Source organism: Halorussus halobius, assembly GCF_004765805.1.
GTDB lineage: Archaea > Halobacteriota > Halobacteria > Halobacteriales > Haladaptataceae > Halorussus > Halorussus halobius.
In genome coordinates, this window is record NZ_ML219773.1 from 441,871 (window position 1) to 499,541 (window position 57,671).

Below are 57,671 nucleotides of genomic sequence, written 5' to 3' on the forward strand. Positions count from 1 at the left end.
TTCGGCGCGACCAGTTCGGCCTCGGGGTAGGCGTCGAGCAGCGCCGTCGCGTTCCCGGCGTGGGGAACGTCGGGGTGCGAGACCACGAGGTAATCGAGGTCGCGGCCGTCGAGTGCGGCCTCGACGTCCGACAGTATCTCCTCGCGGCTGGCGGGCGAGAGCGTGTCGAACAGCAGCGTCTCGTCGTCGCCCTCGAACAGGTAGGCACACTGCGGGATGTACACCTCGCCGTCGGGGTCGTACCAGTCGGGGCCGTCGCCGTCCCCTGTCACCATCTCGGTTCGGTCCGGTCCCGGTTCGTAGAACCAGTGGAGGCCGGGTAGTATCTCTCTGGGCATGGGTCCGTAACACCTCCCATGCTATCGGCGACCGTTCGACAAAACAATCGTGGTTGCGGCAAGAGAGTATCACCGGCTCGCGGCCGTCGGGCCGAATCGGGCTACAGCGATTCGAGGTAGCGTTCCACGTCGTCGACGGTCCGGACGTCGCCGTACTTCGAGTGGATGTCGACCAGGTTCGCCTCGTGGGGGCCCTCGACGCGGTCCCCGACGCCGTCCTCGGGGACGACGACGTGGTAGCCGCCCGAGCAGGCGTCGACCGCCGTGGCGCGGATGCACCCGCTGGTCGAACAGCCCAGCAGTATCGTCGTGTCGACGCCGTACCGGGTCAGCACCGACTGGAGTTCGGTCTCGTGGAACGCGCTGGCCTGGCGCTTGTCGAGGACGTAATCGCCGGCCTCGGCGTGCAGGTCCTCGTCCAACTCGACCCACTCGCTGTCGGCGGTCAACTCGGTCAGCGCGGGAATCTTCTCCGCCCAGATACCGAGGTCGACCGCCTCGTCGTCCCGCGTGACGATGCGGGTGAATATTACGGGCACGTCCTTCCCTCGGGCGGCGTCGAGCAGTCGATTCGTCTCCTCGATGACGCCGGTCAGGTCGCTCCCGAGCGCGTGGTCCGGGTCGGTAAAGCCCTTCGTGAGGTCGACCACGACCAGCGCGGGCGAGTCGCCGTACCCGACCTCGTTGGCCATCGTCCCCTCGTAGCTGTCGGGAACCGAATCGGTGTCCATGCGCGTGGGTTCGCACCGCGGCACAAAAGCGTTGCTTCGGGACCGGTTTCGGCGTCGGACGCCCGCGAACGCTCTCTGAGGCGCTGTCGTCCCCGTTCGAGCGCTCGCTCCGCGTCTCGACCGGTCCTGTCGTCTACTATCTAAAAGTTATCCACCCGACGTTATCCTACGGTAACAGGTACCTTTTTATCCTGAATCTAGGTATTCCGTTGCACATGGCGTACGTGATTCGAATGCCCAAGCTGGGCGTCGAGATGGAGACCGGGGTCGTGCTGGAATGGCACGTCGACGAGGGCGAGGCGGTCGAGGAGGAGGACGTGCTCGCGGAGATAGAGTCCGAGAAGTCGGTCGCGGAGGTGGCCGCGCGCGAGGACGGCGTGCTCCGGGAAATCTACCTCGTCGCCGACGACGAGGCTCCGCCCGGGACGCCGATGGGCATCGTCGCCGGCCCCGACGAGGACGTCTCGGACCTCGAAGCCGAGGTCGACCTGCCCGAGAGCGACGGGGAGGACGCGGACGCCGACGAGGACGCCAGCGAGGGGTCCGACGAGGACCCGGAGGTCGACGACCAGTCCGACTCGGGACCGGGGACCGCGACCGCCGCCGCGTCGACCGAAACGTCGGCCGGCACCGCGCAGGCGGCCACCACCGAGGACGGCCGGATCAAGGCCTCGCCGAAGGCCAGAAAGCGCGCCGAGGAGATGGGCGTCGACCTCGCGACGGTCGCGGGCACCGGCCCCGAGAACTCCGTCGTCGCCGACGACGTGGCCGACGCGGCGGCCGCCAGCGGCGGCCGGACCGTCCGCGAGGAGCGGGAACTCACCTCGATGCGGACCACCATCGCCGAGCGACTCGGCCAGAGCTACCGCGAGGCGGTCCACGTCACGGTCGACCGCGAGGTCGAGGTCGAGGCCGTGTTCGAGGCGGTCGAACTGGTCGAGGCCGACGTCTCCATCACGGACGTCGTCCTCAAGTGCGTCTCCGAGACGCTCGACGACCACCCCGAGTTCAACGCCACGTTCGACGCCGACGAGAACGTCCACACCCTCTACGAGGAGCACAACGTCGGCCTCGCGGTCGACCTCGACGGCGGCCTCGTCACGCCGGTCGTCCACGGCGTCGACGCCAAGTCGGTCGGGGCCATCTCGTCGGCCCGGGGCCGGACCACCGAGGCGGTGCTCGACGGCGAGTACACGTCCGACGACCTCAGCGGCGGCACCTTCACCGTGTCGAACCTCGGGGTGTTCGGGAGCGACTCGTTCACGCCGGTCATCAACCCGCCGGAGGTCGCCATCCTCGGGCTGAACCGCGTGACCGAGCGCGCGGTCCGGACCGACGACGGGCTCGCCTTCCGCCGGCACATGACGTTCAGCCTCTCGTTCGACCACCGGGTCGTCGACGGCGCGGACGCCGCCCGGTTCCTCACGACGCTCGACGAGTACCTCGAGGACGCCCCCGCGGTCGTCGGCGCGGCGTAGCGACGCGTCGCCGGACGGGCGAAGTCGCTCGGAATCCGACCGCCGTCTTACATTCTTCACTTTCTATCCGGTCTGAGGTTTACTGCTAAGGGAACACTTTTACAATCGGGTTCCGACTTTTCGAGCGTTACTGATAGCAATGTCCACCATCGATCTACAGACGGCCGACGGTCGTCACGAGGCGTTGCGGACCATGCTTCTGATTCGGGAGTTCGAGAACCGGGTCCGAGACCGGTTCGCCGACAACGAGATTCCGGGATTCGTACACCTCTCGCAGGGCCAGGAGGCCGTCGCCGTCGGAACCTGTGGCGTACTCGACGTCGACGACTACGTGACCAGCACGCACCGCGCGCACGGTCACAGCATCGCGAAGGGACTGGACCCCGAAATCCTGCTGGCCGAACTGTACGGCAAGGAGACGGGCTACTGCCGGGGCCGGGGCGGGTCGATGCACGTCGCCGAACTCGACCAGGGAATGCTGGGCGCACAGCCCATCGTCGGCGCGAGCGTCCCGCTGGCGACCGGCGCGGGCATCACCGCCCAGGTCCGGGACGAGGACTGGGTCACGGTCGGGTTCTGTGGCGACGGCTCGGTCGCGGCCGGACAGGTCCACGAGGCCATCAACCTCGCGGCGACGTGGCAGCTCCCGGTCGTCTTCGTCATCGAGAACAACCAGTACTCGGAGGGGATGGTGTTCGACGAGCAGCACAACATCGAGGACCTCGTCGACATGGCCGCCGCGTACGGCCTCCCCGGCGAGATCGTGGACGGGCAGGACGTGACCGCCGTCTACGAGACCATGCAGGACGCGTACGAGCGGGCCGCCAGCGGCGAGGGGCCGACCATCGTCGAGGCCAAGACCTACCGCTACCGGGGCCACTTCGAGGGCGACGAGGAACCCTACCGCGACGAAGAGGAGGTCAAGCGCTGGCAGAACCAGCACGACCCCATCGAGAACTTCCGCGAGGACCTCGCCGACCGGGGCGAACTCACCGACGAGGAGTTCGAGTCGCTCGAAGCCGAGGTCGTCGACCGGATGGACGCCGCGGTCGAGCGCGCCCGCGACGACGACTTCCCGGACCCCGACGCGGCCTACGACGACGTGTTCGACGAGCCGGTGCCGGAGGTCGAACTCTTCCGCGAGCAGCTTCGGGCCGACGGCGGCGTTCCCGGGGGTGAGGACTGATGGCGGCCCAGGAGTTCGCGGACGCCGAGACCGAGACGATGAGTATGCGCGAGGCCATCCGGACCGGCCTCCGCGAGGAACTGCTGGCCGACGATTCGGTGTTCATCATGGGCCAGGACGAGGAGGACGGCGGCTCGTTCGAGGTCACGGCCGGCCTCCACGACGAGTTCGGCGACAACCGGGTCCGCAACACGCCCATCAGCGAGGCCGCGCAGGTCGGGTCGGGCGTCGGCGCGGCCGCGACCGGCCTCCGTCCGGTAGTGAACCTCAGCTTCTCGGACTTCATCGGCGTCTGTTTCGACCAGATAATGAACCAGGCGGGCAAGACCCGCTACATGTTCGGCGGCGCGAGCGACGTGCCGCTCACCCTCCGGGCCATCGAGGGCGCGGGGGTCAACGCGGCGGCCCAACACTCCGGGACGGTCCACACGCTGGTCGCGCACCTGCCGGGCATCAAGGCGGTCGCGCCCGGCACGCCGGCGGCCGCCAAGGGCCTGATGAAGTCGGCCATCCGGGCGGACGACCCGGTGATGTTCTTCGAGAACAAGACTATCTACGACCGGCGCGGTCCGGTGCCGACCGACGAGGAGTTCGCGGTGCCGCTGGGCGAGGCGTCGGTCGAGCAGGAGGGCGCGGACGTGACGGTCGTAGCGACCCAGCGCCTGCTCGGCGAGAGCCTCCGGGCCGCCCGCGACCTCGACGACGTGAGCGTCGAGGTCATCGACCCGCGCTCGCTGTACCCGCTCGACACCGACACGCTGGCCGACAGCATCCGGAAGACGGGCCGGCTCGTGGTCGCCGACGAGAGCCCGATGTCGTACGGCCTCCACGCCGAAATCGTCACCAGAGTCGTGGAGAACGCCTTCTGGAGCATCGACGCGCCGGTCCAGCGCGTCGGCGTCCCCGACACGCCGATTCCGTTCACCCCGTCGCTCGAAGACGAGGTGATTCCCGACGCCGAGGACGTTCGGCGGGCGATAGAGCGGACGATTTGAGGACTGGGTTCCGGCTCTTTCGCTTTTCGTCGGTCGTACTCTATGCCCCGTCCCTGGCTGTTCGTGTTCTGTTTGCTCGTGTTCTGGATCTCGATTGTGGCGCGCGCTGGCGCGGTCCTCGTGACCGCGCCAACTCGTGCGAGGGATGAGCATCGCAGGCCTCTGGCCGAGAAGCGCAATCGGCTGGGGAGGACGAGGCGCGGTCGCGGTGCGGGTGTGGTGCGGGGCGGTCGCGGTGCCGTGCGGTTACTCATTTGCCTCGGCGATAGCTAGCTCGGACCTGTCGGACGTAATTCCTAGAAGAGCTACGAAGCTAGCTTCTGCCTCGACCGATGAGAGACCGCACCCGCGACAGCACTGCAACCGCACCCGCACTGCAACCGCGACAGCACCGCAACCGCACCCGCACTGCAACCGCACCCGCACTGCAACCGCACCCGCACCGCACCCGCAACCGCACAGCAACGCACCTCGTCCTCCCCAGCCGCCTGCGTTGCTCGGTCGTCGCTTCGCTCCTCCCTGCGCTACTCAGCCACCGGAAGACAAACCGCGTCTTCCGAGCCTTGCTTCGCTTCGCTCAGCAAGACCTCGCGCGAGTTGGCGCGAGATGAACTCGCGCCGTGGGAGGCACGCTCCCACGAGCCTTGCCTCACGTCGTTCGGCAAGACGCCAGCACGCGCCGACGTATCAGTCACAGATAGTCGCTACCGTCTCGAATCCGCTCGGCTACTCCAACCACCGAAAACGAATCCCCGTCCCCGTCTTCTCCTAGTTCACCGTGTGAATCGCCGCGCCCTCGGCGTTCGCGGCCGCCTCCATCACGGCCTCGGAGAGCGTCGGGTGGGCGTGGACCGTCTCGGCGAGGTCCGAGGCATCCAGTTCCGCCGCCACCGCCACTCCGAGTTCCGCGATTAGCTCGGAGGCCTCCGGGCCGACGACCTCGCCGCCGAGGACCCGTCCCGACGATTCGTCGACCACGACACGGACGAACCCCTCGGCGTCGCCGGTGGTGAGCGCGCGGCCGTTGCCCCGGAACGCCATCTCGCCGACCGACACCTCGCGGTCCGCGTCGGCCGCTTCGCCGGGCGTCAGCCCCACGGTCGCAATCTCGGGGTCGGTGAACACCACGGCGGGCACGGCGTGGGCGTCGATTCGGCTGTCGCTCCCCGCGAGGTGGTCGGCGACCAGCGTGCCCTGATGGCTGGCCTCGTGGGCCAGCATGGGTTCGCCGGCCACGTCGCCGACCGCGTAGACGCCCTCGGCGTCGGTCTCGCCGTACTCGTCGGTCGCGAGGAAGCCGTTCTCGTCGGGTTCGAGGCCGACCGCACCGAGGTCCAGCGTGTCGGTGACCGGCTCGCGGCCGACCGCGACCAGCACCGCGTCGGCGCGGTACTCCGACTCGTCGCCGTCCCCGTCTTCGGCCGTCACCACGACGTCGCCCGCGATGTCGCGGTACCACTCGCTGGCGGCCTCGCCGAAGTTGAACTCGATGCCCAGGTCCTCGGCGCGGCCCTGCACGAGTTCGGTGGCCTCGTCGTCGTAGCCCGGCAGGGGCGCGTCGAGCATCTCCACGACGGTCACGTCGGTCCCGAGCTTGGCGAACGCGGTCGACAGCTCCATCCCGATGTAGCCCGCGCCCACGACCACGAGCCGGTCGGGCTGGTCGTCGAGCGCGAGCGCCTGCCGGGAGTCCAACACTGGGTCGTCGTCGTAGTCGAAGCCCGGCACTTGGATGGGTCGCGAGCCGGTCGCGAGAATCGCGTGCTCGTACTCGATGGTCTGGCTGTCGCCGGTGAGTTCGGGCGGCGAGACCTCCAGCACGCCGTCGTCGACGAACGCGGCGGTCCCCTCCACGACGGTCACGCCGTTGGCCTCACAGAGCTGTCCGACGCCGCTCGTGAGCCGGTCGACAACGCTCTCCTTCCAGTCGACGAGTTCGCCGAACGCCACGCTCACGTCGGCGTAGACGCCCCGGTCTTCCATGTTCGCGACGTCGTGGGCCGACTCGCCAACGTCGATGAACGCCTTCGACGGGATGCAGCCGTGGTTGAGACAGACCCCGCCGAGCGCCTCCTTCTCGACCAGTACCGTGTCGAGTCCGTGCTGGGCCGCGCGGATGGCCGCGACGTAGCCGCCGGGTCCCGCCCCGACGACGACGACCTCGGCCTCCGACGGCGTGGCTTCGTCAGTCACAGTGGGTGTACGGTCTGGCTATCGTCGCTTAAGCTTTGACACCGTGGCAGAATAGACGACGAAAATCGGTTGGCGTTCGGAGGGCGTTCACTTCGACGTCGGGACTATCTCGGGTCCCGAAATTCGCGAGCGCACTCGCTCGACTTTCCTAGTCGGCGCGCGCTGGTGTCTTGTCGAGCGGAGCGAGACAAGGCTCGTGGGAGCGTGTCTCCCACGGCGCGGCCCGCAAGTGGCCGCGCCAATGCGTGCGAGGGCCGAGTAGCGCAGGCGGCTGGGGCGGACGAGGCGCGGTCGCGGTTGCGGTGCTGTGGCGGTGCTGTCGCGGTTGCGGTGCTGTGGCGGTGCTGTCGCGGGTGTGGTGCTGTGGTGGTGCTGTCGCGGGTGTGGTGCTGTGGTGGTGCTGTCGCGGATGCGGTCACTCATTTGTCTCGGCAGACGCTAGCGTCCTCGTCGCTCATCTCACCGGATTTCGTCCGTGAGAAGCTAGCTATTGCCGAGACAAATGAGTCCCCGCAAACCCGCGCCGCAAACCCGCACCGTGAGCGCCTCACGCCTCCCCAGCCGCCTGCGCGTCTCGCTCCCTGCGGTCGCTGCGATGCTCGTCGCTCGCGCGCGTTTCTCGCGCGCGCCGCGAAGAAACGCCGCAACGAAACCGACCCCGATGTCCGACTCGTTTCGAGCACGTCGGGCGCACGCGCCATCCGAGAACACTCTTACGTGAAAACGCCGGGCCCGGATCCCGAACCGTTCACACACAGACGAGAACCTTTATCAGTAGCCGACCGTACGATTGTGGTATGAGGCTGACTACGTCGGTAGTACGTCGAACAGCGTAATCCAGCGGCGCGTCTTTCTCGCAGCGGCGACCAACCGACGGAGTCAGCGACAGCGATACCATGAGCGACGTTCCAGACAGCTACGACCCCGAGGAAGTCGAACCGAAGTGGCAAGAGCAGTGGCGCGACTCCGAGGTCTACCACCACGAGGGCGAACCCGACTATATCGTCGACACCCCGCCGCCGTACCCGACCGGTCAGCTCCACCTGGGCCACGCGCTGGGGTGGAGCTACATGGACTTCGCCGCCCGGTTCCATCGACTGGTCGGCGACGACGTCCTCTTCCCGCAGGGCTGGGACTGCCACGGCCTGCCGACCGAAGTGAAAGTCGAGGAGGAAGAGGGCATCCACCGGACCGACGTGCCCCGCGAGGAGTTCCGGGACCTCTGCGTCGAGTACACCGAGGACCGCATCGACGGGATGAAAGAGACGATGCAGTCGCTGGGCTTCTCGCAGGACTGGTCGGCCGAGTACCGCACCATGGACGCCTCCTACTGGGAGAAGACCCAGCGCTCGTTCGTCGAGATGGCCGCCGGCGACGAGGACGAGAGCTACGTCTACCGCGACGAGCACCCGGTCAACTGGTGCCCGCGCTGCGAGACCGCCATCGCGGACGCCGAGGTCGAGAACGTCGACCGCGAGGGGACGCTCCACTACGTCACCTTCCCCGGCGTCGGCAACGACGACGTCCAGATCGCCACGACCCGGCCCGAACTGCTGGCAGCCTGCGTCGGCATGGCGGTCGACCCCGACGACGAGCGCTACGCCGACCGAATCGGCGACACGTTCGAGGTGCCCCTGTTCGGTCAGGAGGTCGAACTGCTCGCCGACGACGACGTCGACGCCGACTTCGGGACCGGCGCGGTGATGATATGTACGTTCGGCGACAAGCAGGACGTCGACTGGTGGGCCGAGCACGACCTCGACCTCCGGTCGGTGTTCACCGAGGACGGGCACCTCAACGACCTCGCGGGCGAGTACGAGGGCCTGTCCGTCGACGAGGCCAAGAGCGCCATCGCCGACGACCTCGACGAGGCGGGCTATCTGGACGACACCGAGCCCACCGACCAGTCGGTCGGCGCGTGCTGGCGGTGTGACACGCCCATCGAGATTCTGAGCAAGGAACAGTGGTTCGTGGAGGTCCGCCAGGACGAGATTCTGGAGGCGGCCGAACAGGTCGAGTGGATTCCCGACCACATGTACGACCGCCTCGAAGACTGGACCGAGGGGATGGAGTGGGACTGGGTCATCTCCCGCCAGCGCGTGTTCGCCACGCCCATCCCGGCGTGGTTCTGCGCGAACGAGGATTGCGAGCACGTCCACGTCGCCGAGATATCGGAACTCCCGCTCGACCCGACCGAGACCGACCCCGCCGTCGGAAGCTGTCCCGAGTGCGGCGGGGACAACTGGGAGGGCGAGACCGACGTGATGGACACGTGGATGGATTCGTCCATCTCGCCGATGCACGTCCAGGGCTGGCCCGACGAGGAGTTCACGCCCACCACCCTGCGCGAGCAGGGCCACGACATCATCCGGACGTGGGCGTTCTACACCCTGCTCCGGGTCACCGCGCTCGAAGACGAGATTCCGTGGGAGGAGTCGCTGGTCAACGGGATGGTGTTCGGCGAGGACGGCAACAAGATGAGCAAGTCCCGTGGCAACGCCGTGGGGCCCGAGGAGGCCATCGAGGAGTACAGCGCCGACGCGGTCCGGCAGGCCCTGGCGCTGGGCGGCCAGCCCGGCAGCGACATCCAGTTCCAGTGGAAGGAGGTCACGTCCGCGTCGCGCTTTCTCACCAAGTTCTGGAACATCTTCCAGTTCTCGGCCGAGCACTTCGACGCGGACACGCCCGACGTCTCGGCCCCGGCGTACCGCGACGCCGACGAGTGGATTCTGGCGAAGCTCGCCCGCACCGCCGAGTCGGTCGAGGCCGACATGGCCGACTACCGGTTCGACAGCGCCCTGCGCGAACTCCGGGAGTTCGTCTGGAACGATCTGGCCGACGACTACCTCGAACTCGTGAAGGGCCGACTCTACGAGGGCCGGCCGGGCGAGCGCGACGCCGCCCGCCACGCGCTGTACACCGCCGTCTCGGCGTCGGTCCGGATGCTCGCGCCGTTCTCGCCCCACTTCGCCGACGAGGTGTACGACCACCTGCCCGGCACCGAGGGCAGCGTCCACGCCGCGTCGTGGCCCGAAATCGAGTTCGCCGACGACGAGGGCGAGGCCGAGGCGACGGGCGACCTCATCGCCGAGGTCGCCAGCGAGATTCGCGCGTGGAAGTCCGACGAGGGGATGGCGCTCAACGCCGACCTCGACCGCGTCGAGGTGTACTCCGAGCGGGGCCGAAGCTGGGACACCTACGACCTGAGCGAGGCGGTCAACGCGCCGGTCTACCCCGAGTCGGGCCGCCCCAGCGTCGAACTCGTCCCGGTCGGGGTCGACCCCGACCACAGCGTCATCGGGCCGGAGTTCCGCGACCGGGCGGGACAGGTCGTCGCCGCGCTCGAATCGGCGGACTTCAACACGCTCAAGAACCAGAAGGAAATCGAGGGCGAGGTCACGGTCGAGGTCGCCGGCGACGAGGAGACCATCGACGGCGAGGCCGTGACACTCGAGGAGGAGTACCGGGCCGAGAGCGGCGAGGAGGTCGAGGTCATCGAGACCGACGACGCGACGGTGCTGGTGTTCCCCTGAACGGCGTTCTGGTCTGTTTCCTCTGCCGACGCGCCACTCCCTCGTTCGCGGTCGTTTCTGCAATCGGGAGTACCGTGACCGCCTTTTCGAAAGTCCCCTTTCAGTCCCGCCCGATTTCCAGTGGAATCGGGTGCGGTCCGGTGGATAGTGTCGCCGGGTGCGTCCCCGCGGACAGCGCCACCGGGCGCGCTCCGGCGGGCTATCACGTCGGACTCAGTTGGACCGCGTCGCCGAGCGCGTCGTGGGCGGTGTCGCTCCCGCACTCGACCGACAATACATAAACCCCTCCCGGCCCGTAGTAGGGAGCATGGCAGATTCGACGCTGGACGACCCCCGCTACGAGAAGTACCGAGAGGCAGGCGACATCCTCTCGACGGTGATGAACGAGGCCAGCGAGCGCGTCGAGGTCGGCGCGACCCAGCTAGAGGTCGCGGAGTTCGCCGAGGAGCGCATCCGCGAACTCGGCGGCGAGTGCGCGTTCCCGGTCAACATCAGCGTCGACGAGGAGGCCTCCCACGCCACGCCCGGGACCGACGACGACACCGAGTTCGGCGAGGAGATGGTGTGTCTCGACGTCGGCGTCCACGTCGACGGCTGGATCGCCGACGCCGCGACCACCGTCGACCTCTCGGGCAACCCCGACCTCGTGACGGCGGCCGAGGAGGCCCTCGACGCGGCGGTCGACGCCATCGAGGCCGGCGTCCACACCGGCGAGGTCGGCCGAGCAATCGAGGACGCCATCCGTGGCTACGACTACACGCCCATCCTCAACCTCTCGGGGCACGGCGTCGACGAGTACGACGCCCACACCGACCCGAGCGTGCCGAACCGGGGACTCGACACCGGCGTCGAACTGGAAGTCGGCGACGTACTCGCGGTCGAGCCGTTCGCCACCGACGGCCAGGGGAAGGTCGGCGAGGGCACCGACGCCCAGATATACGAACTCTCGGGGGCCGGTGGCCGGTCGGTGCGCAACCGGCAGGCCCGGCAACTGCTGGAGACCGTCGAGTCGGAGTTCGGCCAGCTCCCGTTCGCGGTGCGGTGGCTCGACGACTCGCGGGCCGAGATGCTGCTCACGCGGCTCGAACGCCAGGGCGTCGTCGAAGGCCACCCCGTGCTGAAGGAAGAGGACGGCGTCCTCGTGAGCCAGGCCGAACACACCCTCATCGTCACCGAGGACGGCTGCGAGGTCACGACCGAGGGCATCTTCTGATGGACCCGCGCGTCCACGACCACGCCGAGGTGCTGGTCGACTGGAGCGCCCGCGTCGAGGCGGGCGACGACGTGGTGGTTCGGGTCGACGAGGGTGCCCACGACCTCGCTGTCGCGGTCGCCGAGAAGCTGGGCGAGCGCGGCGCGAACATGCTGGCCACCTACGTCGCCGACGAGGTCGAGTCGGCGTTCGTCCGGGCCCACGACGGCGACTTCGAGCAGGACCCCGACTTCGAGGTCGAGATGCTCGAACGCGCCGACGTCGTGCTGTCGCTCCGGGGCAAGCGCAACGTCGCGGAGAAGGGCGCGGTGCCGGGCGACAAGCGCGCGGCGTACAAGCGCTCGCGGACCGCCATCAAGGCCCGCCGGATGGACGCCGACTGGGTGTCGACCCAGCACCCGACCCGCGCCCACGCCCAGCAGGCGGGCATGGGCATCGCGGAGTACCGGGACTTCGTGTACGACGCGGTCCTGCGCGACTGGGAATCGCTCGCCGACGAGATGGCGAGCCTGAAGGACCTACTCGACGCGGGCAGCGAGGTCCGCCTCGTCACGGACGGCACCGACCTCACGATGTCCATCGAGGGGCGAACGGCGGTCAACAGCGCCGCGTCGGTGGCCTACGACTCGCACAACCTGCCCAGCGGCGAGGTATTCACGGCCCCGACCGACCCCGAGGGCGAGGTGACCTTCGACGTGCCGATGACTCACGACGGGTCGCGCATCCGCGACGTCCATCTCACCTTCGAGGACGGCGAAGTCGCGGACTGGTCGGCCGAGGTCGGCGAGTCGGCGCTCGACGACATCTTCGCCACCGACGAGGGCGCGCGTAGGCTGGGCGAACTCGGTATCGGGATGAACCGTGGCGTCGACCGCTTCACCGACTCCATCCTGTTCGACGAGAAGATGGGCGACACGGTCCACCTCGCTGTCGGCCGGGCGTACTCGTCGTGCCTGCCCGAGGACGAGCAGGGCAACCAGAGCGCGGTCCACGTCGACATGATAACCGACGTGAGCGAGGACTCCCGGCTGGAGATAGACGGCGAGGTCGTCCAGCGGAACGGCCGGTTCCGGTGGGAGGACGGGTTCGAGGGGTAATCGTGTCGCGTCTGTGGAACGAGCTGTCGCGCCGCGAACTCGCCGTCGCCGCCCTGATATCGCTCATCCTGCTCGGACTGCTCGCCCGGAACCTCGTCGACGCGACGACCCGCGAGGAGTCGGTCCGGGCCGTCGCCGTCGTCGTCGTGCTCGCGCTGGTGTTCGGCTACCGCATCGTGAGCCGCCACCTCGACGCACGGCCCGACGGTGCCCTGCTCCTGGTCGTCGGCGGGGTCGGGGTGGCCGTCCTGCTCGCGGCCGCGCCCTCGGCGTTCGACGCCGAACTGGTGGCCGCGTTCGGCGCGCTCGCGCTGCTCGGTGGGGCGCTGGTCGTCGCCCCCTCCGTCGACCTCTCGACGCGAGCGTTCGGCGGCGTGCTGGTACTGGCCGGCGTCGGGATAGTGGGGGCCGAGGTCGTCGTGTTCCGCGAGGGGCGGGGCGTCGTCCTCGGCGGCCTCGTCGCGCTGGTGGGGGCGCTGACGGTGCTACGGCCGGCGGAGTTCGAGCGGTTGGAGCGCGAGGCGGAACAGTAGATAGAATCCGCGAGCGCCGGGCGAATTATCCGGACAGTATGGGCTATCTCGGCCGGTTACGACGGCGTGGGGTCGTCGGTTCGAGCGATTACGACGGCGTTATATCTCGTTTCGGGCTAGTTACTGCGTGAGCCACTGCGTACCGCGACCGCCCGGCACCGCAACCGCACCGGCACCGCGACCGCACGGCGGGAGCCTCACGCCTCCCCAGCCTCCTCGCTTCGCTCGTCCACCGGCAGACCGGTGGTCTGCCGAGCCTGCACTCGCATCCACTCGCGCAGACCTCGCGCGTTTTGGCGCGACACGAGGTCGCGCCAGCACGCGCCGAGTCGGAAAGTATCCTCGCGGTCAGTCTGCCGCCCACCACTCGCTCCGGCGGTCGTCGTGGCTGGCGTCCCGGAACGGCGCGGGCCAGTCGGCGTCGTCGGCGAAGCCGAAGCCGTAGCCCAGCCAGTAGCCGACGTGCCAGCCCGCCGCCTCGACGTCGACTGCGCCCAGCGAGATGCGGAGTCGGTCGTAGCGTTCGAGCGCGCCGTCGCCGTCGGGGTCGGTGCCCCGAACTCGGCCACACGACCCCCGTTCGCCGGTCCGGCAGGGCGGGCCGTCGACGAACTCGACCACCACGTCGGCCTCGCGCCGGTCGTCGACGAGTCGGAACGAGACGTTCGCCGGCACCGTTCCGTTCGCGCCCTCGGCGTAGTAGTCGAGCGCGCGCCGGACCTGCTCGCGGGCCGCCCCGGGGTCGTCGGTCCGGTTCGCGTCGACGGCCACCGTGAAGTTCGAGCGGTTCCACGGCAGGTCGCGCTCGGTCGCGTTCGCGCGCGGCAGCGTCGTCAGGTTCCGGGACGGAGCCATCACCGACTGGGGCTCGGAGGAGTGGTTCAGGCCGAGGGTGTGGCCGAGTTCGTGGACTACGACGAGCCGGGTGGACTCGTTCGAGTACGTCCCCGCGACCTCGACGGTCACCGGCCGGCCGGCGTCCCACCCGGGGCCGACGTAGGGCGCACAGCCCGCCGGTTCGGTCACGTTCGCACACGAGTCGATGCGGTCGACGAACTCGACGACGATGTCGGGATGGTCGGCGTCTGGCTCCAGCGCAAACTCGACCGGGAAGCCGGCGTAGCGCGTGCTGTTGGCCGCCCAGAAGTCGAGCGCGTCGGCCACCAGCGGTCGGAACGTCCGCGAGTCGTTCGTCCGGTCCGAGACGGCGACGGTCACCTCCTCGGCCGCCCACGGATGCGAATCGTCGGGACCGTCCCCGGTCGTCAGCGCCCGCCGGTCGGTCGACCGCTCCCCGCCGTCCCCGGTCCCGGGCGACCACTCCCAACCGCCCGCGGCGTCGCTCCCGACGTCGGGCGGGTCTGTCGCACACCCCGCGAACGCGAGGAGCGCTGCGACCAGCACCGTTCGCCACATGGACTCGTCCCACGACGCGGTCGAGTATCAAGGTTTGCGGCCGATTCGCGTATAGTCCGGGGTTGGGACGGGATAGTCACGTCCGGACGCCGACTCGGCTGGGCGGGAGGGACCTCGAACGCCCGGCGTAACTCGGGCTGGCTCGCGCGTGCCGCGACGATTGCGGGTCGGTACCTCCGGTCCCGACCGCTTACCGCACATCCGGGGCGTCTCACGCGCTCCGTACCGGACTCGCGGGTAGCTCACGGCCCGGGGTCGAAGTAGTCGGCCAGTTCCGCGCCGAACTCGTCGGCCAGTTCCGCGACCGCCTCGCCGACCAGTACGTCGTACCCCGATTCGAGCGACGACTCGACGTGCGCCCCGAGCGACACGTCGAAGAGGGCGTCGCTCCGGACGAACGCCTCGGCGGTCCGGAACTCGCGGTCGCGCTCGACCACGTAGCGGTCGCCGTCGAGGAAGGGGCCGTACACGTCGGGGTCGGCGGCGTCCTGCGACTGCGTCCCAGGGTTCGACGAGCTCCGCCCGTCGGCGTACTTCTCGAAGAACCCCTCGGCGTGGTCGCGGACGTGGACCGGTGGCCCCTCGTGGCGCTCGACCGTCGGGCGCTCGGCGACTTCGAGTTCCGCGAACAGCACGGCGTCGTCGTCGGCGAACGCCGCCGTCCGCAGGGGGTCGAACCCCCGTCGGTCGAGTTCGTCCCGGACGCCGGCCAGCGACTTCCGGAGCTGGGGGTAGAGCTGGTCCTCGACCACGTCCGGGGCGTCGAACCGGACCGCGACCGGCGTGGTCGCCCGCGCCGCGACCCGCTCGCGGACGTCCTCGGGCGAGAGCGGGGCCGGCGGGTCGGGAACGAACAGCGACTCGCGGGGGTCGGCGAGCAGGTCGCGAGCGTAGTGTTGGACCCGCGCGACGTTCTCGGCCGAGCAGACGGCGGCCACGTTGCGCTCGGGGTCGGTCGGGTCGACGACGACCAGCGGGTCCTGAAACTCGACCGTTCCGTGGGCCTCGGGGTCGAACCGGACCGGCGGGTGCCAGTCGTCGGCGGCCGCCTCGATTAGCGCCCGGAAGCTCCCGTACTCGACGACGAGCAGTTCGGTCAGGTAGCCCGAGAACCCCCGCGTTCGAAGGTCGCTGCCGTACGCGCCCACGCCCTTGAGGAACTGCTTGCAGAGCCGAACTTCGTCGGCGAGGTCGGCGTCGAGCCGCGATTCGAGGTACTGGGTGTGGAACGGCGTGCGGTCGACCGCCGACTGGATGTCGGTCGCCGAGTCGAGCCGGTAACAGGGAACACAATCCACGCCGAACCCCTCGTATTCGCCGACGACGTAGGGGTGTTCGGCGTACTCTTCGCGGCCCTCGGGCAGCACGGCGTGGCCGACCGCCAGCCCGTACTCTTCCAATCGCTCCCGGGACAGGTCGGCGGGGAATCGCACGAACAGGTCGATGTCCCGGTCGCCGGCGATCCACGTCCCGCGGGCGGTGCTGCCGACCTGCACCACGTCGGCGTCGACCGCCAGGTCGGCGATGGCCGCCTGGGCGCGCGCCCGGAGCTCCGCCACGGCCGCCCGCATCCGCTCGCGCTCGTCGTCGCCGGGCCGGACGCGGTCGCGGACTGCGGCCGTCACCTCGTCGAATGGGTCGCCGGTCATCGTCGGCCACTTCTCGGTCCCGCGTCGAAAACGTGTCGTCTCGGTGTCCGGCGGGGCCCTCGGCCCCTGCTGCCGCCCCGCAGTCGCGCGAAAACGAAAGCCCTATCAACGAACTCCCGCTTAGGCACGAATGCGATAGGGAGCCGTCGTAGCTCAGTTGGTAGAGCGCCACGCTGTTAACGTGGTGGTCCCAGGTTCGAGCCCTGGCGACGGCGCTTCTCCCGGCGCGCAAACCGACGAGCGTAGCGAGTCGCCAGCGCGCCGCGCGAACGTTTACCTCGACAGGGTCGAGCAGGCCAGTCGCACGCCCGGAACGGCCCGCAGGGCCGCACGCCCGGACCGTCTGGGCGAGTTCGAGCCCTGGCGACGGCGCTTTTTGCCGCTCACGAATTGCGAGGAGTCTCGTCTCCGAGCGACTCTGGGACGCCGTGCGGATACGGAAGTCGAACTGAGGTCGTCCCGAACGCTCTCGGCGCGCTCGCCACCGTCAGACGTTCCTGCTCGCTTCGCTGCGCGGGCTACGACTGACGAGGTCTCGTTCGCTTCGCTCACGAGACGGTCGCTCAGCGGGATATCTCGCGGGCGCAGTTCTGCGCCCGCGAGATAGTGGCCCGCGGAGACGACCACGCGAACGCGAGTCCTGTCGGAAGCAAGTTCCGACAACGTCACACTCGCTTCGCTCGCGTGACCCCGCCTCGCCCTTTCAGTCCACCAGGAATGCTGGGTGGTTCGCCGAGCGCACTCGGTGAGCGAGCAGACGAGTTGCAGCCCGGAACGGCGCTACGGGACGCTTCCGTTCGGTGGCTTCAAGCACCGACGCGCCGTCTATGGGGGCGATGGGGGTAGACTTCGGCGACGCGAGGTCGATAGCCGCCGGGTTCGGCGCGGGAATCGTGGTCCTGCTCGCGCTGTACTCGGTTATCGGCGTCACCGACGTACTGGCGGCGCTCTCGGGGGCCCAACCGGCGCTCGTGGCGGCCGTCTGCGTGGCGGCCGTCTGCTGGCTGTTCGCGTGGGGGCTGGCGCTCCGCACCGTCCTGTCGGTCGTCGGGGTCGCGGTCTCCCCGATTCGGGCGTTCATGCTGCTCGCGGGCGCGACGTTCGCCAACAACGTCACCCCGTTCGGGCAGGCCGGCGGCGAGCCCTTCGCCGCGCTGCTGGTCGCCCGCACCACCGGCACCGCGTACGAGAACGGCCTCGCGGCGGTCGCCAGCGTCGACACCATCAACTTCGTGCCCTCGATCTCGTTCGCGCTGGTCGGCGCGGGCTACTACGCGACCCGGTCGACGGTCGCGGCCCGGGTCGAGGTCGCCGCGCTCTCGCTCGCTGCGCTGGCGCTCGGGGTCCCGGTCGCGGCGTACCTCGCGTGGCGAAACCGGGCCCGGGCGGCCGACGTGGCCGTCGCGGTCCTCGTTCCGGCCGGCCGCGCGGTCGGTCGGGTCGTCCCCCGAATCCGGCCGCCGGACGCGGCCGACCTCCGGCGTCGAATCGCGGGCTTTTTCGCCGCGCTGGAGCGCGTGGCGGGCGACCGCCACAACCTCGCGCTCGCGCTGACGTTCTCCGCGGCGGGGTGGCTCCTGCTGTCGACGTCGCTGTGGCTCTCGCTGCTCGCGCTCGACCACGCCGTCCCGTTCGCGGCCGCGCTGTTCATCGTCCCGCTGGGGAGCGTCGCCGGCGTCGCACCCCTGCCGGGCGGTCTCGGCGGCGTGGAGGCCGCGCTGGTCCTGCTCATCGTCCCCATCACGGGCGTCGACGCCGGGACTGCGGCCGCCGCCGCGCTCCTCCATCGCGGGGCGACCTACTGGCTCCCGGTGCTGGTCGGCGGGAGCGCGACCGCGATGCTGGAGGCCGACAACGTCGCCGAGTCGGCGAGCGACTGACCGCCCCGACCCGCAGACTGGCTTCCCGCCGGCGACGCTCCGTAACGATGCCTTTAAGCGCCGCGACCGGGAATTCGTGGGTATGACGACGCTCTACGACGTTCCCGCGGACGACCTCATCGACGCGGTCGCCGCGAAACTGGAGGACCGATTCGAGACGCCCGACTGGGCCGAGTTCGTCAAGACCGGCGAAGGCAAGGAACTCCCGCCCGAGCAGGAGAACTTCTGGCACCGCCGGACCGCCAGCGTGCTGCGGAAGGTCGCCATCGACGGCCCGGTCGGCGTCGAGCGGCTCGCCACCGAGTACGGCGACAAGAAGGGCGGCTCGAACCGGTACCAGGTCGCGCCCGAGCACCGCACCGACGGGAGCCGAAAGGTCATCCGGACGATGCTCCAGCAGCTCGAAGACGAGGACCTCGTCGACACCGAGGGCAGCGCGGGCCGCGTCGTGACCGGCGACGGTCGGAGCCTCCTCGACGACACGGCGGGCGAGGTCATGGAGGACCTCGACCGTCCCGAACTCGAACGGTACGCGTAACTTCCGAACGGGTTCTCCGCCGAGTCGCTCCGTAATGGTTTTTGGCCGTGCGCCGTAACGATACCACAACCCATGAGCGACCAGCCCGACGACGAGCGACTCGAAGAACTCCGCAAGCAGAAGATGCAGGAGATGCAGGAGCAGTCCGGCGACGAACAGGCCCAGCAGCAGGCCCAACAGCAGGCCGACGCCCAGAAGCAGGCCATGCTCCGCAAGCACCTCACCGACGGCGCGCGCAAGCGGCTCAACTCCGTCCGGATGAGCAAGCCCGACTTCGCCGACCAGGTCGAGCGCCAGATACTCGCCATCGCGCAGAGCGGTCGGGTCAACGGCAAAATCGACGAGGACAAGATGAAAGAGCTCCTCCGCGAGATGAAGCCCGACTCGAAGAGCTTCAACATCCGGCGTCGGTGAGATGGACCTGGGTCTGCTTTACAGCGGCGGCAAGGACTCGTCGCTGGCCGCTCTCCTTCTCGAGGACTTCTACGACGTGACGCTCGTCACGGCCACGTTCGGCGTGCTCGACGCTCACGAGCACGCCCGCGAGACCGCGGCCGAACTCGGGTTCGACTTCGAGACGGTCGAACTCGACGACGCGGTGGCCGCAGAGGCGGTCGACCGGATGATGGCCGACGGCTACCCACGGAACGGCATCCAGCAGGTTCACATCGCGGCGCTCGAAGCCGTCGCCGGCACGGCGTTCGACGCGGTGGCCGACGGCACCCGACGCGACGACAGGGTCCCCTCGGTCTCGCGAGCGCAAGCCCAGAGCCTCGAAGACCGCCACGGCGTCGAGTACATCGTCCCGCTGGCGGGGTTCGGTCGCGGCGCGGTCGACGCGCTGGTCGAGGAGACCCTCGACGTGACGACGGGTCCGAGCGAGGAGATTCCGAAGGCCGACTACGAGACCGAACTCCGGACGCTGCTGGCTCGCGAACACGACGAGGACGCCGTAGCGGACGTGTTCCCCGACCACACGCAGACGTACGTGACCGGACTGCGGTGAGTCGGTGGCGCGTTTCGCGCTCCCCGCCGCTTCCCGTCCCTGCGAGCGTCCGGTCTGGCAACCGAGCCCGGCGACTTCCCTCGCCCGGCAAGCCCGGCGCGAAGTAAAAGCTTCAAGCGCGCGCTCGTCCAACGAAGTCGCATGTACGACCGAATCAAGGGATTCCGCGACTTCTATCCCCCGGAGATGGGCGCGCGACGCGAGCTGTTCGACGAACTCGAATCGACCGCGCGCCGGTACGGCTTCCGGGAAATCGGGACCCCCGCCCTGGAGCGCACGCAGATGTACGTCGACAAGAGCGGCGAGGAAATCGTCGACGAACTCTACGCCTTCGATGACCAGGGCGGGCGCGGGGTGGCGCTCACGCCCGAACTCACGCCGACCGTCGCCCGGATGGTGGTGGCCAAACAGCAGGAGCTCTCCAAGCCCATCAAGTGGTTCTCGACCCGGCCGTTCTGGCGGTACGAGGAACCCCAGCAGGGACGGTATCGGGAGTTCTACCAGACCAACGTCGACATCTTCGGCTCCTCGGACCCCGCTGCCGACGCCGAAGTCCTCGCGTACGCGGCCGACGCGCTGACCGGCCTCGGGCTGACGGTCGACGACTTCGAGTTCCGGGTCAGCCACCGCGACATCCTCGGTGGCTTGCTCGACGCCTTCGACGGCGACGTCGACGTCCGCGCGGCGGTCCGCGCAGTGGACAAAAGCGAGAAGGTCGACCGCGAGGAGTACCACGGCCTGCTCAACGACGCCGGGCTCTCGTACGCGCAGGCCGAGGAGTTCGACGACCTGCTCGACACCGACGAGGACGACCTCCACGAACTCGTCGACTTCGCCGGGACCGACCGCGTCGAGAGCGCGGTGACCAACCTCCGGAACGTCCTCGACGCCGCGGCCGACTTCGGGGCGCGCGAGTACTGCGACCTGTCGCTCCGGACCGCCCGCGGGCTGGACTACTACACCGGCGTCGTGTTCGAGTGCTTCGACTCGACCGGCGAGGTCGGACGCTCGGTGTTCGGCGGCGGGCGCTACGACGACCTCATCGAGAGCTTCGGCGGTCAGCCCACGCCCGCGGTCGGGGTCGCCCCGGGCGCGGCCCCGCTGTCGCTGCTCTGCCAGCGGGCCGGCGTCTGGCCCGACGAGAGCGCCACGACCGACTACTACGTCCTGCAGGTCGGCGACACCCGCGACGTGGCGGCCGAGATAACTCGCGACCTCCGGGCGGACGGTCACGTCGTCGAGACCGACGTCTCGGGCCGGAGCTTCGGCGCACAACTCGACTACGCCGACTCCATCGACGCCGAGACGGTGGTCATCGTGGGCGAGCAGGACCTCGCCGACGGCAACGTGACTGTCAAGGACATGGCGTCGGGCGACCAAACCACGGTGCCGGTCGAGGAGTTCCCGCCCGAGGACGTTCGGCGGCCGACCTACGAGGACTTCGAGTAGTCGGTGCGGAGACGCGAGCGTCGTCGATTCGGTCGAACTCCGAGACGGTGCGCGCCACGACGCCTCGGCCGCGTTCCCCCGCTGTTCGGCCCCGAACGGCCTCGTCGCAGTCGCTCGTACGTGGCGAACAGACGGCACGGGGTCCAGCAAGTCCACCCTCGGTGAACCGCGGAGCGGTGTGCCGTACTCCCGCGAGGCCGCTCCGCGACGATGCTCAGGTCACGGGCCGTCTTGGCCCCGCTTTCCGGTTTAAAGCTTTGCGAAAATCGGGAATCCGGCTTGGCGAGAGTTCGACTCGAATTAAGTACTCGCGGAGCCAACTCACCGCCATGCGCGCCTTCCGGGTCGCCTACGACGGTCGGCCGTTTCACGGGTTCCAGCGCCAGCCCGACGTTCCCACGGTCGAGGGGCGCATCTTCGACGCATTCCGCGAGTTGGGCGTCGCAGACGGCAAACCCGAGGGGTACGCCGCAGCGGGGCGGACCGACGCCGGCGCGTCGGCGGTCGCACAGACCGTCGCGTTCGAGTGTCCGGACTGGCTGACCCCCGCGGCGCTGAACAGCGAACTCCCGGCCTCGATTCGGGCGTGGGCTAGCGCCGAGACGCCCGCGGGGTTCCACGCGACCCGCGATGCCGCGTTCCGGGAGTACGTCTACCACTGGCACGCCCCCGACGCCGACCTCGCGCGGGCCGAGGACGCGCTCGCCCGACTCGCCGGCCGGAACGACTTCCACAACCTCACGCCCGACGACGAGGGGACCGTACGGGAACTGGACGCGACGGTCCGACGCGGCGGGACGGACGGGGACGGATACCTCGTCTTTCGGTTGCGTGCCGGCGGATTCGCCCGACAGTTGGTCCGCCGCGTCGTGTCGCTGGTCGGTGCCGTGGCGACCGGGGACGCCGGGGTCCCGAAGGTCGAGCGCGTGCTGGGTCCCGAACCGGTCGAGGGACCTGCGGGCGTGGCTCCCGCGCCGGCGTATCCGCTGGTGCTGGCGGACGTGGCGTATCCCGAACTGACGTTCTCGGTGGACGGGGACGCGGCCGTGAACGCCCGGGAGTCGTTCGAGTCGCTCCGGGTAGAGCGGGCGACCGGCGCGCGGGTCGCGGACGAGATAACGGCGCGAATCGAATAGTCGAACGCGGTTTCGCCCGCCGGACCGTCCTCCCGGACGCGCCCGCTCGGCAGTCCACGGGACGCGCCCGCTCGGCAGTCCACAGGACGCGCCGCGCGCCAGCTCGTGGGCGCGCAAGCGGGGAGGCGCGGGGCGCGGTGCGGTGGCGGTGCGGGGTGGTCGCGGTGCGGTGGCGGTTGCGGGGCGGTGCAGTGCGGTCGCTCACAGGTCGAGGCAGAAGCTAGCTCCGAACCGACGCGACTGTAACTTCGTCAGCGACGTAACGGGGACCCCATCATCGACGCGACTGTAACTCCGTCAGCGACGCGACTGTAACTCCGTCAGCGACGCGACCGGGAATCCGAAACCGACGCAACTCCGGAACCAACGACTATAACCGCCCCGCAGTTCGACCGCGAACCAACGAGCGTGACTGTCAGAGCATGAGCATCCGATTCGTGACGAGCAACGAGGGGAAGGTCGAGGAGGCCCGCGAGTACCTCGACGAACCGGTCGAGCAGGTGAACTACGACTACACCGAAATCCAGAGCGACGACCTCGCCGAAATCGCGGTCGCCGGCGCGAAGGAGGCCTTCGAGGCGACCGGGGGCGACGACCCGGTGGTCGTCGACGACGCCGGACTGTTCGTCGACGCGCTCGGTGGCTTCCCCGGGCCGTACTCCGCCTACGCCGAGGACACGCTGGGCGTCGAGCGCGTCTGGACGCTCGCCGAGGCCGAGGAGAACCGCCGCGCGCGCTTCCGTGTCGTCGTGGCGTACTACGACGGCGAGCGCGCCGAGACGTTCGCGGGCGCGGTGCCGGGCCGCATCGTCGCGCCGCGGGGCGACGGCGGGTTCGGCTACGACCCGATATTCGAACACGAGGGGACGACGCTGGCCGAGATGAGCACCGAGCGCAAGAACGCCATCTCCCATCGCGGCCGGGCGCTGGCGAAGTTTGCCGACTGGCTGGCCGACCGCGACGAGTAGCGATTTCCGCCGGCAGGTTCGGCGGGCGCGCCCGACCACGGGTCGCCCAGCGCGGACTACGGCATGTAGCGGACGCTCACCACGCCGTCGTCGGCTCGGACTTCGACGCGCGAGACGCCGAGGCGCGCGGCCCGCGAGAGGGTGCCCTCGTCGTCGAGGACGTCCTTGACCGCGTCGGCGGTGTCCTCGGGCGGCACCGTGAGGACGTGAATCTCGCCCTCGCCGGCGCGCTCCTCGCGGACGATTTCGCCAACGTCCTGCTGGGCGGCGAGTTCCCGTTCGCGCCGGGTGGGCGGTTCCTCGCTGCGCTCGGTGGTGAGGCTGCGCCGGTCGTCGACCTCGACGACCGACCACGTCAGGTTCATCGGCGGGTCGGGCGCGACGGTCGCCTCCAGGGCGTCGCCCTCCTCGACGCCGGGGTTGGCCGAGAGGGTGTGGACCTGCCCGTCGCGGGCGTCCTGCAGGACGGCCGAGTCGTCCTCGGCGTGAGTGACGAGGAACGTGCTCGTCTTCTCGCTGGGGTCGGGGCCGGACATGGCGTCGGCTACGGACGCGAGGCCCTTGCCGATTGCGCTCTCGGCCGCGGGCTCCGGACCATCCGCCCGGCCCCGTGGCGGCCTACCGCGCGAGTCGATAGACGACCGGAATCAGCGCGCCCGCGAGTATCGGCGGCGCGACCGCGTACACCGCCGGGAGCGCGTAGAGGAACTCGACCACGGGCGCTATCAGGGCCGGCGGCGTTCCGCGCTGGCCCGAGGGCGCGGAGACCAACAGCGCGAGGTACAGCGACCCCACGAACAGGTAGCCCGACGCCGCGAGCAGGGCGTCGGTCCGCCGGCTCGCGGTCCCGCCGGCGCGCCGCCGGTCGGCCCCGACCACGGGCGCGGCCAGCCCGACCAACAGCAGGACGCCGCCGACGACGAGGAACGCCCGCGAGAACGTCGCGAGCTCGGACTGGCCTGCGGTGTTGAATATCCACACCGGGAGCGCCAGCACCAACAGGAGCGCGAGCAGGACGGCGAGGAACGCGCCGACCACGGCGTAGGACTTGAGCAGGTAGGAGTCGGTTTCGCCGACCGCCCGCCGGAACGAGCCGACCACGAGGCTCTGGGACGCGCGGGCGTCGGTCGCCGAGTCTTCCGGGTCGCTCGACGGAGCGCCAGCGCCCCCTGTCGGCGCGCCGGCGTCGTCCGCCGGAGCGCCGGCGTCGGTCCCGGACTGGGCGTCGGTCATCTCGTCCGGAGGTTGGTCCGGCGGGGTCAAAAGGCGTGCGATGGCCGAGTGTGTCGAACCCACTCCACGACTCCCGTCGGGGCGGCTTCAGATTGCCCCGACAACCGACTCGTCGCGCTCGGTGAAGCGACCGCCAGCCTTGGCGTCCGCGCGAGCGCAGACTCGCCAGCCGCGGTTCGTCCGCCGCCGGCGAGCGCGCCGAGGGTCTTCGAGGACCTCACCACTCGAACTGGCGTATCTGACCAGTATCGCGATTCGGAGGCAAAGATTCAAGTACGAAAGCGGGACCAGGACGGCCCGTGACCCACGTCCTCGGACGCTCCGACGACCCCGACGGCGAGTCCGCGACCGTCGACCCCCACGAGTCCGGCGACGCCCGCCCCTCGGCCCGATTCGGTCGCTACCGCGCCCGCGACGGCAGCCACGGCGCGGCGGTCCGACTCGACCTCGACCGGCCCCACGTCGGCCTCGTCGTGGGCAAGCGCGGCTACGGCAAGTCGTACACGCTCGGCGTCCTCGCGGAGGAACTCGTCCGCGCGGCGGGCGTCGCTCCGGTGGTCGCCGACCCGATGGGCATCTTCGGGTCGCTGGCGGACCTCGGCGCGACGGTGGTCGACTCCCCCCGCGTGGCCGCCGACGCGCTCGCACCCGGGGCGTGGTGTGACCTGCTCGGCCTCGCGTCCGACTCCCCGACGGGCGCGCTGGTGTGGCAGGCGGCGTCGGCCCGCGAGACGCTGGCGGGGATGCGGTCGTTCGTCGCCGACGCCGACACCAAGGCCGAGCGCGCGACTCGCCGGGCGGCCGACAACCACCTCGCGCTCGCCGAGTCGTGGGACGCGTTCGCGCCGGACGGACTCGCGCCGGCGGCCCTGCTCGATTCCCCCTCGGCCGCCGGGACCAGTGCCGGCACCGTGCTGGACCTCTCGGGGCTGGACGCTCGCCCGGCGAACGCGGTCCTGCGTGGGGTCGCGGCGGGCCTCTACGACCACTGCGTGTGCGAGCGCCCCGACTGGCTCCCGTGGCTGTTGGTCGACGAAGCCCACGCCTTCTTCGGGGACGCGGCCGAGCGCGGGTCCCGGAACGTCGCGGCTCCGGCGCTCCGGACCGCCGTCACGCGGGGCCGCCAGCCCGGTCTGAGCCTCGTCGCCGCGACCCAGCGCCCGAGCGCGCTCCCGGCGGTGGCGGTCTCGCAGGCCGACCTGCTGGCGGCCCACCGGCTCACCTCGCGGGCGGACCTCGACGCGCTCGCGTCGGCCCGGCCGACCTACCTCGCGGCGTCGTTCGAGGAACGGCTCCCCGACGCGCCGGGCGAGGTCCTGCTGGTCGACGACGCCACCGAGAGCGTCCACGCGGTCCGGGTCCGGGAGCGCGAGACGCCCCACGGCGGCGCGAGTCCGCGAGCCAGCGACCGGCGGACGGAGGTGGACTCCCCGGAGTAGTTCGGCGGTCGCGCCCGGCACGACGAGGTCCGGACGGCCGCGAGCAGGCGAGCGGTCGACGCCACGGGTTCGAAAGCGATATCCGCGTCGTCGCGCTCGTCACGACCGAATGTCGGAACGCGACCGCCTGAGACCGCTCGCGCTGGTCGCTCTCGGCGGGTTCGCCGGCGCGGTCGCCCGCCACGGCGTCGGGGCGGCGCTGCCCGGCGGCTTCCCGTGGGCGACGCTCGCGGTCAACGTCGCGGGGAGCTTCGCGCTGGGTGCCCTGCTGTTCGAGGAGCGGCTGGTCGGCCGACTCGGCGCGGAAGCCCGCCTGCTGGTGGGAACGGGCTTGCTCTCGTCGTTCACCACCTACAGCACCTTCGCGGTCGAGACCGCCGCGCTCTCGCCGACGCTGGCGGTCGCGAACGTCGGCGCGAACTACGCGCTCGGGTTCGCGGCGGCCGTGGCAGGTCGGTTCGCCGTGGGCGAGTTCGCGGCGTCGGAGGCGACCGGATGAACGCCGCGCTGTTGGTCGGCGTCGGCGGCGCGCTCGGAGCGCTCGCCCGATTCGCGGTCGGGAGCCTGCTCCCGGGTGGCGCGCGGGACGTGCTCGCGGTGAACGTCCTCGGAAGCCTCGCGCTCGGCGCGCTCGTCGCCGGACTCGCCGAGGACGCCGCCCTGCTGACGGTGTTCGGCACCGGCTTCTGCGGCGCGTTCACCACGTTTTCGAGCTTCGCGGTCGAGACAGTCGACCGGTACGAGCGCGGCCGGCGACGGGCGGCGGTCGCGTTCGCGGCGGCGAACCTCGTCGGCGCGCTGGCCGCCGTCGCGGCCGGCGGGTGGCTGGCGACCGCGCTCGCCTGAACCGTGCCGCCGTCACTCGCCGAAAAATTTAGCATCGACCGGTGCAGTGTGGGAACCGACGCCGACCGCCGGCGAGCGCGCTGACCGACCATGGCACGGAAATACCGAACCTTCGTCGAGACCGAAATCGCGGACGAACAGTACGTCGTCGCGAAACCGATCGATCCGTCGGACGAGTCGGTCCTGCTCGCTACCGACTGGTTCGATGCCGACGACCCCGTCGAGCCACGGTGGGGAGAACCCGTCCGTGCCATGCTCCGTCCCGACCTCGCCGGCGGGACGGACGGCTCGGGCGACGTGGGAACCGTGGCCCGCGAGCGGGCCGTCGCGCGTCTCGTCGAGGCCGACGGCGACGGCCGGGAGTTCGCCGCGAGCGAGGTCGAGGCCGAGGCGCTGCTCGACTTCCTCGCGGCCAACGACGTGGTCGCGCTCGATCGCGACTCGGTGGTCCTGCTTCGAGACCCCGACGGGGCGTCGAGGGAGGTGGTGGTGACGTGGGCAATCGCGCTGGACGCCTGCGTCGACCAGATAGACGCGATGCTGGACCGGCTCGACCGGGCCGACGCGACGCGCCGGCAGGGCGAGGACTTCGATTACGAGTCGGTGGTCGAGCCGGCGATGGCGACCTACGAGGAGTTCGCAGCGCACGTGACCGCTACCGTGGGTGTGGCGTCCCCGGAGTCGACCGACTCCGGGGACCTGCAGGTCGTCGCCGACGAGGGAACGCCCGTCGAGACGGCCGATTCGACTGCCGAGACGGCCGATTCGACTGCCGAGACGGCCGATTCGGCCGCCGAGGCGGACGTCGGACTGCTCGTCGACCGCTTCGAGGACGTCCGGGAGACCGTCGTCCGCCAGCGTGACGAACTCCGACAGTTGGCGCTGGGCCGGGCGATGTCTCCCGGGGTCGCGGAGAACCTGACCAGTCTCGTCGAGGCACTCTCGGGGACCGACGACGTGCCGGCGGTGGACGGCGAGCGAGCGAGCGCGGAGGAAACGAGCGCCGGGGACGACGACTCCCGGTGACGACCGCTCGACGTATCGGCTCGCCGAAACTCTTCCCGGTGGATTCTCCCTGCTCGCCCCGTCGACGCGGTCTCACGTCGCGGATACGTCGCAAACTTTAGTATGGAGGAACGAGGTGGGAAAATCGATGCCACTGCGTCCCACCGACACCGACGTTCTCGCTGACATCTCCACGTCGGTCGCGCTACAGAACTACGGATTTCTGTACGTCGACCGGGTCGGCGACGAGATTCGGTCGCAGTACGAGAGCACGGACACCGGACCCCTGAAGGCCAGTTCCCTGTCGAAACAGGACATCAAGAAGGCGCTGGACGACGTGGTTTCCGACGAGTACTCCGAACTCCAGCGACTCCGCTCGGGGGTGTACTACTACGACCCCTTCGGGACCGGCGACAACCGGGAGATAACGGGCGAACTCACCGCGCTGTTCCGCCAGCAGCTCGTGGTCACCAGCGAGAAGCTCCGGTCGCGCTTCGAGATCGCCATCGACGACATCGACTTCTTCACCGACGAACTCGAGGACCGGCGGCTGCTCAAGCGGGTGGCGGCGGGCGAGCGCGACTACTACACCATCGGCTCGCAGCTCAAGGAACAGGCCGGCGAGGCCGGCGTCGACGACCGACTCCACGAGAAGGCGACCTACGGGAAGCTCTCGCACGGCCAGCTCGAGAAGGTCATCAACGTCTCGGCTACCTCCGACGTCATCCGGTACCTGGAGGCCGAGGGGTTCGTCATCGACCTCGACGGCGAGTACCTCGTCCAGAGCGACGACGCCATCGCGGAGTTCGGCGCGTACCTCGCGGGCGAGATCGAGGACGACGTCGTCACCGAGTTCGAGCAGTCGGCCTACGTCCTGCCGGGCGACGAGTTCTCCCAGTTCGTCGAGAGCCAGGTCACCGACCGCTCGGACGTGCTCGCGCAGGCCCGCGAGGTCCGGAGCCAGATTCTCGACGCCGTCGAGGACTCGCTGTTCGAGCGGCTCGGACTCGAGGAAGACGCGCCGGTGGTTCGCCAGACCGACGAGTTCGAGTCGTACGTCGACCGACGGGCCGAGGAGATACAGCGCGAGGTCACCGGCAGCGACGAGCGCCTCGCCACCGAGGCGGACTTCCGCGACGTGGGCCACCCCATGATCGAGGACGTCCGGGTCGGGACCGCACAGCAGGCCAACGAGTACGCCCGGGACGCCATCCGCGAGCGGTTCGACGAGCTCGTCAGCCAGGAGTTCCGGGTCGAGCAGTCCGAATCGTGAACCGAACGACCGACCAGCGACACACCGAGTGAGTGCCACGCATGCCACGCAAATACCGAAACTTCACGCCGACCGAGATGCAGGACGGAGAGTACGTCGTCGCGGAGCCAGTCAACCAGACCGACGACGCGGTCCGACTCGAAGCGGGCTGGTTCGACACTGAGGACGACATCGAAGGCGAGTGGGAAGAGCCCGTCGGCGCGATAATCCGGAGCGACCTCACCGACGGGATGCAGCTGTCGGAGGGGACCGGCACCATCTCCCGCCGGCAGGCGGTCGAGAACCTCGCGACGGCCACCAACGACGGCGAGCAGATAGTCGCCAACGAGTCCGAGGCCGAGGCGCTGCTCGACTACTTCGCCGACAACGAGGTCCTCGAACTCGACGGCAACGACGTCGTCCTGCTCAAGGACCCCAACGAGGTGTCGGGCGAGATGGTGCTCAACTGGGCGGCCGCGATGAGCGCCTGCGTCGACAAGATAGACGAGACCATGGAGCGATTCGAGCAGGCCAAAGAGAAGCTCCAGAAGCACATGGAGAGCGTCGACACCAACCCCCAGCGCGCCGAGGAACTCATGAAGGAGAAGGGTCAGGAGCTCATGGCGCTGGGGGACAGTTCGGGGTTCCCCGACCGGAGCGAACTCTCCGAGGAGCAACAGCAAAAGTACGACGTGCTCAAGGAGGACTTCGTCTACTACAAGAAGCTCACCGAGGCCGAACAGGAGAACGTCTCGACCGCCCAGAAGGGCATCGACGAGATAAAGCGGATGATAGACAAGCTCGAAGGGGCCCGCAGCACCCTCGACCAGAAGCAGGGCGAGATCAGACAGCGGGCGCTCAAGGAGCGAGTGTTCCCCCAGAACGACGTCGACATCGCGATGAACATGGGCGAACTCGTCACCAGTCTCACCGGCGTCGGCAGCATCGAAGAGGAGGCCGAGGAGATGTCCGAGGACGACCTCGAGAACGCCGTCACGGACCTCATGAGCGACACCCAGAGCATCGAGTCGGCCGTCGACGACGTCGTCGCCGAGGAGGCCGACGAGGAGGAGGGACAGACCACCGACTTCGCGGTGTAGCATGCAGGCCAAGTCGCTGCTCGGGAGCGCGCGGGTCATCGACAGGCGGCTCGAGGACCTGCTGGCGGCGAACCTGCTCTCGGAGGGGCCGGCGGCGTGGACCCACGCCACCGCCATCCGGGACGCGCTCGGCGACGTGGCCGAACAGCTCCGCGCGAGCGTGCCCCTGCCGGCGGCCAGCGACGACCCGGCCCCGTCCGACGAGCGCTTCTTCGGGCTGCTCGACGCGGTCGCGGCCGACCCCGACCCGACGCCCGAGCGCGTCGCCGAGGCGCTGGCGGACGGGTCGCCGGCGGACGCGACCGCCGGCGACGACGAGGACGGGCCGCTGGCTCGCCTCCGCGCGGACGCCAGAGTCGAACTCCGCGGGTCGCGGCTGGTGGTCCCGCTTGGCGACGACCCCACCGGGCGCAACTGGTGGGCGGTGCTGGAGTACCTGCGCGAGTCGGTCGCCGCCCTCGCAAGCAAGGCAAGCCGGGTCCGCAGCCGGATGGTCGTGACCAGCGCGGACGGCCTGCTGGTGACCGCGTGGGACTCCGTCACCCAGCGCCTCGACGTGCTCGCGGACGTCCTCGAGGAGATGACCGCGAACGGGCGGTACGCCGGCCGACAGGCCACCGCCGCCGACGACGAATCGACCGAGTTCGTGGCGTGGACCGCCGACCAGTTCGGGAGCGAGGGGTGACGGGCAACCGGAACCCATGAGAGCCAGACACAAACGATGAGCAAGACTAACCTACAACCGCTAACCAACGAGAGCCAGCCGACCTCGCACGTCAAGATCGGCGAGAGTCGCGTCGACGGGTCGAACGTGGTCCGACTCGAACACCGGGGAACGAGCGCGTTCTTCTACGCCAAGCCGGTCGAGGACTTCGTCGGGGGCATCGGCAACAAGGTCAAGTTCCACGACAACGTCGCCAAGCTGTTCGGCGGCATCGACTTCTCGTCGCCGTTCTACGTCGACACGCAGGTCAGCAAGCGCGACGTCGAGACCTGCCGGAGCGTCGAACTCCACGTCCGGGGCGCGCCCGAGGCGAAGATAGAGTCGTTCATGCGCGACAGCGAGTACCTCGTCCACAGCATCGAGGAGGTCATCAGCAACGGCGACGACCTCGTCCCGGTCGAGGTGTACTCGATGGAGCCGTCGGGCTATCGCACGCTCCGGGTCACGCCCGAGACCGACATCGAGTTCGTCTCCCGGACCGACGTCGAGGACCGCTCGCCCGCCAATCCCGGCGGCTCGGGCGGTCGCGGCGGCGAGGGCGACGGACAGGGCGGCGGGGGCGGCGGCGGCGAGGACGACGTCGACATCGACGTGACGCCCAAGAAGCCGACCAAGAGCTTCGAGGAGGACGTCGCCGGGCTCGACACCGTCAAGCGGACCGCCCGGACCATGCTGGCGATGTTCGACCCCGACAAGCAGAGCGAGGTCAAAGAGCGGTACGGCGAGGAGTTCGCCTCCCGGGGCGGGAGCATGATGCTGTACGGGCCGCCGGGGTGTGGCAAGACGCTGGTCTCGGAGGCCATCGCCCACGAGGCCAAAGAGGAGACCGACATCGAGGCCGAGTACGGCGACGTGAAGTTCCTCTCGGTCAAGGGCGGGGACGTGATGTCCCGGTATCCCGGCGAGTCCGAGCGCCGCATCGAGGCCGTCTTCGACCAGGCCCACCGGACCGCCCAGGACGGGTTCGCGGTGCTGTTTTTCGACGAGGTCGAGACCCTCATCCCCGACCGGAGCGACGACGACCTCCAGCGCCACGAGCGGTCGCTCACCAACGCCTTCCTCCAGGAGATGAACGACGTCGAGGACAACCTGCTGGTCATCGGGGCGACCAACATGCCCTTTACCATCGACCCGGCCGCGACCCGACGCTTCCCCATCCAGCAGTTCATCCCCCAGCCCGACGCCGAGGTGATGGCCCAGGTCTGGGAGGTCAACCTCAAGCACCTGCCCAACGCCGACGAGATAGATTTCCACCGACTCGGCGAGGCGTCGGTGGGCTACACGCCGGCCGAGATCGCCGACCGCGTGCTGGGCAGCGACCTCCAGCGCGAGTTCGTCGAGAGCGTGGTCAAGCCCGACCGGGACCCCATCGAGCCCGACACGGAGTTCCTGCTGGACTGGCTGAACGACACCGAGCCCAAGACCGTCCGCCAGTACGTCTCCAGCGTGCGCGAACAGCTCGACGACCTCGAAGGCTACCCCAAGATGAAAGAGTACGTCGAGGAGCAGGCCGAGGAACACGGCATCTCGCTGGGCATGGGCGGCGGCGGGCTCGGCGACCTGCTCTCGTCGGCCGCCGGCGACGGCGACGATGACACCGATGGCGGGGACGGCGATACCGTCGACGTCGGGGACGGCGATGCCGGCCCGGCCGGCGACGCCGCGAGCGGTGACGAGAGCGCGCCCAACGACGCCGACGACGGGCGGGCCGGCCAGAGCGCGCTCCCGGGCGGTCCATCCGAGAGCGGGGGTGTCGACCCGTGAGCGACCCCGGCCCCGCCGGCGAGTACGCGCCGACCGAGTCGTTCGAGTCCGGCCCGGTCACCGCGAAGGCGGCCGACGACGAGCGGGTCGTCCTCGGCACCGAGGTCGGCACGGTCGAGATCGTCGAGGCCGACGGCCGCACCACGGTCGAGTTCGACGCCCCCGTCGACGACCTCGCGGTCGGCAAGCGGGTGTACGCGCTGGCCGACGGCGCGGTAACGGCGCTCTCGACCGCCGGCACGCGGGTCTGGTCGGTCGAACTCCCCGCGGCGCGCGAGCTCGCGGCCCTGCCCGAGGCCGACGTGTTGGGCGTCGTCACCGCCGACGACGAACTGGTCGGCTTCGACGGCGAGACCGGCGGCGAGGAGTTCCGCGTCGACCGCCCGCACGCCGACGTGACCGACGACCCGGGGTTCTTCGGGACCGACGGCGCGTTCGTGCTGGTGGCGTGGTCGTTCCTCGCGGTCCGAAACCTCGACGGGAGCGAGCGCTTCGACGAGAACCTCGACGGCGCGATAGAGTCGGCCGGCATCGTCGACGACACCGTCGTCGCGTCGCTCAAGGACGAGCGCGTGGTCGGCGTGAACGCCATGACGGGCGAGCGTCAGTGGGAGCGCGAACTCGCGGTCACCGACCTGCCCGACCGGGGCGACGAGGCGCTACTGTTCACGGCCGACGGCCAACTGGTGTCGCTCGCGCCCGACGGCAGCTACGACACGGTGGCCGACCTGCCCAGCGGCGACGTCTACCCCACCAGCGACGGCGGGCTGTTCTGCGCGGTCAGCGACGGCACGGTCGCGGTGTACTGCGCGACCGGTGACCCGACCGAGGCGCTTTCGGTGTCGGTCGACGAGGACCTCGTGCCCGGCGGGACCGACGCCGTGGAACTGGCCGTCGAGAACGCTGGCGAGCGCCCGGTCGCGGCCACGCTCGGCGTCGAGGGCGAGGGGGTCGCGCTCCGGGCCGACGACTGGGCGGTCGACCTCGCGCCAGGCGAGTCGGCCACCCGCTCGCTGGGCGTCGAGTCGGTGTCGGCCGGCGACACCGCCGCCATCGCGGTCACGGCCGGCGGCGACCATCTGGCGTCGCTGTCGCTCCCGGTGGTCGACGCGCCGGGCGGCGCGCTCGACGCCGACGCCGAACTCGACGCGGTCCTCGACGGGGCGGCCTCGCTGACGGTCGTCGTCGAGAACGCGGGCGACGCGCCCGCGACCGACGTGTCGGTCTCGCCCGGCGACGCCGGCGTCGGCAGGCTGGTCCCCGGCGAGACCGCGACGGTCGCGGTCGAGACGCCGTTCGACGCGGGCTCGGACGTTCCGGTTTCGGTCAGGGCCGCCGACGCCCGGGCCGACGCCGACGTCCCGCTGCCGGCCCCGGTCTGTGACCTCTCGGTCGAGGCGACCGACGACGGCTTCGTGGACGTGGTCGTCGAGAACCCGACCGACGCGACGCTGGCCGACGACCTCGCGGTCGACGGCGACCCGTTCGACGCGCCGGTCGAGCGCCGGGTCGAACTCGGGCCGGGCGGCCGGTTCGTCCTCGCGCTCAGGCCCGACCGGCGGCCGAGCGAGGCCGACGTGGACGTCGGGCTCGCGGGGCTGGGAGTCGGCGAGACCGTCCGGCTCGACGGGCTGGCCGCGCGCGGTCGGCGCGACCCCCAGCGGCGCGACTCCCGGCGGCGAGACCCCGACCGCCGCGAGCGCGGTCGGGAGCCGCGGCCCGAGGGTCGCCGCGACGCCGGCCGACGGGACGACGCCCGACCTAGACGGGACGAGGACGCCGACTACCGCCCCAGGCGAGACGATTCCCGCCGTGACGAGCGCCGCCCCCGTGACGAGCGTCCGCCCCGACGCGATTCCGGCCGCCGCGACGCCGCCCGTCGCGGGGACGGCCGGGCCGACCGCCCGCCCCGAGACGGGGCGGAGCCGCCACGCGAGGAGCCCGCCCCGCCCCGCCGCGACCGCGACGACCCGCCCCGGCGAGGGCGAAACGACCCGCCCCGCCGCGACCGCGAGGGCGATGGTCGACGCGACGCCGGGGCGCGACGACCCGACGAGGACTCGACCGGGCGCGCGTCGACCGAGCCGTCCGCCCGGCGCGACCCCGAGGACTCGACCGCCCGAGCCGACGACGGTACCGGTTCGGCGGGCGCTGGCGCGGGGGCCGTCGGCGGAACTGCCGGCGGGGGCGACGCCGAGAGCGGTTCGGCCGACGCTGCGCTCGGGGGTGCGACCCGCGGTTCGGGGTCGTCGTCCGCGTCGGCCCACCCGTCGGGCGGTTCGGGGTCGTCGTCCGGCGCACGCCTCTCGGCCGACCGGACGCTGGAGGACGACAGCCCCGAGCGCACGCAGGGGGTCCGCGAGCGCGTCACGGTGACCAACGAGAGCGAGGCGGTCGCCGAGGACGTGGCGGTGTCGTTCCCCGACGGGGCGGCCCCGCTGGGCGACCTCGCGCCCGACGAGTCGGCCACGGTCGAGCGCCACCACGCGTTCGCCGACACCGGGACGGTCGAGCTCCCGGCCGGGACGGTCGCGGTTGCCGACGCCGCGGAGGTCCGGCTCGACGAGCGCCGCCTGACGGTCTCGCCGGCCGAGTTCGCGGTCGACGCCGCGGTCGAGGGCGACGACGACGGCCACCGGGTCCGCCTCGAACTCGCGAACCACCGGGACGCGGCGCTCGTCGTCGACCGCATCGGCGTGCGCGAGGTCGGCGTCTGGGACACCGACCTCCGGGTGCCGGCCGGTGAGACGGTCGAGTGGACCCGTCGGGTCGCCGCCCCGGACGTCGCCGCGGACGCGGTGGAGGCGGCCGTCGAGTACGCCTTCGAGGACCGCGACCCCGGCCAGTGGGGCACCCTCGCGCGGATTCCGGACGCCGACGAGGCCGACCCCGACGGACCCGACGCGCTCTCGGTCGAGGTCGGGGAGGAGACCCGGGTTTCGGGCGGCTACGGTAGCGTCGTCCTCGTGGTCGAGAACGCCGCCAGTTCGCCCGTCGAGGACGTCGCGGTCGAGGCCGGCGGCGAGGACGTGAGCGAGTTGATGTACGGCGGCGGCGAGTCCGGCCTCGAACTGGCCCCCGGCGAGACGGTCACCCACTTCGTGGACGTCGAGACCGAGGGCGACGCGACCGTCCCGGTGACGCTCTCGGTGGGCGACGAGTCCGACGAACTCACGCTCTCCGGCCCGGCCCCGGCCGACGAGGCCGACTGGTCGGCCGGCGCGCTGGCCGCGTGGCAGGTCGAGCGCGAGGGCGAGACCGGCGGGGACGACGCGCGCGTCGCGTCGGCGTTCGAGCCGGTCTGAACGTCGATTCGGGGTCCCGATTCTGCTTCGGTCGACTTCTCGCGGCGAGTGGCGGCGAGCGTCGTGGCTCGTGTTAGCGACGTGTGTGGGTTCGCGGTGGCGGCGTGTGGGCTCGCGGTGGCGGCGTGTGGGTTCGCGGTGGCGGTGCGGTTGCGGTAGACTCCTAGGCCTCGGCAATAACTAGCTCGACGTCACAGAACCAGGAGTCGTTGCCGCTACTCCGGAGAGCCCACCTCACAGAATCAGGAGTCTTGCCGCCACTCCGGGGCGAGCCCACCTCACAGAACCCGGAGGTGACTGCGGCGAGCAGCTAGCTATCGCCGAGGCATATGAGTAACCGCACCGCAACCGCACGCACCGCGACCGCTCCGCACCGCGGCCGCCCCACGCAGCACTGCAGATCGCATCACGCCCCGCACCGCGACTGCCCCACGCAGCACTGCAGATTGCACCGCGACCGCACCTCGAAGTCAGGCCCTCGCGGAACTCGATGGTCTCCGAAAGTCGTCGTCCCGAAACCCGCACCGAAAGAAGCGACCCGTCCTACGACGCTACGAGGAAGTCACCGCTGACCGCCTCGCGGGCGTCCCGGACGTAGGCGTAGGTGTTCCGGCCGAGGTAGCCCAGCAGCCCGAGGAACACCAGTGCGTAGGCCGCCGTCGAGCCGTACATCGAGTAGCGCGCGAACTGGAAGCGGCTGGCGGCGGTCTGTCGTTCGTCGGCGACCGCCTGGGCCTCCTCGCCCGCACCGGCGGTCTCGAACGACTCGCTCGCGTCGTCGTAGGTCGCCAGCGTCTCGGCCGACTGCTGCTCGAAGGCGTCCCACTTCGCGGGGTTGAGCATCAGCGGCTGGCCGAGGACGACCGTCAGCATCGACTCGTCCATCTCCTCGCGGAGCTGGCGGGCCGTCTGGCGCTCCTCGTTGCCCTGCTCGACCGTCGCGGTGTAGTTCTCGAACGCCGCCGACGACCGCTCGCGGAGCCGCTCGGCGCGCTGGTCCTCGCCCTGCAGCGACGCGAGTTGGGCGAGCTGGCGGTTGGTCTGGGCGCGCTCGATCATCGTGACGTTCCCGGAGTCGAGCCGGTCCTCGTAGTAGCTGCGCTGCTGGTCGACGAGGGTGCTCACGCGCTCGTCGGCCGCCGACCGGGACTCGGCGGCGGTCGACCGGAGCCCGTCGTCTTCGAGGCTCGAGACGTAGCTGTCCATCAGGTTGTACGTCGCGGCCGCGCTCACGACCTCGTTCTGGGCCGCCTCGTTGCCCTCCGATTCCATGGTCGCGGAGGCGTTCTCGACCGACTCGATGAACAACAGCGTGGCCCGACTCGCCGCGATGCTGGTGGTGAGGTCGCCCCGCGAGACGTTGCCGCCCTCCCGGAGGCTGGTCTCCAGATCGGCCAGCGTCGTCGCCATCCCGCCGGCGGTGTCGGACTGCCAGCCGCCCGAATCGGCGTAGTTTTCGAGCGGGTTCCGGATGTCTTCGAGCGACACCGGCTCGGGCGTCGCGGTCACGGTGACGGTCCGCGAGTCGATTTCGTCGGCGTCGACCTCGTACTCCCACGTGTACTCGCGGTAGAGTTCGGCCGACGTGTCGAACTGGAGCGCGACGACGAACGGCGCTGCGTCGCCGGCCGCCAACTGTTCGGGCGGGCGGTCGACGACCGTGAGCCACTGGTCGGGGCCCGAGACCTTCGATATCGTCAGGCCGGTCACGTCCTGGTACTCCAGGGCCTCGGCCACGTCGGTACTCTGCGTCCGGTTCTCGGTGATTATCACGTCGCCGTACGACAGCGCGGTCTGCTCTATCGACAGCTCGACGTCGTGGGTGATCTCGACGTCGCTGGTCACCGACTCCGACCCGTCCTCCTCGGACCTGACGTCGACCGACACCGAGTAGCTCCCCTCGGGCGTGTCGGGGTCGGCGGCGACCTCCACGGTCACCTCGCCGCTGCTCTGGCCGTCTATCTGCTGGTCGTAGTCCGTGACGGTCGCCGACACCTGATTGCTGTCGGTGCCGGCGCTCGCGCCGATCACGTTCATCGTCTGGTCGCCGTCGTTGGGTACGTCCACGGTGACCGTCTCGGTGTGCGAGGTCACCTGCGACCGGGGCTCGTCGAACACCATCGAGGAGTCCGACATCGAGAGGTCGCCGAACCGGGGCGGGTAGATGACCCGGCCGGTGAACTCGACGCTCTGGCCGACGCCGTCCTCGTCCACGGGTCGGAGGTCGACGGTCCAGTCGAGCTGGCTGTGTTGCCCGGCGTCGTCGTTGACGTCGATGGTCACCTCGGCGGTCGAACTCCCGCCGGCCTCCGTGGTCAGGTAGCGCAGGTTGTCGAAGCTTATCGACCCGTGCTGGTCCGACCCCGTCACCTCGGAGTAGACGCCGTCGATGCCGTTGAACCCGCCCTGCTCGCTGACGGTGAACTCCGCCGACTGCTGGCTGCCGACCAGCACGTTGCCGAGGTCGACCTCGCCGTCGTCGCCCGCGCTCAGCACGGGGGCCTTCGAGACGCTCACCTCGACGGGCACGTCGAGGGTGTTGCCGAGGTTGTCCTCGACGGTCGCGGTGAACTCGTAGGTGCCCTCGTCGACGGAGTCCTGTGCCGTGACCTCCAGGGTGACGGTGCCGCTTCCGCCGGCCGATATCTCGTTCGGCAGCCCGGAGTAGTCGGCGCTGAACCCGCTCGGCACGCCGCTGAACGAGACGTCGGCGGGCAGCATCACGCCCTGCCCGTCGTTGGGCACGTCGACGTCCACCTCGGTCGACGCCTCGCCGCTCGACTCGAACACGAGGTCGACCTGCTGGTCCGAGACGAAGCCGAAGCTCGGGTCGGTAACGTCGATGGAGAGTTCTTGGTTCTCGGGATTGCTGCTGAACTGGTCCACCGTGTACACCGACGCGTCGCCCGCGCTCTCGGAGACGGTCGCCTCGTAGGTGACCTCGTAGGTCGTGCCGGCTTGGACCTGCCAGGAGTTGCCCGACCCGCTCTGGCCTCCGGCCTGCCAACTGTCGAACGCGAACGTGACGCCGTTGTCCGTCATCTGGTCGTTGACGGTCACCGTCTCGTTGACGTCGGCGGTGAACTCGTAGGTCAGCGTCTCGGTGACCGAGCCGCCGCTGTCGGCGATGGTCGCCCGACTGACCGTCGCGCTCGGGTCCGCCAGCGCCGTCCCGGCGACGCCGTGGAGTCCGACCAGCAGTACCACCGCGACCGTCGCGAACGTGCGCTTATCCATGGACTACCTCCCGGGACGTCACGATGTCGTCGATCTGCGAGTCCTCCACGTCGCGGGCCCAGGCCGCCAGCCGGTGGGCCACCAGCATGGCGACGAGAGCGACCGCGAGCGCGAACCCGAGCGAGAGCGCCGCGCTCGCGATGGCCAGCGACGTCACCGCGTCGCCCGACTGGTCCTGCAGCGAGGCGACCGTCTCGCTCCGGTCGGCGAGGCCGTGTTCGGCGGTCAGGTCGCCCGCCGTGGCGAGCCGGCCGTCGGTCTCGCGGGCGTCGCCGTACAGCCCGAACACCGAGGTCGTGTGGGTGGTGAGCGCGCTCACGGGCGACCCGCAGGCGTCGCCACACTCAGAGAGGAAGGTCTCGCCGGCCGCGACCGACTCGTTGAGCGTCTCGACGTCGGACTCGTAGGTCGACTGGAGGCGCTGGCGCTGGACCACGAGGTTCGAGTACTCCTGGACTGCGCCGCCGCGCTGGTAGGCGGTCGCGGCGCTGTCCATCAGCGAGAGCCGCTCGCGGGTGTCGTTGGTCGCCAGCGCCGACTCGTGGAGCGCCTCGCCCTGGTCCTGGTAGAACCGGTCGAGCGCGACGCCGGTCAGCGCGGCGTACTGGCTCCCGCCGGCCGACCGGAGGTCGTCCAGCAGCGTCGAGGTCTCGTTGGCGCGCTCGATGCTGGCGGCGCGCTCGCCGTTCTGGCTCAGCTGGTAGGCCTCGTCGAACGTCACCAGCGCGTCGTACACCAGCGCCATCCGTTCGGCCTTGTCGTCGCCGAACTCGCCGACCTGCACGGCCGAGACGGCCTGCGCGCGCACGACCTCGAACTCGCTGTACTCCTCGAACGCTTCCTGCCCTTCGAGCCCGCGGAACGCGTCGAGGAACTCGTCGGCCGTCTCCGGCGAGGAGTCCTCCTGGGCGGTCGCGGTCGTGGCTGCCGGGGCCACGACCGACAAGCAGATCAGCACCACCGCGAGCCCGCACCGGGCGTATCGCTTCGTCTCCGAGTCGTCTGTGCCTATCACGTTCAGAACACCGTCCGTTCCAGTCTGTCCCGCAGTTGGTCGTGGTCGAACAGCTCGTCCACCGCGTCGAGCAGGCCGCCGGCCGCGAACGCGACCGCCGCCCCGCGAACCGAGTCGTCGCCCTGCTCCTCGTTGACGAACGACTTCACCCTGTCCCACAGCTCGCGGGCCGGGGAGACGCTCGCGAGGTCGGACCGCTCGTCGTTGATGCGGTCGTCGACCGACCGGAGCTGGGTCAGCACCGTCTGGCGCTGGTTCTTGCGGTCGTCGTCGAGCAGTTCGAACAGCGTCTCGACGTCGTAGCCGCCCTCCCACTCGACCCGGTGGTCGGGCATGTCCACGCACGCCCCGAACAGGTCGGAGTTGCGCTTGGTCGTCATCGCCTCGTTCACCAGTTCGGCCGCCGACTCGGCGGCGTCGAGCAGCGCGTCGGCCACCGCGTCCGGGTCGGCGTCCGCGCGGGCGAACCGATGGCCCTCGCGGGGGAGCCGCTCGACCGTCTCCAGCAGGCCGGTCACGACGCTGCCGTAGTAGCGCTGGATGGCGACGTCCCGGCCCGAGATCGAGACCAGCTCGTCGACCTCCTGGCGCACCGAGCTGATGCGGTCGCGCTGGTTGCGGCTCAGGCCGAACTCGAAGCTCGCGTCCAGCGTCTCCCGGGCGACTCGACCGTCGCGGATACGAGCGCGTTGGGTGTCGACGACGAAGGCGTTCCCGCCGCTGGGAATCGTCACCTCGACCTCGTACTCGCCGACGAGCAGGTCCTCGAAGCTGGCGACGCCGTCGCCGTCGGTCTCGCCCGTTTGTCGACTCGCGCCGAGCGCCTCGACGGCTTCGCCCACGGGGTCGACCGCGACCGGCAGTCCGGCGACCGGCGACCCCTCGACGGTCGCGGTCACGTCCAGGTCGCCGGTCAGCGGGCTGAGCGTCAGCGCCGCCGACGCGTCGCCGCTGGCGACCGACGCGGTCGCGGCGTCGCCGTCGTACTTCTCGTGGTCGGCCTCGACCGCGACCTCGTCGGCGGCCAGCGGCACGTCGAAGGTGACCTCGCCGCCCGCGTCGGTCCGGCCGCTTCGCTCCCGGCCCTCGTCGGGGGTGGCGGTCACTGCGACGTCCGACAGCGGGTCGCCGTCGTCGTCCCGAACCGTCACGGTCGCCTGCCTGGGGCCGAGTTCGACCCGCTGTCTGCTGTCGCCTTTGACGTTCACTCGCATCTGCTCGGACGCGCCGTGGCTCGCGACCTCGACGTTCCACTTGCCGCGGGCCAGCGTCAGCGTCCCCTGGCCGTTCGTCAGCGTCTCGGTGACCTCGCCTCGTGGGCTGCTGTTCTGGAAGGCCGCGTTGTTGGCCTTCCGGGTAGCCCGAACTTCGGCCGAGACGGTCGAGCCGGTGGCGGCGTCCTCGACCCGAATCGTCGCGTCGTGGGTCCGCGGACTCGACCCGCCGGTTCCGGTGTTGCCTTGCTGTCCCGACGGCGTGGACGGCTCGCTTCTGGACCGGAGGACGACGAACGCGATGCCGCCGAACACGACGCTCGCGGCGACGCCCGCGCCGACGAGGACGACCGGGTCCTGGTCGAGGACGCCCCCGCCGGACTCGTCGTCGGTGCCCCCGGTCGACTCGTTGGTCTCCGCCGCGTAGGTCAGCGAGTCGACGCTCGAATCGTTGGCAGAGCCGTTGCCCGCCACCTCGGCCCGGACGACCTGCTCGCCGGTGACGACGAGCCGGTAGCTCGCGTTCTCGTTGAGCCGGTAGTCGGTCGAACTCAGGTTCACCGTGCCGTCCTCGACCGGGACCGAGGCGTCGACGTACCGGCTGCTGTTCGCCAGCCAGACGGTCGTCGCGTTCGTCGACAGCGACGAGCCGGCGAGGTCGACCGCGGTCCCGTTGGCGGTCACGGTGGCGTTCGCGACCGCCGCGTCGGCGCGCTCGTAGGGCACGTCCTCGAACACCGCGCTCCCGTTCCGGTAAATCGAGACCGCGAGTTCGTCCGCGCTCGCCAGCGCCTCGTCGCTGACGGTCACCGCGCCGTCGCTGGCCGTGGCGGTGGCGGCGAAGGTCGCGTTGGTCGCGGGCTCGGTCGCCACGAGGTCGTAGTCGACGCCGTCGGCGAGCAGGAGGCTGGCGACCCGCAGCGTCCGGTCGTCGACCCGCTCGACCGCGGTCGAAGCGTCGGTCAGCGCCCGGAGGTCCAGGTCGGTTTCGTTGGCGTTCGCGGCCGACAGCCCCACGCCTTGCGAGGGCGGCAGGTCGACCTGCGCGGCGTCGAGCGTGACCGAGAGGGTGGCTGCGCTGGTGGCACCGTACTGGACGGTGGCCTCGGCGACGGGCGCGCCGTCCCCGGCGAGGGTCGCCTCGACCGTGCTGCCGTTCGTGTAGCCCAGCGCCCGCTGGACGGGCACCTGAATCGTGTCCCCGGAGACGCTGGCGTCGCCGCCGCCGAACGTCAGCGACCGGAGGTCGACGCCCTCGGTGACTGCGGTCCCGTTGTCGGGTTCGACGGTGACCGACGCGTTCGACATATCGCTTTTCGGAACCGCGAGGTCGGCGACCGACACGGTGTACGTGGTCTCGTTGCCGTCGCTCCCGTCCGGGGACAACTGCTCGGTTTTGCCGGGATTGGCCTTGACGGTGACGTTGCGGTCGTCGCCGTCGAAGTGGCCGTCGCCCAGCGTTATCTCGACCTCGTCGCCATTGCGCTGGACGTGGTCGGAGCCGCCGTGCGCCGCGCCGATGCCCGCGACGCCGGCGACGACCGAGAGGGCGAGCAGGCCGACCGCCAGCAGCGCCCCGAGGCGTTCGCGTCGGTGTGCGCGCGTGTCCGCCATTGCTACCCCTCGTTGATTTCCATGTACTCGGTCAGGTTGTCCTCGATGCGTCGGAGTTCGTCCGACGGCAGGCGGGCGTTGCCAAGCGACCGCCCGGACTGGAGGCTGTCCTTGTACTCCTCGAACTCGTCCCACGAGTGGTCGACCAGGGGGTCGAGGTCGAACCCGCCCAGCAACAACAGGACGTCGACCTCCTCGCCGCGCTCCTGCTTGGGCGTGAGGCTGGTCATGCCGGACGCCCCCACGAGCCCGTGCTCGCGCTTCCACTGGTTGAACGCGTTCTGGACGTCGGGCTCGGTCACCTCGCCGCTGTCTATCATGTGCTGGGGCGCGCGGACGATGGCGTACGTGACCCGCGAGGTGCCGACGTCCATCGGGACGAAGGCGTTCTCGGCGGCCTTGTCGAACATGTACTCCAGCTCGAACATCTGGCCGTTCATCCCGGTCGAGACCGCGGGCGTGAAGTGGTACGCGCCGATCTGCGAGGGGACGGTCACGTAGTCCTGGACGTCGATGACGCCGCGGGTCTCCCGGCCCGCGCCGATCATCAGGTCGATGGCCGAGATTATCTGCTCGTTGACCTCGTCGAAGTCGGTGCCCGAGGTCTCGTCGTCGCTCAGGTGGGAGTTGGCCGCCAGCAACACCATGTCGGCGTTCTGGCTCCCGTCGGGCGACCGGAGCAGTCGCGAGAGGCCACACACCGCGTTGAACTGGCGCTGTGGTGCCTCGTAGTAGTAGGGCCAGACGCCGAACGCGGTGTGGATGGTGCTGTCCATCCACGGCTCGTGCTGGTCGGTGTCGAGGCCGCTCTTGAACTGGTCGATGACGTACGGCACCGAGCCGTTCCCGGTGCCCCCGCCCAGCGTCGCCGCGTGGAGGAACGCCTCGGCGTGACCCGCCATGTCCGAGAACTTCCCGACGATGCGGTCGAGGTCCTCGCGGGCGGCCTCCATGCCGGTGACGAAGAAGTTGCCAGCGCCCTGCTGGGAGCCGAACTCGAGCGCGTGGCGCTCGGGCGTGTCGCCCTCGCCGAAGTTCGACTCCATGCGGCTGATTGTGTTTCTGATGTCCGCGCGGTTCGTGTTCATCACGAGGATGCGGTCGTCGATGCCGGGGTTGTCCGACCGGGTGAAGAACTGCGAGGCGATGCGTCCGCCTCCCTCGCCCGACGCGACGACCGCCCATCTCGTGTAGGTGTCTGCCTGTTGTGACATGTTATGCTCGCCTCGTGAGTCCGGCCGCGTCGGCGTCCACCGCGTCGGCGAACTCGGACTCGATCACTGCGTCCCGGACGACGTCGTCCGGGAGGGGTGCCGACAGGAAGCGGTCCCTGAGGTCGTCGTACGACATCCGCTCGCCGTCGTCGAGGTTGTGCTGGACGACCATCTCGACTTCCTGCGTCAACTGTGCCCGGTCGTAGGCCACCACACCGTCGGCGTCGGTCCGGGTGACCGACAGGTCCGCCTCCTCGGCCCAGAGCGCGAGCAGGCAGGGGACGTAGTCGTCGGTGACGGGGTAGTCCATCGACGCCGACAGGTAGCCGTCGGCGTCGTACCGGTCGCGGAGGTCGTCGCGGAGCTCGGGCAGGTACTCCCGGATGTCGTCCTCGACGCCCGCACACACCTGCTCGCGCAGCCCGACCTGCGCCATCGTGAGTTCGACCCGCGCGTCGTCCTCGACGGTGACGGTCTCCTCGGGCGTCCGGTAGTCGTCGGGGTCCGGGTCGGCCCGGACGGTGTACTCGCCGCGGGGCACGTCCGCGAAGGTGACCTCCTCGGCGAGGTGGGTTCGGACGTGCTCGCTCTCGCCGTACGCGGTCCCCTCGATTTCGATGGCGACGCCGCGCTTGGGGCCGCCCTCGTCGAACTGGGCGAACACCGTCACGTCGTAGGACTCGCCCTCGCCCGCGACCACCAGCGCCGGGCCGTCGGGGTCGTAGGTGGCCTCGGGGTTGCTCCGGGCGTACAGCTCCATGAACGCGCCGGCCTCCTTGACCGGCAGGTCGTCCGCGGTCACCTCGGCGGTGGCGCGCAACTCGTCGTCGATGACGTCCTCGATGTCGCCGTACGACCGCGCGACCGACGCCTTCTCGTCCAGGTCGTCGAGCGCGCCCGACAGGTCCCCGACCGCGCCGGTCCAGGTCAGCCGGAACTCGTCGAGGTCGTCGGCCCGCCGGAGCCGGGCCGCGTACTCCTCGTCGGCGGCCGACGGCCAGTCGTAGTAGTCGGCGGGCACGTCGGCCTGCCCCAGCGCCGACAGGTCGGCCTCGAGGTCGTCTTCCATCTGCTCGACCATCTCGACGCACGCCTCCTGAAGGTCCTCGCGGTGGTGCCGGAGGTCGCTCACGTCCAGCGCCGAGTCGAGCCGCGCCATCGCGGCGTCGACCTCCTCGACGCGCTCGACGTGGCGGTTGGCGACGTACTCGGCGACCACCGACGACCGGACGGCCTCCAGCAGGTTCTCGACCGCCTCGCGGTCGGCCTCGAACCGGCTCGACAGGTCGCCTTCGAGCGCGGCCTGCGCGTCGAGCACCGCGTCGACCGCGCCGGCGTAGTCGTCGTTGCCGGCGCGGGACTCGGCGTCGTCGAGCAGGTCGGACACGCGGTCGTCGTCGACCGGCGCGTCCACGTCCGACAGCAGCACCTCCACCTCGTCGCGGGCCGACGCGACGACGTCGGCCGCGTCCGAGCGGTGGCGCTCCAGCACGTCTTCGAGCGCCTCGACGCCGCGGGCGTCGTCGGCCGCGCTCTGGCCCTGCCACGTCCCGACGGTCGCGAGGTCGGCGTCCGCGAGCCGGTCGAGCTGCTCGCGGGTCCGTCGGAGCTCGTCGCGCACGAACGTCTCGAACGACTCGACCAGCACGTCGTCGAGGTCGTCTATCTCCGAGCGAATCCGCTCGAGGTCCTGGATGTCCGACGACCCGAGTCGCTTGGTCGAGTAGCTGCCGGTGTCGGCGTCGAAGTCGACGCCCTGCGAGCCGAGGTCGTCGGCGATGCGCTCGACGTTCGACTCCACGTCGTCGGTGTTCCACGCCGGGTACTGGGCCCGGAGGCCGTCGAACCGCTCGTGGAACTCCCGGAGCGCGGTCGCCGTGTCGGTCGCCTGCTGTTTGGCGTAGTCGGACTCGCTCGTCCCCGGCCGGGAGACGACGCTCCGGACGTACACGCCGACGCCGACGACCAGCAGCGCCGGGATGCCGACCACGATGAAGCCGACGCCGAGTTCGGAACTCGTGAACAGGAACAGGCCGGTCCCGATAACCGCTGCCACGAGTACGATACCCCCGATTCCGAGTGCCGCTCTGTGTTCTCGCTTCATAGTATCCCTCCCAGTGCGCCGGGGTCGCCGACCGCGAACAGCGCCCCGACCGTCAGCACGAGCGCGACCGCCGCGAGGCCGACCGCTCGCGCGAGCACGCGCGGCGAGTAGTCGACCCTGGAGTTGACCTCGCGGTCGCGCCGGATGTCCTCGAGCTGGCTCGCGGTCAGCTTCCAGCCGGGCACCGCGCCCACCAGCAGGCCGACCAGCAGCGCGCCACCGAGGTTGAGTAGCGCGGTCGACCGGGCGTCGCCTGCTGCGGTTTCGAGCGCGGCGTGGTACCGCTCCATCGACGCCCGCGCGTCGGCCCGGGCCGCCTGCTCGTCGTCCTGCGCGGTCGAGAGCGCGGCCAGCGCGTTCGTCCGGCCGCTGGCCCGGAACGCCGTCTCGAACGTTCGGTTCTCGAGCGCGGCGCTCGCGTCGGCGAGCGCGGCCCGACCGTCGAGGACGGCCGTCACGTTCTCGTCGGTCCCGTTGACGTCGTCGACCTCGCCCGCATCGAGCGCGTCGGCCGACCGATTGAGGCGCTCGGTCGCGTTCGCGAGGTCGTCGAGCGCCGCGAGGTACTCCCGCTCGGCGGCCTCGTACTCGTCGGCCGCGCTGGCGTTCTCGAACCGAATCGTCGCGTTCGCGAGTTCGGACTCGACCGCCGGGGCGGTCTGGACCGCGACCACCGGCGCGTCGATGCTTTCTTTCTCGCCGACGAGGTCGAGCACGTCCACGGTGCCCTCGGCCTCGTCGGTCACCCGGACCGTCACGTGGGCGTCGGCCGACCCGAGCGCTTCGAGGCCGGGCTCCGAGGAGGCGTCGACCGTCCACTCGGACCCCTGGGTCGGCGCGAGGTCGCTGCCCTTGCACAGCGCCAGCCGGAAGGTCGTGCCCCGGTAGACCCGTTGCTCGTCGGTCAGCGTCCGGGCGTCGTCCGAGCCGGACGCGCCGGGGAGGTAGCCGACCAGTCGCTCGCCGTCGCCGCCCAGTCCACAGACGGTCTCCGCGTCGGGGTAGCTGGCGGCGCTCGCCGGCTGGACCGCCAGCGCGGGTCCGACGAGCAGCGCGGCCACGAACAGCCCGACGAGGAGTCGTCGGCTCATCCGTCACCTCCTCGGCCGACGTACGCCGCGACGCCGCCCGCCAGCAGCCCGACCGCCAGCCCCGCGCCGAGGCCCGCGATCCGGGGCGTCCACGGGTCGGTCGCCAGCGTCAGCGCGCTGTCGGTCGCGTCGGTCTGTTGGTCGATGCGGTCCTGAAGTTCGGACACCGCGGGGCCGTCCGCCCCGACCGCCGGGCCGGCAACGAGCGCGCCCACGACCGCCAGGACGGCCACAAGGCCTATGAGCGATTTCTTCCACGTCATATCGTCTGCCCGACCTCGCTCTCGGCCTCGTACTCGTCTGCGCGCTGTTCTATCTCGGTGATGCGGTCGACGTTCTCGCGCCGGTAGGTGAACAGCGACGTGAACGACGCGAGGTTCCGGCGGGTGAGCGCGACGCCGAGGTTGACCTCGGGACACTGGGCTTCGAGGAACCGGCGCATGGTCGAGGTCTCGATGCGCCGGCCCCCGCCGGAGATGTACTCGACCGGCGCGCGGACCAGCCCGATGGCTTTCTCGGCCTCCTCGGGCGAGACGCCCGAGAGCGTCTGCTTGCTCGCGGCCAGCCGCGAGAGCGCGCTGCTGTCGACGTTCTGGCTCCCGACGAACGGCAGCAGGTAGCCCAGAAGCGACTGGGTCATCGACACCGAGCGGCCGATGGTGGCGTAGCCCGGCCGGGAGTTGGTCCCCCGCGTGTCGAACGACAGCGACGTCACCACGTCCTGGAGGTCGACCACCGGCGGGTCCACGTCGTCGTACTCGCCGGGGTCGATGCGTTCGAGCGTCGACCCCGAGATGAGGTCGACCAGCCCCGAGGCCACGTACTCGTTGTACTCGGAGAACCGCCCCTCCGCGGCGTCCTCGTAGGCCAGCCGCTGGTTGTCCACGAGGACGATGCCGTCGACCGACTCCTCCAGTCGGTCGAGGCCGTAGACGGTGTTCCACGCCTGTCGACCGGCGCTTATCTTCTCGTCGTCTTCGGACACCGGCCCCTTCGTGTTGGGAAGCACCGCGACCGCGATTATCTGCGCCACGCCGTCCGTGTACGTCTTGATAGCGTCCGCGACGTGGGGAGCGATACCACATCCGGTCCCGCCGCCGAGCCCGAGGCAGACGAACGCGAACGGGATGTCTCCCGGCGTCCCGTCGGGTTCGTCGAAGTGGGTCGAGAGGGTGTCGAGCAGTTCCTCGCGGTTGTTCGACATCACCTCGTCGGCCTGCACCGGATTGCGACCGAAGCCGCCGGTCACCTGCTCCTCGAACCCCGGCGTACCCCGCTCGACGAGCCCGTGGCGCTCGGCGATGCCGTACTGGTTGGCTTCGTCGACGTTCGAGAGGTTACGGAGGTCCCGGATGGTCGAATTGAACACCAGCGGCGAGGCGGGCGTCGAGACGCGTCGGTGGCCGAACACGTCGTCCACGATTGCGCTTCCCGCCTGCCCCGTGCCAGCAAATACGTATACCATGTCGGTACGTCGGTCATTTATCCACAAAGCGGACACATATACCTAACGAAAGAACAAATTCTCACTCCTCAGGACAGTAAAAAAGTAATTCAGCCCCGGAGCTGTCGGAGCATCACGCTGTACTCGGTCCGCTCGTAGAGTTGTTCCACGTAGTCGAGCGTTTCGTCGGCAGCCTCGACGAGCCCGGTCGCCCGCGAGTCCTCGCCGCCGTCCGCGGCCCGCTCGGCGTCGGCCAGCAGGTCGTCGACCAGCGAGAGGAAGTGCAGCGGAATCGTGTGGTTGTGGTCGTGGCGGCCGTCCACGTACCGGTCCTCGAACTCGGTCCGGCGGTCCGCCACCGCGTCGGCGTCGGCCGGTCCGGAGCCCGTCCCTGTACTGGTCGCGCTCGGCGCGCCCGCCGCGCCCTCGTCGAGACGGGACACCAGCGTCCGGTCGTAGAATTCCAACTCCTCGCGAACCGCGTACGGGAACACGACGTTCGATTCGCTGGCGCGGTCGAGCGTCCCCCGAAGGTCCTCGATTCGCTCGTCGAGCGCGTCGGCGACCGGCCCCGACGCCGCGGCGAGGTCCGACTCCACGTCGTCCGCGAGCTCCCGGACGGCCTCCGGGTCGACGTCGTCCACGATGTCCTCGGTCGTGGGCGCGGTGTCGAGGTGGTCGACCGCCGTTTCGAGCGCCGCCCGGAGGTCGCCCATGCCGGGCTGGGAGAGCCGGTCGAGCAGTCGCTTGGCGACCGGGCTCTCGGGGCGGGCCTCCCGGCGGACCTCGGTGGCGACCGACGCGGCCTGCCCGCCCGACGACTCGCCGTCGGTGAACCCGAGTTCGTCGCGGTCGACCGCGTCGGCCAGCACGCCGAGCCGCTCGGCGGGCGGCCGGCCGCTGTCCGGGCTCACGTCCGGGTCGACCGCGTCGCTCGCGGCCGCGGTGAGCGAGTCGGCCGCCTCGACCAGCCGGTCGCGCTCGCTCTCGCGACGCTCGGCCGTCGAGTGGCCCGTCTCGGCCGCCTCGGCCAGCGCGACGACGTCGGCGGCCACCTCGGCGTCGAGGTGGGCGAGCTCGTCGCGGACCCGCCGGGCGTCGTTCGGCGTCACGTCGCCCGCTCCCGACACCGGCTGCAGCCCGCGTTCGAGCGCCTGTCGGTCGTCCAGCGCCTCGGTCGCGTCGGCCAGCGCGGCTTCGAGGTCGTCGGCGTCGGTTCGCTCGGGCGCGGCCAGCGCATCGAGGAGCTGGCGACCCGCCGGCGAGGACGGCGAGCGCTCGCGCTGGAGCCGGGTCGCCGCGCTCGCGACCGTCCCGCCGCCGTCGCCCGCGCTGCCGGGACCCATCGAGAGCTGTCCGCGCTCGACCGCCCGGGAGAGCGCCTCGGCCTTCTCGACGCTCGACGCGTCGGGCTCGGGCGGGCTCCGGAGGTGGCGGTCGAGGTCGGCGTCGGCCGCGAGGTCGTCGAGCGCGGCCTTGAGGTCGTCGAGCTTCCGGGCTATCGCGGCCGGGTCAGCGCGGGCGTCGAGCCGCTGGGCGATGCGGTCCAGCTCGTCCTCGTCGTCGTCCGAGCCGCCGAACAGGCCGAGGACGCCGACGCCCGCCAGCGTGGAGAGCGCCCCGAGCGCCGCCGGGCCGGGGAGAGCGAGTTCGAGCATCGGTCTACGCCATGTTCTCCCGGCCGAGACACGAGAACAGCGGGTCGACGAGGTGCCAGATGTCCCGGAGGCTCTCGGCCTGCCTGCTGTTGCCCTCCTCCTTGAGCTGTTTGGCGTGCTCGTACATCGCCTCCAGCGACGGCATCTTGGGGTTCCACAGCGTGCCCCAGAGGTAGACGTCGTCGAGGTACGGGATGACCATCTGGCTGATGTGGATGTCGATGGACTCCGCGCCGCTGACGTCGTCGACGTTGAGGAACTCCTCGCCGCCGATGATCTCCAGCAGCGTGTTGTCGTTGACGTACGGCGAGACGTGCTCCATCTTCTCCTCGGGGCCGTAGACGATGAACGTCCCGCCCCACGCCGTCGTCGGGTCGAAGTCCGACAGCTTGTTGTGGAACAGCGCGTTCCGGACCAGAATCTCCAGGCCGGACTTGTCCAGCCGGGCGTCCCGCGACCGGCCCAGTACGGGCGCGAGGATGACCGCCGGCGTGTACTCGCGGTCCATGTCGATGGGGTACTTGTCCTCGACCGGCCGGAAGCTGTCCGAGACGTCGAACACGTCGCCCTGAATCGACATGGTGGCGTTCTGGTCGACTATCTGGGGCGTCGAGGACATGGTGAACGCTTCGAGGAACGCGACGAGCGGCTTGTTGAGTTCGGTGTACTGGGGCGGGTTGTACTGCTCGATGCCCTCGATGCGGGGCTTGATGTCGCCCTGTACGTCCTGCAACCGCTCGTTGTTGAACGGGATGATTGCGTCGGCGGCCTGGGACATCCGGGCGAGCCCGACCGCGCCGTTGGTCCGGGCCCGACCGCCGAACTTGTCCTCGGCCGACGGGATGACGACCGAACTCAACAGCGCCTTGCCGATGACGTAGTCGTCCGACAGCACCTCCTCGCGGACGTGCTCGGCCAGCGCCGGCGTCGACCCGCAGCCGGTCCCCTTGGTGACGCTGTGAACGAACATGAGCGCCTGGGCGTCCCGGATGTCCGACGGGTCCATGTCCCACCGGTCGCGGAACGGGTTGCCGTCCTCGAAGTCGGCCCGGAGCACCTTCTCGCCGTTGTCCCACCGCCGGCCCATCCCCGAGTAGTCGTGTTTCCCCTGGCCGATGATGGCGTTCGACAGGAGTTCGAGCCGGCTGTACTCGTTGAGCTCCTGCGCGTAGTAGGTCTGTTCGAGCTCGGCGATGTTGGTGTTGAGCATGCCGTAGCCCGCCAGCCCGCCGCGCCACACCAGCGAGCGGTCCTCGTTGTTGCGCTCCAGCGTGTTCTTGCGCAGCAGGATGGCGTCCATGATGTTGTTGCCGGCTCCCCCGACGCCGACCATGAACCACTTCTTGCCGTAGGTGTCGTCGAGCAGGTCGGCGTCGGTCGAACTCCCGTCGTCGGCATCGACGCCGCCCGCTGCTCCCGTTCGGCCGGCGTCGGATGCGCCCGAGTCGCTCAGCGGGCCGGGGCCCGCTCTGGCGTCGGGCGCGTCGTCCGACCCGTCGTCGCCGAGGTCGGCCGGCTCGCCGCCCTCGAACAGTCGCTCGTGGCGGTCGCTGTACACCGCCCGGACCGACGTCTCGTCGTCGGCGTGCGAGCCGAGCAGGTGTTCGTCGAGGCTGTCCTCCGCCCATTCCGTCTCCGTCTCGAAACAGATTCTACACTTGGTCATGGTGATGTGTTCGGTCGTCAGTCGCTCGAACTCTCGTCGGCTCCGTCGTCCGCACCCGTCGGCAGCGAGGCGCGTCGCCTCATCCGTACTGCTCCTGATAGCGCTCGTGGAGCGCGTCTATCGCCCGCTCGACCGAGGTCCCGTCCTTCGGGACGAGCTCCACGAACCCCGGCGGGGCGTCGTCCTGGACGTCCAGCGACTCGACCACGTCGGTCTGTCGCTGGCCGAATCGCTCGAACTGGGCCAACACGGCGGGAGTCGCCACGCTCTCGGGGAGGTCGGCGGTCTGGAGCTCCGCCCGGTCGTCGTCGGTCGCGCGCCCGGCGTTCTTGAGCTCCCGCAACACGAACAGCACCGAGTCGATGATTTCCTCGGGCCGGGCCGACGTGGCCCGGTCGTCGCTCCCGTCGGCCCGGTCGTCGGCCGTCGCGCCGCGAGCGGCTTGCCCGGCGTCGCGTGCTACACCCGCGCTCGGCCCTGCGTTCGCCTCCCGTCCCGCGTCGGCTGCCGCGCCGACGCCGCCCGAGCCGGCGTCGCCCGCGGGGTACTCGATGCGCACCGCGTCGCCCTCCACTCGGAGCGTCGCGCCGTACTCGTCCTCGAACGCCGCGCGGAGCTCCTCGACCACCGCGGGCTCGACGCCCGCCGGAAGCGAGACGCGGTCGCCGCCGTGGTCGACGGTACCGACGACGCTCCAGAGGAACTCCACGACCACGACCAGGTCGCCCGCGTCGTCCGCGGCCGCCTCGGCCTCGCGCTCGGCCTCGTCGAACCGGCAGTCGTGGAGCGCGTCGCGACCGGCGTCGAGCCGGTCCTCCACGTCGCGGAGGCCGGGGGTCCCGCCGTGTCGGCCCTCCACGACCAGCTCCTCGAGCCGGGCGGCCACCCGGCCCTCGAAGCGGTCGACCTTGGCCCGGACGGTCTCGACGTCGGATTCGGCGGCCTGGGCGGTCTCGGCGAACGACGCCTCGCGCTCGGCGACGTGTTCGTTCAGCTTCGAGAGGTGGTCCTCGACGTCTTCGACGGCCGACGCGACGGTTTCGAGGTCCTCGCCGCGCTCGATTCGGTCGAGCAACACGTCCGAGACACGGTCGACGTGGACCGGCGAGTCGAACGCCTCGCCCTCGACCTCGCGGAAGCGCGCGGGCAGGTTGACGAGTTCGTACGACCGGTCGTACCGCGACCACGACTGGACCGTGCCGTAGGTGGTCCGGACGCCCGAGGCGACTCGTTCGCGGAGTTCGTCGTCGATGCGCTCGACCTCGCCTTCGGGGTCGAGCTCCTCGACCCGGCTCCGGAGCGAGGCGGCCTCGGCCCTGAGTTGGTCGGCGGCGTTCCGGTCCGTGGCGTCGAGGTCGGCCGCGAGATCCTCGCACTCGTCGAGGAACTCCCGGCGTCGCCGGCGGGCCTGCTCGACGCCGTTGGGCGCGAGCTCCTCGAGCGCCCCGAGGTCACCGATTCGCCGGCGGTAGGCCTCCTCGAACGTCTCGCGCTTCCGGTCGAGTTCCGACGCCAGCTCCGCGAGCTCGGCCGACTTCGCCTCGACCACGGTCTCCTCCCAGTCGTGGCCGAGCGCGGCCCCGATGGCCGCGCCGGAGGCCAGTACGGGGACCGCGAAGAACGCAACGACCTGTATCGTGGGTACGTCGGACCCGAACAGCGGTGCGTAGACGCCGAGGTACAGTGCGAAAAACAGCACGGACACGAGCCCCGCTGCCGCGAACGTCACGTCGCGATTGCTCCGACCGAACTGCGCGACGCCCTGCGCGACCCACGCGCCCGCGATGAGCACGAACAGCCCGAACACCAGCGCCGGGCTCTGCCACATCAACACGGCGGCCTCGTCGAACACCGCGACCGACCGAATCGCGCTCTGGACCGCCTGTAGCCCGGCCATCCCGAGCGTCGTCTCCAGCATCGCCAGCGTCGTCTGGACGAGCGTGGCGAGTATCGGTATCCCTGCGAGCCCCCACGCGACGAGGGTCGGTTCAGTTCCGCGACCTGTAGCCATCACCTTTACGCGTCTCGTGGGGGTCTCAAAACGTTTGCCCTTGGGGTAACGGCGGGCCGGACGGCCCGACGCCGCCACCGAGCGACTCGCCCGAACGACGTGGGGCCTACCTGATTGGGGTTGGATATGACGGGCGAGTTAGGGTATCTCGCCGTCGAACTCGTACTCCGTAGCGAGGTTGACGCTCGGATGGTCGATCTTCGGATCGACGACCCGGAGATACGTGTTCTTTTGCCCGGCCTCTTCCTCCGGGACCCAATACACCTTTCCCGTGTCCTTGCATCTCACGGCGAACGCCTCTATCTCGTCTTCGTAGTCCACACGAACCACTTCACCGTTCGCGGTCGTTTTGCTACACGTCTTGAAGCGGACGCACTCGTCTTCGAGCCATCCCGTTTTGCACTGGACGCGTTGGAACGACTCTCCGTCGTCGACGACGAGGTCGTACTTGTCGTTGTCGCCGAATGGTATAGAGACGCTGTATCCTGCGGATATCAACGCTTGCAGTATTGCTACTTCGCTCTCGTCACCTGTGTCTTTCGAGTTGACGGTCGCACTCACGGTTGTATTTCCCGCGCTATCGCTTATAAAATTAGCCAGGATGGCTATATTGTGCGGAATATCGTGGGTACTCTCGTTCGACGACGTGAAGGGACGGGCCACTGCCGAATTAATTCGCAGGAAAGCGCCCGAGGCGGGATTTGAACCCGCGTCACGACCGTGACAGGGTCGTATGATGGGCCACTACACCACCCGGGCTTTCGACGCATTATCTCCTTGCTGGCTTGCAGACTTAAGGCTTTCCAAACGATGCCCGTGTGGGTGCCGATACCGCAGGACGACGACCGGCGGGCGGCGCGGCCGAGCGCGCACTCGGCACAAACGATTTATGCCCCGATGTCGTGGATACCCACGTTGGTACTTCGCGCAATCGGCGGTTCCGGCGCGGGCGACGCCCGCGTCGCGGGGTTCGGCGCGGGCGGTCGAACAGCTAGCGGTCTCCACCACACTTAGCAAGTGTTAAATGAGCTCGCCCTGTATAGCCCTGTAGTATCTCGTGATAGCCATTTCTCCCACTGCGCAGACAACCCACCGCCACACATGGTAGATGTAAGCCAACACGACCTGGTTCCGGACCACAGCGTCGTCGACGACGACGAGCTGGACGACGTCATGGAGGAGTACGGCATCGACCCGACCGACTTACCCAAAATCAAACGCACCGACCCCGCGCTGCCCGACGACGCGGAGGTCGGGGACGTAATCGAGATCGTGCGCGACTCGCGAACCGCCGACACCGCGACCGTGTACCGACTGGTGGTAGAGTAACAATGGACCGACAAGACAGACGCGCCATCTCCAAGGAGTACTTCGGAAAGGAACGTCTCGCAGAGCACCACTACCGCTCGTTCAACGCCTTCCTGGGTCGCGGCATGCAGGAGGTCGTCGACGAGAAAGAGACCATCGATACCGACATCGGCGACAAGGAGGACGAGGAGCCGGTTCACGTCGAACTCGGCGACGTACGTATCGTGACGCCGCGCGTGCGCGAGGCCGACGGCAGCGAGGAGCTGCTCTATCCCCAGGAGGCCCGCCTCCGCAACATCACCTACGCCGCGCCGGTGTTCATGGAGATGTCCATCGTGAAGGGCGAAGGCGACGACGAGCGCGTCGTCGACGCCACCGAGACCAAGGTGGGTCGGATGCCCATCATGGTCGGTTCCGAGAAGTGCAACATCGCGGGCTTCTCCGACGAGGAACTGGTCGAAATCGGCGAGGACCCCGCCGACCCCGGCGGCTACTTCATCGTCAACGGCTCCGAGCGGGTGCTGATGACCAGCGAGGACCTCGCGCCCAACAAGATTCTCGCGGAGTACGACAGCAAGTACGGCGACGAGATTCAGGTCGCCAAGACGTTCAGCCAGCGCCGCGGGTATCGTGCGCTCGTGCTGGTCGAGCGCACCCGCGACGGCCTGCTCGAAGTGTCGTTCCCCTCGGTCTCTGGCAGCGTGAATTTCGTGACGCTCGTGCGCGCGCTCGGGCTGGAATCCGACGAGGAGATCGTCCACCGCGTGAGCGACGACCCCGAGATCGTGAAGTTCATGCTCGAAAATCTGGAGGCCGCCGACGTCCAGACCGAGGAGGAGGCCATCGAGTCGCTGGGCAAGCGCGTCGCCTCCGGGCAGGGCAAGAACTACCAGCTCAAGCGCGCCAACTACGTCATCGACCGCTACCTGCTTCCGCACCTCCACGAGGAGGGCGTCGACGAGGAGGACGTCCGCATCAACAAGGCGTACTACCTCTGTCGGATGGCCGAGGCGTGTTTCGAGCTCGCGCTCGACCGGCGCGAGTCCGACGACAAGGACCACTACGCCAACAAGCGACTGAAGGTCAGCGGCGACCTGATGACCGACCTGTTCCGGACCGCGCTCAACAAGCTGGCCCGGGACGTGAAGTACCAGCTCGAGCGCGCCAACATGCGTAACCGGCAGCTGTCGGTCAACACCGTGGTCCGGTCGGACGTGCTGACCGAGCGGCTCGAACACCCCATCGCGACGGGCAACTGGGTCGGCGGCCGGTCGGGCGTCTCCCAACTGGTCGACCGCACCGACTTCATGGGCGTCCTGAGCCACCTCCGGCGGCTGCGGTCGCCGCTCTCGCGGAGCCAGCCCCACTTCGAGGCGCGGGACCTCCACGCGACCCAGTGGGGTCGCATCTGCCCCTCCGAGACGCCGGAGGGACCGAACTGTGGGCTGGTGAAGAACTTCGCGCAGGCGATGGAGCTGTCCCAGGACGTCGAGAACGAACAGGGCCTGAAACGAGAACTGGCGTCGATGGGTGTCGAGGGCATCCCCGGCATCGAAGGCGTCGATTCGGCGGCAAGCGCGGACGACTAACATGAGTCAGGGACGAGAAGCCAAAGTGTACGTGAACGGCAGTCTGGTCGGGACCCACCCCGACCCGGAACAGCTCGCAGACCAGGTTCGCCACGCCCGGCGGCGCGGCGACGTGTCGGAGATGGTCAACGTCTCGGTCAAAGACCGCACCCGCGAGGTCATCATCAACGCCGACGCGGGCCGGGCCCGCCGGCCCCTGCTCGTGGTCGAGGACGGCGAACCCCTCATCACCGACGAGGAGGTCGAGGCGCTCAAGAACGGCGACCTCGACTTCGAGGACCTCGTCGAACGCGGCAAGGTCGAGTTCATCGACGCCGAGGAGGAAGAGGACGTCTACGTCGCGGTCGAGGAGGGTGACGTGACCGACGACCACACCCACCTCGAGGTCGACCCGCAGCTCATCTTCGGCATCGGCGCGGGGATGATTCCGTACCCCGAGCACAACGCTTCGCCCCGGATTACGATGGGTGCGGGGATGATGAAGCAGTCGCTCGGGCTG

45 protein-coding genes and 2 tRNA genes (2 of these 47 only partly in view) are annotated in these 57,671 nt (G+C 69.9%); 27 read left to right on the forward strand and 20 right to left on the reverse strand.

Annotated elements, in window-relative coordinates; all coding sequences use genetic code 11:
- Positions 1 to 338, reverse strand: partial view of an MBL fold metallo-hydrolase gene (locus EPL03_RS02265; RefSeq protein WP_135827714.1) — the 5' end (the start) only. 469 nt of this gene lie to the left of the window's left edge; 338 of the gene's 807 nt are visible here — the first part of the coding sequence; its start codon is at positions 336 to 338; the stop codon falls past the left edge of the window.
- 101 nt (positions 339 to 439) lie between these two features.
- Positions 440 to 1,069, reverse strand: a complete 630-nt coding sequence (locus EPL03_RS02270) for an isochorismatase family protein (protein WP_135827715.1) — start codon at positions 1,067 to 1,069, stop codon at positions 440 to 442.
- Between the two features lie 215 nt (positions 1,070 to 1,284).
- On the opposite strand from EPL03_RS02270, the gene EPL03_RS02275 reads away from it, so the two are divergent.
- The 3 genes from EPL03_RS02275 (at position 1,285) to EPL03_RS02285 (ending at position 4,728) form a co-directional block, all read left to right on the forward strand.
- The gene (locus EPL03_RS02275; protein WP_135827716.1) at positions 1,285 to 2,547 is read left to right on the forward strand and encodes a dihydrolipoamide acetyltransferase family protein; all 1,263 of its coding nucleotides are present in this window, start codon (positions 1,285 to 1,287) and stop codon (positions 2,545 to 2,547) included.
- 139 nt (positions 2,548 to 2,686) lie between these two features.
- Positions 2,687 to 3,733 carry a thiamine pyrophosphate-dependent dehydrogenase E1 component subunit alpha gene (locus tag EPL03_RS02280; protein WP_135827717.1) on the forward strand — a complete coding sequence of 349 codons (1,047 nt, stop codon included), beginning with the start codon at positions 2,687 to 2,689 and terminating at the stop codon, positions 3,731 to 3,733.
- Complete coding sequence (locus tag EPL03_RS02285; protein WP_135827718.1) at positions 3,733 to 4,728, forward strand: alpha-ketoacid dehydrogenase subunit beta; 996 nt, start codon at positions 3,733 to 3,735, stop codon at positions 4,726 to 4,728. The genes EPL03_RS02280 and EPL03_RS02285 overlap by 1 nt, the downstream gene beginning before the upstream one ends.
- 768 nt (positions 4,729 to 5,496) lie before the next feature.
- Here EPL03_RS02285 and lpdA read toward each other — a convergent pair.
- Positions 5,497 to 6,921 (reverse strand): dihydrolipoyl dehydrogenase, encoded by a 1,425-nt coding sequence (gene lpdA, locus EPL03_RS02290; protein WP_135827719.1) that lies wholly within the window; start codon positions 6,919 to 6,921, stop codon positions 5,497 to 5,499.
- Positions 6,922 to 7,817: 896 nt separating this feature from the next.
- Here lpdA and EPL03_RS02295 point away from each other — a divergent pair.
- The 4 genes from EPL03_RS02295 to EPL03_RS02310 all read left to right on the forward strand — a co-directional run bounded on the left by EPL03_RS02295 (position 7,818) and on the right by EPL03_RS02310 (position 13,297).
- Positions 7,818 to 10,454 carry a valine--tRNA ligase gene (locus EPL03_RS02295; RefSeq protein ID WP_135827720.1) on the forward strand — a complete coding sequence of 879 codons (2,637 nt, stop codon included), beginning with the start codon at positions 7,818 to 7,820 and terminating at the stop codon, positions 10,452 to 10,454.
- 307 nt (positions 10,455 to 10,761) lie between these two features.
- Positions 10,762 to 11,667, forward strand: a complete 906-nt coding sequence (gene map / locus EPL03_RS02300) for a type II methionyl aminopeptidase (RefSeq protein WP_135827721.1) — start codon at positions 10,762 to 10,764, stop codon at positions 11,665 to 11,667.
- The gene (locus EPL03_RS02305; protein ID WP_135827722.1) at positions 11,667 to 12,764 is read left to right on the forward strand and encodes an aminopeptidase; all 1,098 of its coding nucleotides are present in this window, start codon (positions 11,667 to 11,669) and stop codon (positions 12,762 to 12,764) included. Before map ends, EPL03_RS02305 begins: the two co-directional genes overlap by 1 nt.
- A gap of 2 nt (positions 12,765 to 12,766) precedes the next feature.
- Positions 12,767 to 13,297, forward strand: a complete 531-nt coding sequence (locus tag EPL03_RS02310; protein WP_135827723.1) for a hypothetical protein — start codon at positions 12,767 to 12,769, stop codon at positions 13,295 to 13,297.
- A 348-nt stretch (positions 13,298 to 13,645) separates the two neighbouring features.
- On the opposite strand, the gene EPL03_RS02315 is transcribed toward EPL03_RS02310, so the two are convergent.
- Both EPL03_RS02315 and cca read right to left on the reverse strand, forming a co-directional pair.
- A complete protein-coding gene (locus EPL03_RS02315) occupies positions 13,646 to 14,713 on the reverse strand; it encodes a matrixin family metalloprotease (protein ID WP_135827724.1) in 1,068 nt (355 codons plus the stop codon).
- A gap of 242 nt (positions 14,714 to 14,955) precedes the next feature.
- Positions 14,956 to 16,362, reverse strand: coding sequence for a CCA tRNA nucleotidyltransferase (gene cca / locus EPL03_RS02320; RefSeq protein ID WP_135827725.1), 1,407 nt, complete (start codon positions 16,360 to 16,362; stop codon positions 14,956 to 14,958).
- Positions 16,363 to 16,504: 142 nt separating this feature from the next.
- Between cca and EPL03_RS02325 the strand changes: the two genes are divergently transcribed.
- From EPL03_RS02325 to rdgB, 8 genes are all read left to right on the forward strand, one after another.
- Positions 16,505 to 16,577: transfer RNA gene (locus EPL03_RS02325), tRNA-Asn, on the forward strand.
- Between the two features lie 621 nt (positions 16,578 to 17,198).
- Positions 17,199 to 18,242 carry a lysylphosphatidylglycerol synthase transmembrane domain-containing protein gene (locus EPL03_RS02330; RefSeq protein WP_135827726.1) on the forward strand — a complete coding sequence of 348 codons (1,044 nt, stop codon included), beginning with the start codon at positions 17,199 to 17,201 and terminating at the stop codon, positions 18,240 to 18,242.
- 82 nt (positions 18,243 to 18,324) lie between these two features.
- Positions 18,325 to 18,780, forward strand: a complete 456-nt coding sequence (locus EPL03_RS02335) for a 30S ribosomal protein S19e (protein ID WP_135827727.1) — start codon at positions 18,325 to 18,327, stop codon at positions 18,778 to 18,780.
- Positions 18,781 to 18,852: 72 nt separating this feature from the next.
- Entirely contained in the window at positions 18,853 to 19,194 is a 342-nt protein-coding gene (locus EPL03_RS02340) for a DNA-binding protein (RefSeq protein ID WP_135827728.1), read from the forward strand.
- 1 nt (position 19,195) lies between these two features.
- The gene (locus EPL03_RS02345) at positions 19,196 to 19,786 is read left to right on the forward strand and encodes a DUF7411 family protein (protein ID WP_135827729.1); all 591 of its coding nucleotides are present in this window, start codon (positions 19,196 to 19,198) and stop codon (positions 19,784 to 19,786) included.
- A gap of 141 nt (positions 19,787 to 19,927) precedes the next feature.
- A complete protein-coding gene (hisS, locus tag EPL03_RS02350) occupies positions 19,928 to 21,235 on the forward strand; it encodes a histidine--tRNA ligase (protein WP_135827730.1) in 1,308 nt (435 codons plus the stop codon).
- A gap of 329 nt (positions 21,236 to 21,564) precedes the next feature.
- Positions 21,565 to 22,371 (forward strand): tRNA pseudouridine(38-40) synthase TruA, encoded by an 807-nt coding sequence (truA, locus tag EPL03_RS02355; RefSeq protein WP_135827731.1) that lies wholly within the window; start codon positions 21,565 to 21,567, stop codon positions 22,369 to 22,371.
- Positions 22,372 to 22,793: 422 nt separating this feature from the next.
- Entirely contained in the window at positions 22,794 to 23,339 is a 546-nt protein-coding gene (rdgB, locus tag EPL03_RS02360; RefSeq protein ID WP_135827732.1) for an RdgB/HAM1 family non-canonical purine NTP pyrophosphatase, read from the forward strand.
- Positions 23,340 to 23,395: 56 nt separating this feature from the next.
- Here the strand turns inward: rdgB and EPL03_RS02365 are convergent, their stop codons facing one another.
- Both EPL03_RS02365 and EPL03_RS02370 read right to left on the reverse strand, forming a co-directional pair.
- On the reverse strand, positions 23,396 to 23,875 hold the full coding sequence (locus EPL03_RS02365; RefSeq protein ID WP_135827733.1) for a DUF5812 family protein: 480 nt from the start codon (positions 23,873 to 23,875) through the stop codon (positions 23,396 to 23,398).
- A gap of 82 nt (positions 23,876 to 23,957) precedes the next feature.
- Complete coding sequence (locus EPL03_RS02370; RefSeq protein WP_135827734.1) at positions 23,958 to 24,572, reverse strand: hypothetical protein; 615 nt, start codon at positions 24,570 to 24,572, stop codon at positions 23,958 to 23,960.
- A 299-nt stretch (positions 24,573 to 24,871) separates the two neighbouring features.
- Here EPL03_RS02370 and EPL03_RS02375 point away from each other — a divergent pair, with 299 nt between their 5' ends.
- From EPL03_RS02375 to EPL03_RS02415, 9 genes are all read left to right on the forward strand, one after another.
- The gene (locus tag EPL03_RS02375) at positions 24,872 to 26,011 is read left to right on the forward strand and encodes an ATP-binding protein (protein ID WP_135827735.1); all 1,140 of its coding nucleotides are present in this window, start codon (positions 24,872 to 24,874) and stop codon (positions 26,009 to 26,011) included.
- 109 nt (positions 26,012 to 26,120) lie between these two features.
- Positions 26,121 to 26,510: a fluoride efflux transporter FluC gene (locus EPL03_RS02380; RefSeq protein WP_135827736.1), complete on the forward strand. Its 390-nt coding sequence runs from the start codon at positions 26,121 to 26,123 to the stop codon at positions 26,508 to 26,510.
- Positions 26,507 to 26,857 (forward strand): fluoride efflux transporter FluC, encoded by a 351-nt coding sequence (locus EPL03_RS02385; RefSeq protein WP_135827737.1) that lies wholly within the window; start codon positions 26,507 to 26,509, stop codon positions 26,855 to 26,857. The genes EPL03_RS02380 and EPL03_RS02385 overlap by 4 nt, the downstream gene beginning before the upstream one ends.
- Positions 26,858 to 26,947: 90 nt before the next feature.
- Positions 26,948 to 27,883, forward strand: a complete 936-nt coding sequence (locus EPL03_RS02390; protein WP_135827738.1) for a hypothetical protein — start codon at positions 26,948 to 26,950, stop codon at positions 27,881 to 27,883.
- Between the two features lie 127 nt (positions 27,884 to 28,010).
- On the forward strand, positions 28,011 to 29,135 hold the full coding sequence (locus tag EPL03_RS02395; RefSeq protein ID WP_135827739.1) for a hypothetical protein: 1,125 nt from the start codon (positions 28,011 to 28,013) through the stop codon (positions 29,133 to 29,135).
- Positions 29,136 to 29,176: 41 nt separating this feature from the next.
- Complete coding sequence (locus tag EPL03_RS02400; RefSeq protein ID WP_135827740.1) at positions 29,177 to 30,214, forward strand: hypothetical protein; 1,038 nt, start codon at positions 29,177 to 29,179, stop codon at positions 30,212 to 30,214.
- Position 30,215: 1 nt separating this feature from the next.
- On the forward strand, positions 30,216 to 30,899 hold the full coding sequence (locus EPL03_RS02405) for a hypothetical protein (RefSeq protein ID WP_135827741.1): 684 nt from the start codon (positions 30,216 to 30,218) through the stop codon (positions 30,897 to 30,899).
- Positions 30,900 to 30,935: 36 nt separating this feature from the next.
- A complete protein-coding gene (locus tag EPL03_RS02410; protein ID WP_135827742.1) occupies positions 30,936 to 32,702 on the forward strand; it encodes an ATP-binding protein in 1,767 nt (588 codons plus the stop codon).
- A complete protein-coding gene (locus EPL03_RS02415; RefSeq protein WP_135827743.1) occupies positions 32,699 to 36,007 on the forward strand; it encodes an outer membrane protein assembly factor BamB family protein in 3,309 nt (1,102 codons plus the stop codon). The genes EPL03_RS02410 and EPL03_RS02415 overlap by 4 nt, the downstream gene beginning before the upstream one ends.
- A 543-nt stretch (positions 36,008 to 36,550) precedes the next feature.
- Here EPL03_RS02415 and EPL03_RS02420 read toward each other — a convergent pair.
- From EPL03_RS02420 to EPL03_RS02480, 13 genes are all read right to left on the reverse strand, one after another.
- Complete coding sequence (locus tag EPL03_RS02420) at positions 36,551 to 39,244, reverse strand: COG1361 family protein (RefSeq protein WP_135827744.1); 2,694 nt, start codon at positions 39,242 to 39,244, stop codon at positions 36,551 to 36,553.
- Positions 39,237 to 40,259: a hypothetical protein gene (locus EPL03_RS02425; RefSeq protein ID WP_135827745.1), complete on the reverse strand. Its 1,023-nt coding sequence runs from the start codon at positions 40,257 to 40,259 to the stop codon at positions 39,237 to 39,239. Before EPL03_RS02425 ends, EPL03_RS02420 begins: the two co-directional genes overlap by 8 nt.
- Positions 40,260 to 40,261: 2 nt before the next feature.
- Complete coding sequence (locus EPL03_RS02430; protein ID WP_135827746.1) at positions 40,262 to 43,087, reverse strand: collagen binding domain-containing protein; 2,826 nt, start codon at positions 43,085 to 43,087, stop codon at positions 40,262 to 40,264.
- A gap of 2 nt (positions 43,088 to 43,089) precedes the next feature.
- Positions 43,090 to 44,301, reverse strand: coding sequence for an FtsZ/tubulin family protein (locus EPL03_RS02435; protein ID WP_135827747.1), 1,212 nt, complete (start codon positions 44,299 to 44,301; stop codon positions 43,090 to 43,092).
- A 1-nt stretch (position 44,302) separates the two neighbouring features.
- A complete protein-coding gene (locus tag EPL03_RS02440) occupies positions 44,303 to 46,357 on the reverse strand; it encodes a hypothetical protein (protein WP_135827748.1) in 2,055 nt (684 codons plus the stop codon).
- A 44-nt stretch (positions 46,358 to 46,401) separates the two neighbouring features.
- Positions 46,402 to 47,496 (reverse strand): hypothetical protein, encoded by a 1,095-nt coding sequence (locus tag EPL03_RS02445; RefSeq protein ID WP_135827749.1) that lies wholly within the window; start codon positions 47,494 to 47,496, stop codon positions 46,402 to 46,404.
- Positions 47,493 to 47,759, reverse strand: coding sequence for a sugar porter family MFS transporter (locus EPL03_RS02450; RefSeq protein ID WP_135827750.1), 267 nt, complete (start codon positions 47,757 to 47,759; stop codon positions 47,493 to 47,495). Before EPL03_RS02450 ends, EPL03_RS02445 begins: the two co-directional genes overlap by 4 nt.
- Positions 47,756 to 48,961: an FtsZ/tubulin family protein gene (locus tag EPL03_RS02455; protein WP_135827751.1), complete on the reverse strand. Its 1,206-nt coding sequence runs from the start codon at positions 48,959 to 48,961 to the stop codon at positions 47,756 to 47,758. Before EPL03_RS02455 ends, EPL03_RS02450 begins: the two co-directional genes overlap by 4 nt.
- A gap of 89 nt (positions 48,962 to 49,050) precedes the next feature.
- Positions 49,051 to 50,598, reverse strand: a complete 1,548-nt coding sequence (locus EPL03_RS20595; protein ID WP_168216164.1) for a hypothetical protein — start codon at positions 50,596 to 50,598, stop codon at positions 49,051 to 49,053.
- Positions 50,599 to 50,602: 4 nt separating this feature from the next.
- Positions 50,603 to 52,264 carry an FtsZ/tubulin family protein gene (locus EPL03_RS02465; protein ID WP_135827752.1) on the reverse strand — a complete coding sequence of 554 codons (1,662 nt, stop codon included), beginning with the start codon at positions 52,262 to 52,264 and terminating at the stop codon, positions 50,603 to 50,605.
- 79 nt (positions 52,265 to 52,343) lie between these two features.
- Positions 52,344 to 54,275 (reverse strand): hypothetical protein, encoded by a 1,932-nt coding sequence (locus EPL03_RS02470; RefSeq protein ID WP_135827753.1) that lies wholly within the window; start codon positions 54,273 to 54,275, stop codon positions 52,344 to 52,346.
- Positions 54,276 to 54,413: 138 nt separating this feature from the next.
- A complete protein-coding gene (locus EPL03_RS02475; RefSeq protein WP_135827754.1) occupies positions 54,414 to 54,836 on the reverse strand; it encodes a group I intron-associated PD-(D/E)XK endonuclease in 423 nt (140 codons plus the stop codon).
- Positions 54,837 to 54,961: 125 nt separating this feature from the next.
- Positions 54,962 to 55,034, reverse strand: a tRNA-Asp gene (locus tag EPL03_RS02480).
- A 342-nt stretch (positions 55,035 to 55,376) separates the two neighbouring features.
- Here EPL03_RS02480 and EPL03_RS02485 point away from each other — a divergent pair.
- The 3 genes in view from EPL03_RS02485 to rpoB are tightly spaced (at most 2 nt apart) and all read left to right on the forward strand, a layout consistent with a single transcriptional unit that may run on beyond the window.
- Positions 55,377 to 55,604, forward strand: coding sequence for a DNA-directed RNA polymerase subunit H (locus EPL03_RS02485; protein WP_135827755.1), 228 nt, complete (start codon positions 55,377 to 55,379; stop codon positions 55,602 to 55,604).
- Positions 55,605 to 55,606: 2 nt separating this feature from the next.
- Positions 55,607 to 57,172: a DNA-directed RNA polymerase subunit B'' gene (locus EPL03_RS02490; protein WP_135827756.1), complete on the forward strand. Its 1,566-nt coding sequence runs from the start codon at positions 55,607 to 55,609 to the stop codon at positions 57,170 to 57,172.
- Position 57,173: 1 nt separating this feature from the next.
- Positions 57,174 to 57,671, forward strand: the beginning of a protein-coding gene (rpoB, locus tag EPL03_RS02495; protein ID WP_135827757.1) for a DNA-directed RNA polymerase subunit B. The gene runs 1,329 nt beyond the window's last position; the window shows 498 of its 1,827 coding nt (coding positions 1-498); the start codon lies at positions 57,174 to 57,176; the stop codon falls past the right edge of the window.

Bases quoted from the DNA above. Each gene is read 5' to 3' on its own strand.
- EPL03_RS02270 (WP_135827715.1), bottom strand. From the start codon at position 1,069: ATGGACACCGATTCGGTTCCCGACAGCTACGAGGGGACGATGGCCAAC.
- EPL03_RS02275 (WP_135827716.1), top strand. From the start codon at position 1,285: ATGGCGTACGTGATTCGAATGCCCAAGCTGGGCGTCGAGATGGAGACC.
- EPL03_RS02280 (WP_135827717.1), top strand. From the start codon at position 2,687: ATGTCCACCATCGATCTACAGACGGCCGACGGTCGTCACGAGGCGTTG.
- EPL03_RS02285 (WP_135827718.1), top strand. From the start codon at position 3,733: ATGGCGGCCCAGGAGTTCGCGGACGCCGAGACCGAGACGATGAGTATG.
- EPL03_RS02295 (WP_135827720.1), top strand. From the start codon at position 7,818: ATGAGCGACGTTCCAGACAGCTACGACCCCGAGGAAGTCGAACCGAAG.
- map (WP_135827721.1), top strand. From the start codon at position 10,762: ATGGCAGATTCGACGCTGGACGACCCCCGCTACGAGAAGTACCGAGAG.
- EPL03_RS02305 (WP_135827722.1), top strand. From the start codon at position 11,667: ATGGACCCGCGCGTCCACGACCACGCCGAGGTGCTGGTCGACTGGAGC.
- EPL03_RS02315 (WP_135827724.1), bottom strand. From the start codon at position 14,713: ATGTGGCGAACGGTGCTGGTCGCAGCGCTCCTCGCGTTCGCGGGGTGT.
- cca (WP_135827725.1), bottom strand. From the start codon at position 16,362: ATGACCGGCGACCCATTCGACGAGGTGACGGCCGCAGTCCGCGACCGC.
- EPL03_RS02330 (WP_135827726.1), top strand. From the start codon at position 17,199: ATGGGGGTAGACTTCGGCGACGCGAGGTCGATAGCCGCCGGGTTCGGC.
- EPL03_RS02335 (WP_135827727.1), top strand. From the start codon at position 18,325: ATGACGACGCTCTACGACGTTCCCGCGGACGACCTCATCGACGCGGTC.
- EPL03_RS02340 (WP_135827728.1), top strand. From the start codon at position 18,853: ATGAGCGACCAGCCCGACGACGAGCGACTCGAAGAACTCCGCAAGCAG.
- EPL03_RS02345 (WP_135827729.1), top strand. From the start codon at position 19,196: ATGGACCTGGGTCTGCTTTACAGCGGCGGCAAGGACTCGTCGCTGGCC.
- hisS (WP_135827730.1), top strand. From the start codon at position 19,928: ATGTACGACCGAATCAAGGGATTCCGCGACTTCTATCCCCCGGAGATG.
- truA (WP_135827731.1), top strand. From the start codon at position 21,565: ATGCGCGCCTTCCGGGTCGCCTACGACGGTCGGCCGTTTCACGGGTTC.
- rdgB (WP_135827732.1), top strand. From the start codon at position 22,794: ATGAGCATCCGATTCGTGACGAGCAACGAGGGGAAGGTCGAGGAGGCC.
- EPL03_RS02365 (WP_135827733.1), bottom strand. From the start codon at position 23,875: ATGTCCGGCCCCGACCCCAGCGAGAAGACGAGCACGTTCCTCGTCACT.
- EPL03_RS02370 (WP_135827734.1), bottom strand. From the start codon at position 24,572: ATGACCGACGCCCAGTCCGGGACCGACGCCGGCGCTCCGGCGGACGAC.
- EPL03_RS02380 (WP_135827736.1), top strand. From the start codon at position 26,121: ATGTCGGAACGCGACCGCCTGAGACCGCTCGCGCTGGTCGCTCTCGGC.
- EPL03_RS02385 (WP_135827737.1), top strand. From the start codon at position 26,507: ATGAACGCCGCGCTGTTGGTCGGCGTCGGCGGCGCGCTCGGAGCGCTC.
- EPL03_RS02390 (WP_135827738.1), top strand. From the start codon at position 26,948: ATGGCACGGAAATACCGAACCTTCGTCGAGACCGAAATCGCGGACGAA.
- EPL03_RS02395 (WP_135827739.1), top strand. From the start codon at position 28,011: ATGCCACTGCGTCCCACCGACACCGACGTTCTCGCTGACATCTCCACG.
- EPL03_RS02400 (WP_135827740.1), top strand. From the start codon at position 29,177: ATGCCACGCAAATACCGAAACTTCACGCCGACCGAGATGCAGGACGGA.
- EPL03_RS02405 (WP_135827741.1), top strand. From the start codon at position 30,216: ATGCAGGCCAAGTCGCTGCTCGGGAGCGCGCGGGTCATCGACAGGCGG.
- EPL03_RS02410 (WP_135827742.1), top strand. From the start codon at position 30,936: ATGAGCAAGACTAACCTACAACCGCTAACCAACGAGAGCCAGCCGACC.
- EPL03_RS02420 (WP_135827744.1), bottom strand. From the start codon at position 39,244: ATGGATAAGCGCACGTTCGCGACGGTCGCGGTGGTACTGCTGGTCGGA.
- EPL03_RS02430 (WP_135827746.1), bottom strand. From the start codon at position 43,087: ATGGCGGACACGCGCGCACACCGACGCGAACGCCTCGGGGCGCTGCTG.
- EPL03_RS02435 (WP_135827747.1), bottom strand. From the start codon at position 44,301: ATGTCACAACAGGCAGACACCTACACGAGATGGGCGGTCGTCGCGTCG.
- EPL03_RS02445 (WP_135827749.1), bottom strand. From the start codon at position 47,496: ATGAGCCGACGACTCCTCGTCGGGCTGTTCGTGGCCGCGCTGCTCGTC.
- EPL03_RS02450 (WP_135827750.1), bottom strand. From the start codon at position 47,759: ATGACGTGGAAGAAATCGCTCATAGGCCTTGTGGCCGTCCTGGCGGTC.
- EPL03_RS02455 (WP_135827751.1), bottom strand. From the start codon at position 48,961: ATGGTATACGTATTTGCTGGCACGGGGCAGGCGGGAAGCGCAATCGTG.
- EPL03_RS20595 (WP_168216164.1), bottom strand. From the start codon at position 50,598: ATGCTCGAACTCGCTCTCCCCGGCCCGGCGGCGCTCGGGGCGCTCTCC.
- EPL03_RS02465 (WP_135827752.1), bottom strand. From the start codon at position 52,264: ATGACCAAGTGTAGAATCTGTTTCGAGACGGAGACGGAATGGGCGGAG.
- EPL03_RS02470 (WP_135827753.1), bottom strand. From the start codon at position 54,275: ATGGCTACAGGTCGCGGAACTGAACCGACCCTCGTCGCGTGGGGGCTC.
- EPL03_RS02485 (WP_135827755.1), top strand. From the start codon at position 55,377: ATGGTAGATGTAAGCCAACACGACCTGGTTCCGGACCACAGCGTCGTC.
- EPL03_RS02490 (WP_135827756.1), top strand. From the start codon at position 55,607: ATGGACCGACAAGACAGACGCGCCATCTCCAAGGAGTACTTCGGAAAG.